Below are 55,389 nucleotides of genomic sequence, written 5' to 3' on the forward strand. Positions count from 1 at the left end.
CGACTGGGCCTTCGACGGGGCCCCGTACCGCACGGACCGGCGCAGGCCGGTGCGGGCGGGCGAACGGGTCCGGCTGGTCCTCACCAACGGCACCGCCATGTGGCACCCGCTCCACCTGCACGGCCACACGTTCGCGCTCGCGGGCACGACCGGCGGGGGACCCGGCCCCCGCAAGGACACGGCGGTGGTCCTCCCGGGCCGGACCCTGACCGCCGACTTCGACGCCGACAACCCCGGTCTGTGGATGCTGCACTGCCACAACGTCTACCACTCCGAGGCGGGGATGATGACGGTCCTCGGCTACCAGAAGTAGGGCGCCGGCCGCCCCCGGGGGCGGGTGGACCCTCGCGTTCCACCCGCACCCCGGGACATCGCGTCAGAAAGACGATAAACTGCGGTCGTGCCTCAACTACGCCTCGCGCTGAATCAGATCGACTCGCACGTCGGCGACATCGCCGCCAACGCCGACTCGATCGTCCACTGGACCCGGCACTCCGCCGAGCAGGGCGCCCACCTGGTGGCGTTCCCCGAGATGGTGCTGACCGGCTATCCCGTCGAGGACCTCGCCCTGCGCGAGTCCTTCGTCGACGCCTCCCGGACCGCGCTCGTCGGACTCGCCGGACGGCTGGCGGCGGAGGGGCTCGGCGAGCTGCCCGTCGTCGTCGGCTACCTCGACCGCTCCGAGAAGGCGGCCCGCTACGGCCAGCCCGCCGGCGCCCCGCTCAACGCCGCCGCCGTGCTGCACCGCGGCGGGGTGGTGCTGCGGTTCGCCAAGCACCACCTGCCCAACTACGGCGTGTTCGACGAGTTCCGGTACTTCGTGCCCGGCGACACGCTGCCCGTGGTCCGCGTGCACGGTGTGGACGTGGCCCTCGCCATCTGCGAGGACCTCTGGCAGGACGGCGGGCGGGTGCCGGCCACCCGGTCGGCCGGGGCCGGGCTGCTGGTCTCGATCAACGCCTCCCCGTACGAGCGCAACAAGGACGACGTCCGCCTCGAACTGGTCCGCAAGCGGGCCCAGGAGGCCGGCTGCACCCTCGCCTACCTCGCCATGACCGGCGGCCAGGACGAGCTGGTCTTCGACGGCGACTCGATCGTCGTCGACCGGGACGGCGAGGTCGTGGTCCGGGCCCCGCAGTTCACCGAGGGCTGCGTGCTGGTGGACCTCGACCTGCCCGCCGCGGCGGCGCGGCCCGTCGAGGGCGTGGTGGACGACGGCCTGCGCATCGACCGCGCCGTGCTCTCGGAGGAGCCGGTGCCCGCGTACGAGCCCGAGGTCACGGGCGGGTACGCGGACCGCCTGGACGACGACGAGGAGGTCTACACGGCGCTGGTCGTGGGCCTGCGCGCGTACGTCAGGAAGAACGGTTTCCGCTCGGTCCTCGTCGGCCTGTCCGGCGGCATCGACTCGGCGCTGGTCGCGGCGATCGCCTGCGACGCGGTGGGCGCCCGGAACGTGTACGGCATCTCCATGCCGTCGAAGTACTCGTCGGACCACTCCCGGGGCGACGCGGCCGAACTGGCCCGCCGCACCGGGCTCGACCTGCGCACCGTGCCGATCGTGCCGATGTTCGACGCGTACATGGGCTCGCTGGGCCTGACGGGGCTGGCGGAGGAGAACCTCCAGTCCCGGCTGCGCGGCACCATGCTGATGGCGGTGTCCAACCAGGAGGGCCACCTCGTCCTCGCGCCCGGCAACAAGTCCGAGCTGGCGGTGGGCTATTCGACGCTGTACGGCGACTCGGTCGGCGCGTACGGGCCCATCAAGGACGTCTACAAGTCGGACGTCTTCCGGCTCGCGAAGTGGCGCAACAAGGCCGCCGAGGAGCGCGGGCAGGTCCCGCCGATCCCCGAGAACTCCCTCTCGAAGCCGCCGAGCGCCGAACTGCGCCCGGGCCAGGTCGACACCGACTCGCTGCCGGACTACGACGTGCTCGACGCCGTGCTCGCGCGGTACGTCGACCGCGACCAGGGCCTGGAGCAGATCGTGGCGGCGGGCTTCGAGCGGGAGCTGGTGGCCCGCACCCTGCGGATGGTGGACACGGCGGAGTACAAGCGCCGCCAGTACCCGCCGGGCACCAAGATCTCCGCGAAGGGCTTCGGCAAGGACCGGCGCCTGCCGATCACGAACGGCTGGCGCGAGCGCGCGTAGCCCGCACCACCGGCAGGGGCGCGGCGGGACGACAGCCCGTACGCCCCGCGCCACCGGCACGGGTGGGGCGGGGCGGGGCGGCCCGTACGCGCGGCCCGAGGGGCCGCCGGGACGCGCATCCGTACGGGCGCCCCGCGCCCGCACCCGTACGGGCTACGCGTGCGGCACGGTCACCCGGGCCGCGACCGGCAGGTGGTCGCTGCCCGTGGCGGGCAGCGTCCAGGACGCCTCCGGCTTGACGCCGCGCACCATGATCTGGTCGATCCGGGCCAGGGGGAACCCGGCGGGCCAGCTGAAGCCGAAGCCGTCGCCCGCCGCGCCCTGCGTGGAGCGCATCTGGGAGGTCACGGGCGACAGGGCGCGGTCGTTCATCGTGCCGTTGAGGTCGCCGAGCAGGATGACCTTCTTGATGGGTTCGGCGGCCAGCGCGCGGCCGAGCGCGTCGGCGCTGTCGTCGCGCTGGTTGGCGGTGAAGCCGGCGTTCAGCTTGACCCGCACCGAGGGCAGGTGGGCGACGTACACGGCGACCGGGCCGTGGTCGGTGTCGACGGTGGCGCGCATGGCCCGGGTCCAGCCCAGCCTTATGTCGACCGGCGCCGGGTCGCTGAGCGGGTACTTGCTCCACACCCCGACCGTGCCCTCGACCTGGTGGTACTTGTACGTCTTCGCCAGCACGCCCTCGTAGACGGGCACCGCGCTGGCCTTGAGCTCGGTGAGGGCGAGGACGTCGGCGCCGGAGTCGGCGATCTTCTCGGCGGTGCCGTGCTGGTCGGGGTTGTCGGCGTCGACGTTGTGGGTGGCGACGGTGAGGTTGCCGCCGCCGCCGGACTTGTCGGTCACCAGGCCGCCGAAGAAGTTGAGCCAGACCGCCGCGGCCAGGGCCGTCGCCAGCAGCGCCGTGGCGGAGGTGCGCCAGACCGCGAGCGCCGCCAGTACGGGGACGAGCAGGCCGAGCCAGGGCAGGAACGTCTCGATCAGGCTGCCGGTGTTGCCGACGGAGTTGGGCAGCTCCGCGTGGAAGACCATGACCAGTGTGAGGAGCAGGGCGACGCCGGCGGTGACGAGGCCGCGGCGCCAGATGCCCGGGTCGCGGCGCAGTTCGTGGAGGCGGCGCCGGAGTCGGGATCCGGTGCCCTCGGGCTCCGAGCCGCCGCTTCCCCTGTACGCCTGTGCCATGCCACGTCCTCACTGCCTTGCTCGCGCACCGAACCGCCTCTTGACCCTAGGCGATGATCGGCTGCTTCCGTGCCGTCCGGGACGGCCGTACGGCCACAAGGACGGCCCGGAACGAGCAGAGCGTTCCGCTTGTAACGAAACGCGCATATTCCCGCCGCCCGTACGGGCGGCCGAACGCCGGCGTGACCCGGGCCGCGCTCGCGCCCACTTCCGGCTTCGGCCGCACGGATGCCACCATGGGGGGTGAGTCCGGGGACACCGTGAGGGTGCCTCGAGATGACACAAGGAGCAGTTGCAATGACGCACGCCGTTTCACCTGCCCGCGAGACCTCCCTGTACGGAGGCAAGGGCACCCGGCGCATCACCGTCCGCGACCTCACCGCCGCCAAGGACCGCGGCGAGAAGTGGCCCATGCTCACCGCCTACGACGCGATGACCGCCTCCGTCTTCGACGAGTCCGGCATCCCCGTCATCCTGGTCGGCGACTCCATGGGCAACTGTCACCTCGGCTACGACACGACCGTGCCGGTGACGATGGACGAGATGACCCTGCTGTCCGCGGCCGTCGTCCGGGGCACCAAGCGCGCCCTCGTCGTCGGCGACCTGCCGTTCGGTTCCTACCAGGAAGGCGCCGTGCAGGCGCTGCGCAGCGCGACCCGCCTCGTGAAGGAGGCCGGCGTGCACGCGGTGAAGCTGGAGGGCGGCGAGCGCTCCCTGCCCCAGACCGAGCTCATCGTGCAGTCCGGCATCCCGGTCATGTCCCACCTGGGCCTGACCCCGCAGTCCGTCAACGCCATGGGCTACCGGGTGCAGGGCCGCAGCGACGAGGCCGCGCACCAGCTGCTCCGGGACGCGAAGGCCGCCCAGGACGCGGGCGCCTTCGCGGTGGTGCTGGAACTGGTCCCGGCGGAGTTGGCGGCCGAGGTCACCCGCTCGCTGCACATCCCGACCGTGGGCATCGGCGCGGGCGGCGCCTGCGACGCGCAGGTGCTGGTCTGGACGGACATGATGGGGCTGACCGGCGGGAAGCTGCCGCGCTTCGTCAAGCAGTACGCGAACCTGCGCCAGACCATGGGCGACGCGGCGAAGGCCTTCGCCGAGGACGTGGTGGGCGGCGCGTTCCCGCAGGAGGAGCACGCCTTCCACTGATCCGCGACCGTCGACCGGCGGCCCGTCGACCCCGTGTCGGCGGGCCGCCGGCGTCTTGTCGGCGTCCTGTCGGCGGCCTGTCGGTGGCCCGCGGGGAGCCCGCCGAGCCCGTCGGACGGTGTCGGGAGGCTGTCGGAGCGCTGTCGGTGGCTGCTGGTCCCATAGGGGCATGACGCGAATCGACAAGAATCCCGGTAGCGGCGCCCACGCCGTGGAGGTGCGCGGGCTGGTCAAGCACTTCGGCGAGACCAAGGCCCTGGACGGGGTCGACCTGGACGTGCGCGAGGGCACCGTGCTCGGCGTGCTCGGCCCGAACGGCGCGGGCAAGACCACCCTGGTGCGCTGCCTGTCCACCCTGCTCGTCCCGGACGCCGGCACCGCCCGCGTGGCCGGCTACGACGTGGTCCGCCAGCCCCGGCAGCTGCGCCGCACGATCGGCCTGACCGGCCAGTACGCCTCGGTCGACGAGAAGCTCTCCGGCTGGGAGAACCTCTACATGATCGGCCGGCTGCTCGACCTCTCCCGCAAGGACGCCCGCACCCGGGCGGACGAGATGCTGGAGCGGTTCTCCCTCACCGACGCCGCCAAGCGGGTCGCCGGCACGTACTCCGGCGGCATGCGCCGCCGCCTCGACCTGGCCGCCTCCATGATCGGCCGCCCCTCGGTGCTCTACCTGGACGAGCCCACCACCGGCCTCGACCCGCGCACCCGCAACGAGGTGTGGGACGAGGTGCAGCGGATGGTCGCCGAGGGCGCCACCGTGCTGCTCACCACCCAGTACATGGAGGAGGCCGAGCAGCTCGCGAACGAGCTGACGGTCATCGACCGCGGCAAGGTCATCGCCAAGGGCGGTATCGACGAGCTGAAGGCCCGGGTCGGCGGCCGCACCCTGAAGATCCGCCCGGCCGACCCGGCGGACCTGCCGGCCATGGCCCGGGCGCTGTCCGAGACCGGCCTGGACGGCATCGCCGGCTCGCAGGCCGTGCCCGACGAGGGCGTCCTGCTGGTGCCGATCCTCAGCGACGAACAGCTGACCGCCGTGGTCGGGCTGCTGGCGGCCCGCGGGTACGCGATCGCGGACCTCGGCACGTACCTGCCGAGCCTGGACGAGGTGTTCCTCGCCATCACCGGCCACAAGTCCTCGGCCGCCGACCTGCCCCAGGACTCCGTACCCGCCACCGAGACGAACCAGGAGGTCGCGGCATGAGCACGACGACCACTGCGCACAGCGCGCCGGCCCGCGACGCGGCCCCCGGCTCCCCGGCCCCCAAGGCGCCGGTCCCCTCCGAGGGGCGCATCGGCCTGCGGGGCAACCTGCGCCACATCGGCGCCCTGGCCCGCCGCAACGCCCTGGCGATCAAGGCGGACCCGGAGTCGATGTTCGACGCCGTGCTGATGCCGATCATCTTCATCCTGCTGTTCGTGTACGTCTTCGGCGGCGCGATCGCGGGCAAGGGCAACAACGGCGACTACGTCCAGTACCTCGTGCCCGGCATGATGGCGATGATGGGCATGAACATCGCCATGGCGGTGGGTACGGGCGTCAACGACGACTTCAAGAAGGGCGTGATGGACCGCTTCCGGTCCATGCCGATCGCCCGCTCCTCGGTGCTCATCGCGAAGATCGTGGTCGAGGTCGGCCGCATGCTGGTGGCCACCGGCATCCTGCTCGGGATGGGCTTCCTGCTGGGCCTGACCATCAAGACCTCGGTGCTGCACCTGTTCGCCGCCATCGGCCTGTCGATGGTCTTCGGCGCCTCGCTCATGTGGATCTTCATCCTGCTGGGTCTGACCATGAAGACGGCGCAGGCCGTCCAGGGGGTCGCGATGCTCGTCCTGATGCCGCTCCAGTTCGGCAGCTCCATCTTCGCCCCGCCGACCACGATGCCGGGCTGGCTGCAGTCCTTCACGGACTACAACCCGCTGTCCAACCTGGCCGACGCGGCCCGGGTCCTCATCAACGGGCACGGCCCGCTGGCCCACTCGGTGTGGATGACGCTGGCCTGGTCCGTGGCCATCACAGCCGTCACGGCGCCGCTCGCGGTGGCGAAGTTCCGCAAGAAGACCTGATCCGGTGCCGGACCCCTGCCACGACGTGGCGGGGGGACGGACCGGCCCCGGCGGGGGAGGGCCTGGTCCGGCATCCGGATCGCGTCCCGAAGGCCGGATCAGAAGAGGGCGGTGGCCTCCTCCAGGGTGAGGCCGCCGCCTTCGTCGTACGCCGCCTCGTACGCGGCGTCGCCGAGCGCGGCCCGGGCGGCCGCCGTGGCCGCGTCCCGGCCCTCGCGCTCCAGCCCCGCCGCGAAGTGCCCGGGCGGCAGCAGCGCGGCGTAGGCGCCGAGCAGCCGGGCGGCCCGGCCCGCGTTCTCCTGGCCGCCCATGCGGGCGAGGGCGCCGGCGGCGGTCATCAGGTGCACGGCCGCCATCTGCGGTATCACCATCCGGGCCAGCGGGTCCGCGGACAGGACCAGGGCCCGGTGGGTCAGCTCCAGGCAGGAGTCGTAGCGGCCGTCGAGCGTGTCGAGCCAGCCCAGCAGACCCAGCACCATGCCCTCGAAGACGGCGTAGGCGCCGTAGGCGAACTCGTGGCGCAGCGCGTCGAGTTCCGCCCGCGCCTCGGCCCGGCGGCCGGTGCGGCCCAGTCGTATCGCGTAGTACATCCGGGCGGCCGGCATCGCCTCGTTGCCGGCGTGCTGGCCCTTGGCGACGATCTCGCGGAGGATCCCCTCGGCCTCCTCACCCTCGGGCCCGTCGGGGCTCTCGCACAGGACTCCGGCCAGCCGCACCCGCAGCAGGGTGACCTGCTCCTCGGCGCCGAGCCGGCGGGCGTGGTCGATCGCCGCCCGGAAGTCCCCGGCGGCCTCGGTGAACTCCCCGCACCGCTCGCGGGCCTCGCCCCGGGCGGACAGGGCCTCGGCCGCGCCCCAGTCGTCGCCGAGGCGGGTGTAGATCGCCAGGCTCTCGTCGGCGTCCCGGGTGGCGTTCCCGGCCCAGTCGGTGCGGTTGGCCAGCACGTTGGCGCGTAGCTGGAGGGCCGAGGCCAGCTCCCAGGGGAGGCCGAGGCGGCGGCAGGTGGCGACCGTCTCGTCGATCGCCTCGCGCAGCCGCACGGGGTCCCCGGAGAGCATCACCCCGTAGATCCACAGGGAGCCCGGGCCGCGGCAGGCCTGCGGCAGGCCCGCGTGGTAGGCGGTGACCACGGCCTCGACGAGGTCGCGGGCCGCCACGGTCTGCCAGTGCTCGTACGTCTGGTCGCGGGTCGCCATCTGGATCAGCCGGACCCCGCGCCGGGCCTCGGTGAGCAACTCGCCCGCCAGGGGCGGCTCGACGTCCGTGACCCGTTCGTGCACCGGGGGCGCCGGACGGACGGGGGCCGTGAACACGTCGGGGCCGAGGGCGATCGCGGCCTCGGCCCAGTGGCGGGCCTCGGTGCGCAGGTCGCGCATGTGCCAGTACCAGTGCAGGGCGTGGATGAGGACGAGCATCTCGTGCTCGTCCCGGGCGGCGGCCGCCCGGCGCAGGGCGGTGCGCAGGTTCTCGTACTCGGTGCCCAGCCGCTCCAGCGCGGCCCGCTGGCCGGCGCCGCGGAGCAGCGGGTCGGTGGCGCGGGCGAGTTCGCGGTAGTGGACGAGGTGGCGTCGCTCGGCGGCGGCGCGGTCCCCGGCGACCTCGCCGAGGCGCTCGGCGGCGTACTCGGCGACGGTCTCCAGCAGCCGGTAGCGCATCTCGCCGGGGCCCCCGACGGAGGCGACGACGAGGGACTTGTCGACGAGGGAACCCAGGACGTCGGGGACGTCGAGGGGGTCGACGGGGTCGACGGCGGTGGCCGACGGCGGCCCCGCGGCGGCCGGGGCGGCCGCCGCGTGGTCGGCGCAGACGGCCTCGGCCGCTGCGAGGTCGCATCCGCCCGCGAACACCGACAGCCGGCGCAGCACCGCGCGCTCGGGCCCGTCCAGCAGTTCCCAGGACCAGTCCACCACCGCGCGCAGCGTCTGCTGGCGGGGCAGCACGGTCCGGGCGCCACTGGTGAGCAGCCGGAACCGGTCGTCGAGCCGGTCCGCGATCTGGCGGGGGGTCAGCAGCCGCAGCCGGGCGGCAGCCAGCTCGATGGCGAGCGGCAGGCCGTCGAGCCGGCGGCAGATCTCGGCGGCCGCGTCGGGGTCCTCGGCCAGCGCGAATCCGGGACGCGCGGCGGCACCGCGGTCGGCGAACAGCCGCAGCGCCATGGGGTCGGGCAGCGGTTCGACGGGGCGCAGCAACTCGCCGGGGACGCCGAGGGGCTCGCGGCTGGTGGCGAGGATCTGCAGGCCGGGGCAGCGCGCGAGGAGTTCCTCGGCGAGCCGGGCGGCCGCGCCGATGACGTGCTCGCAGTTGTCGAGGAGGAGCAGCATCCGGCGGCGGCCGCAGTGCTCGACGAGGCGGAGGACGGGATCGTCGCCCGTCCGGTCCGTCATGGCGCGCAGTTCCTCGGCGGCGGCGCCGCGGAGCTTGGTCTCGCGGGCGCCGAGGGCGGAGACCACGGCCTCGGGGACGTCGTCGGGGTCGTCGACGGGGGCCAGTTCGGCGAGCCAGACCCCGTCGGGCCAGCGGTCGCCGATGCCGGAGGTCTCGGCGGCCTCCTGCGACAGCCGGGTCTTGCCGGCCCCGCCGGGACCGAGCAGGGTCACGAGCCGGGCCCCGGCGAGGTCCTCGCCGATGACCCGGATGTCGTCGCCGCGCCCCACGAACGTCGTCAGCCGGGCCCGCAGGTTCCCGACCACCCGGATCCGCCCCGGGCCGCCGTCGGCCCCGGGCCCGGCCGGGGCCCGGCCCCACGTCTCCGTACCGGCCCCCGCAGGCCCGTCGGCCGCGAACGCGTGGGTCCCGAAGCCACCGGGAGGCTGGACGTAGGCACCGGGGCCACCGTCGGTACGGGGACGCGCCGCGGACCCGGCGGATGCGGGGGCGGGAGGTACGGGGGCGGGTACGGGGGCGGGGGCGGCGGGTACGGGGGCGGGAGGTACGGGGGCGGCCGTGGGCGCGGGCCCGTCGGCGCCGCGGCCGGGCGGGCCGGCCGGACCGCCTCCGCCCGCCCACAGCGACGGACCGCCGGCGGCCCAGCCGATCCGGGAGGCGGCGGCCGGTCCGTCCTCGACGGGGGCGGAACCCGTGCGGTCGCGGTCGTTCCCGTCGTCCCGGCGGGTGTGGCCGGCCGGGGCCGTTCCGTCGTACCGGGGGGCGGCCGAGCCGGGGCGGGGAGCGGCGGCGGGCGGGGCAGGGTTCAGGAGCTCTGCGTGCAGGGCGCGCAGGGCGGGGCCCGGGTCGGCGCCGAGGCGGTCGGAGAGGTCGAGGCGTACGGACTCGTACGCGGCCAGCGCCTCGGCCTGCCGCCCCGCGTCCCGCAGCGCACGGATGCGCAGGGCCTGCAGGGGCTCGTCCAGCGGGTGGTCGGCGCACAGGGCGGCCAGGTCGGGGAGCGACTGCACGGCCCGGCCCAGCGCGAGGGCCGCCGCGAAGCCGCCGCGCCGGGCGTCGAGGCGCAGCGCCTCCCAGCGGGCCGCCTGCGCCGAGCGGTCGGGCAGGTCCGCCAGGGCCGGGCCGCGCCAGAGCGCGAGGGCCTCGTCGTACAGGTCGGCGGCGCGGGCCGGGGTGCCGGCCGTGGCGGCCTCCCCGACCAGGCGCTCGAAGCGGTAGAGGTCCACGTCCTCGCGGTCGGCCGCCAGCCGGTAGCCGCCGGCGGCGGACTCGACCGCTGCGTGGCCCAGGGCCCGGCGCAGCCGTCCGACCAGGGCCTGGAGGGCGCCGGGGGCGTCGGCGGGCGGGTCGCCGTCCCACACCTCGTCGATCAGCGTCGCCGCCGCGACCGGGCGGCCGGCGCGGAGCGCGAGGGCCGATAGGAGCGCGCGCAGGCGTGCGCCGCCCACGGCGACGGCCGTGCCGTCTTTGCGGAGTACCTGTGTGGTGCCGAGAATCCCGTAGCGCACCCGCCCATTCTCACTGTTCGCGCGCCCCGAGTCAGACGGATATCCACCCGGCCCCTCGCGGCCCCGGGCCGAGCCACCCCGTTCCCCGACGACCCGGCCCTCCGACGCGCGGGAGCCGCCGGCCCGTCGGTGCGTCAGCTGCCCTGCGGGGACGCTCCCCTACCCTCCCTTCCCCCTTCCCCCTTCCCCCTTCCCCGGGATCCCGCCCCGGATCCCGCGCCTCAAACACCGGCGGGGCCGGAGATGCGCCAGGTACGGTCGGGCTGGGGTGCCGACGGGGTGCCCGGACTCGACACGGGAGCAGCATGGCCACGCCGATCCGCCGCAGTGACCGGTCCGAGCGACGGGTCAGCCCCGTCTTCCTCGGGATCGTCGCCGTCATGGCCGTCACGGGGTGGGCGGTGTGGACGGAGTTCGCGGCCAGCACGGCCTTCGCCGTGTTCCTCTTCGTCACCTCCGCCTGGGTGGTGTCGCTGTGCCTCCACGAGTACGCGCACGCCCGCACCGCCCTGCACGGCGGCGACATCACCGTCGGCGCCAAGGGCTACCTCACGCTCAACCCGCTCAAGTACACGCACGCCCTGCTCAGCATCGTGCTGCCGGTCATCTTCGTGATCATGGGCGGCATCGGTCTGCCCGGCGGGGCGGTGTTCATCGAGCGGGGCCGGATCCACGGCCGCTGGAAGCACAGCCTGATCTCGGCGGCCGGCCCGCTGGCGAACGTCCTGTTCGCGGTCGCGTGCACGGCGCCGTTCTGGCTGGACGCCCTCGACGGGGTGCCGCGCGCCTTCCGGTACGCGCTCGGCTTCCTGGCGCTCCTCCAGGTCACCGCGGCGATCCTGAACTTCCTGCCGGTCCCGGGCCTGGACGGCTACGGGGTCGTCGAGCCCTGGCTGTCGTACGGGGTGCGGCGGCAGATCGAGCCGTTCGCGCCGTACGGGCTCTTCGCGGTGTTCGTGTTCCTGTGGATCCCCGAGGTGAACGGCGTCTTCTTCGACTTCGTCCACGAGATCCTGCGCACCCTCGGGGTGACCGACGTGGACTCGTACTGCGGCCGGGACCTCTACCGCTTCTGGCAGGAGCGGAACCTGTACTGCGAGCTCGGCCGGTAGTCCGACGGCCGACCCGCCGGCCGCGCCCGGCGGAGGCTCGGGCCCGCGGCGGCAGCTCGGGCGTTCGACGGCGGCTCGAGCGTTCGACGGCGGCTCAGCCGCGCGGCGCGCCCGCCGCCTTCGCCAGCTTGGCCTTGCGGATGTAGAACCAGGCGATGTTCGAGGACACGCCCACGAGCAGGACCCAGATGATCCCGAGGAAGCTCCCGTTCACGAAGGCGACGACGGCCGCGGCCACGGACAGGGCGCAGACGATCAGGGCGAACACGGCGAGGCGGGGCATGGGGGTGGCTCCTGGACTGCGACGGCGGATGTGCGCGGGTGGTGCTGGGCGTCCAGTGTCCCCCACGCCCCGCAGTGGTCGCGTAAAGACCGCCGCGGCGCGCTTCCGCGAGGACCGCCGCGGAGCCCGTACGGCGGTCGGCGGCGGTCGACGGCGGTCTCCGGACGGGCGGCGGCGGTCTCCGGACGGGCGGCGGCTCAGACGTCCGTGACCCGCAGGCCAGCGTGCGCCTTGTAGCGGCGGTTGACCGAGATCAGGTTGGCGACCAGCGACTCGACCTGGTGGGCGTTGCGCAGCCGGCCGGCGAAGACGCCGCGCATGCCGGGGATCCGGGCGGCCAGCGCCTGGACGAGGTCGGTGTCCGCGCGCGACTCGCCGAGCACCATCACGTCGGTGTCGATCTCCTCGATCGACTCGTCCTGGAGCAGGACGGCCGACAGGTGGTGGAACGCGGCCGTGACCCGCGAGTCCGGCAGCAGGGCGGCGGCCTGCTGGGCGGCGCTGCCCTCCTCGGGCTTGAGGGCGTACGCGCCCTGCTTGTCGAAGCCGAGCGGGTTCACGCAGTCGATCACGAGCTTGCCCGCGAGGTCCTCGCGGAGCGCCTCGAGGGTCTTGGCGTGCCCGTCCCAGGGCACGGCGATGATCACGACGTCGCTGCGCCGCGCGCACTCGGCGTTGTCCGCGCCCTCGACACCCAGGCCCAGGTCGGCCGCGGCGGCCTCGGCGCGCTCGGCGGCACGGGAGCCGATGATCACCTTCTGGCCGGCCCGCGCGAGCCGGTAGGCCAGGCCGCGCCCCTGGTCGCCGGTGCCGCCCAGGACGCCGACGACGAGACCCGACACGTCGGGGAGGTCCCAGGGGTCCTTGGCGGGGGCCTTCGCGGGCTTGGCGGACGGCTGCTCCGCGGGCTGAACGCTTTCGGTGGAAGTCATGGCCCCGACATTACCGATGCTGCCGAACGGGTGAGCGCGCGACAACCGCTCCCGTCCACCCGGCCGGTGCGGCAGGATGCCCGTCCATGGACGCCGTACGAGTCGCGCTGCTGCGCGATGTCCTCGCCGGAACCGAATGGCCGGGGGCCGCGCGCCGGTTCGCCGTGGCCCTTCGCACCGCGGTGGTGCCGGCCGGCGGCGGACTGCTGCTGGTGGGCACCGAGCAGTACGAGCCGTGGCACCTGGCCGCGCACCTGGTGGACGAGGCGGCCTGGTCGGGACTGCCGGAGCTGGCGCCGACCCTCGTGCGGCACCACGTGCTGCCGGACGAACCGCCGCACCTGTCGGTGGGCCTGGGCCGGCTGGCGGCGGCCGGGCGCGGTGAGACGCTGCTGGTGGTGGCGCCGGAGGAACCGGGGGCCGGGCTGCTGGAGCGGGTGCACGACGCGCGCCGGGCCGGGGCGACCGTACTGTCCCTGGACGGCGGTGACGCGGAGCTGGGTGCGCTCGCGCACGACGCGCTGTCCGTGCCGGAGCGGGCGGGACTCGACCTGGACACGGTGCAGCACCTGGTCAGCGCCGCGGCCGGGGAGAACAGCCTGCCGGTGCAGCGCACGCCCCGGCGGTTCCGGGACCGGCTGTCCCGGCTGGCCGACCAGCTGACCGCTCCGCCGCCCAGCCGCTGGTGACGCCGGGTCCGCCGCCGGCCCGCGGGCCTCAGGTGGCCGTGCCCGTCCCCTCGCCCTCCCCCTCGCCCGCCGCGTCCCCCGGGCGGTCGTTCCACTTCGGGTCGGTCTGCCACTCCAGGTTCCGCTCCTGGGCGGTCTCCATGGCACGGGCGGCCTCCTCGGGCGTGGTGTACGGCCCGAACCGGTCCTTCGCGGGGCAGTCCGGCCCCTCCTCGACCTTCTTGTGGACGAGGCAGTAGTACCACTCGCCCGGCTTGCCCACCTGGCGCTTCTTGAACAGGGCCATCCCCGGCTCCTCTCGCTGCACTGCGGGACCGCCCGCGTCGCGGCTGCCCCCGTCGGCCTCTCTGCCGCCATGCTGCCCGATCCCGGGTCGATACACTCGCTTGCATGTCTGGCCAGTCGCTGCTCGTCCCAGGGGAGATCTCCCCCATCCGTTCCGTTCCCGGCAAGATCAGGCGCCCGGAGTACGTCGGCAAGCCCGCGCCCACCCCGTACAAGGGCCCCGAGGTGCAGTCGGCCGAAACGATCGAGCTGATGCGCACCGCGGGCCGCATCGCCGCCCGGGCCATGGCCGAGGCCGCGAAGCTGATCAAGCCCGGCGTCACCACCGACGAGCTCGACGCGGTGGCGCACGAGTACATGTGCGACCACGGCGCCTACCCCTCCACCCTCGGCTACCGGGGCTTCCCCAAGTCCCTGTGCACCTCCGTCAACGAGGTCATCTGCCACGGCATCCCGGACACCACCGTGCTCCGGGACGGCGACATCGTGAACCTCGACGTGACGGCGTACATCGGCGGCGTGCACGGCGACAACAACGCCACCTACCTGTGCGGCGAGGTGGACGAGGAGTCGCGGCTGCTGGTCGAGCGCACGCAGGAATCGCTGAACCGGGCCATCAAGGCGGTCCGGCCGGGGCGCCAGATCAACATCATCGGCCGGGTCATCGAGTCCTACGCCAAGCGCTTCGGCTACGGCGTGGTCCGCGACTTCACGGGCCACGGGATCAACTCGTCGTTCCACTCGGGCCTGATCATCCCGCACTACGACAGCCCGCACGCGACCACCGTCATGGAGCCGGGCATGACCTTCACGATCGAGCCGATGCTGACGCTGGGCACCCACGAGTACGACATGTGGGAGGACGGCTGGACCGTGGTCACGAAGGACCGCAAGCGGACGGCCCAGTTCGAGCACACGCTGGTGGTCACCGCCACCGGTGCGGACATCCTCACCCTGCCGTAGCGTTTTTACCGACAGCATGTCGGGAAAGGTCCGGCTGGGGGCCGCCCGCCCCCGGCCGGCGCCCCGCCCGGCCGTCGCGCTCGGCATTCCCGGAGGTCCGCCATGGACGCCTTCTCCACCGTCATCCGCGTCGCCTCCCACCAGCAGCACACGGAGGCGGAGGGCTCGCCGTTCATGGCGCACCTGCTCGGCGGCCGGCTGGGGGTGGAGGCGTACGCGCGCTACACCGAGCAGCTCTGGTTCGTGTACCGGGCGCTGGAGGACGCGGCCGCGGGGCTGCGCGGCGACCCGGTGGCGGGCCCCTTCATACGCCCCGAGCTGATGCGGGTCGCGGAGCTGGAGCGGGATCTGGCCCACCTGCGCGGACCGGGGTGGCGGGAGAGGTTGGAGCCGCTGCCCGCGACCGCCGCGTACGCCGACCGGGTGGCCGAGTGCGGGCGGAGCTGGCCGGGCGGGTACGTCGCCCACCACTACGCCCGCTACCTGGGCGACCTCTCCGGCGGCCAGATCATCCGCGACAAGGCGGAGCGCACGTGGGGGTTCGCCCGGAAGGGCGACGGGGTGCGCTTCTACGTGTTCGAGGCGATAACCAACCCGGCGGAGTTCAAGCGGTCGTACCGCGGCCTGCTGGACTCGATCGCGGTGGACGACCTGGAGAAGCAGCGCATCGTCGACGAGTGCCGCCGGGCCTTCGACCACAACGGGGCGGTGTTCCGGGAGCTGGACGGCCAGTTCCCGCTCAGCGCGTAGCGCCGCCCCGCCCCTCCCCTCCCCCGTTCCTCTCCCTCTCCTCCCCTTTCCTCTGGTCGGCGTCGGGCGTCCAGCACGTCCAGCTAGTCGGCGTACGGGTCGCCGTACGGCCGCCACTGCGCGTCCCCGTACGAGCCCGCGGGCGCGAAGCGCACCCGTCCGCCGAGCTCCACGACGCCGCCCGGGCCGGGGGCGGTCAGGATCTGGGAGCCCGCACCCTGGGTGATGTTCAGCGCGCGGCCGAGCTCCGCGGTCAGGGCGACGGCGGCGGCGCCGGTGGCCTCGTCCTCGTCCAGGCCCGGGCGCCGCGGGAAGCCGCGGGCGCGCACGCGCCCGGCGGCCTCGTCCTCCCAGGCCCAGGCGTAGAGCCAGCCCTCGCCGGGCGGCGGGGCGGGCAGCTCGTCGACCTGGGCCGGGTCGGCGTACTGCACCAGGCGGCGGCCGCCGGCCCACTCGGCGCGGGCGGTGATCCAGCTGAATTCGCCGTCGTTGCGGGCCCAGACCTCACCGGCCGGGACCACCAGCTCCTCGACGTCGAGCAGCCAGGCGGTGCCGACCAGCGGGTGTCCGGCAAAGGCCATGCGCTGCCCGGGCGGCGTCCAGATGTCGACGACCCCGCGCTCGGGGTCGTCGACGAAGACCGTCTCGCTGAAGCCGAGGCGGGTCGCCAGCTCCGCGCGGGAGGCGTCATCGGGGCAGGTACGGCCGTTGCGCACCACACCGAGCGGGTTGCCGTGGCTGCCGTCGGCCGCGCAGAAGACCTTGAGCACGTCGAGATCGTTCACGCGCGCATTGAAGCACGCCCCCCTTGCCGCCGGATCGCTTGACCTCCCCTTGACCTTCCCATGGGGAGGTGCTGAAGATGCCGTGACGGCGCCGTGTCCGAGGCGCCCAGGTGTTAGCTGAATCACTGGACGAGTGGGTATCGGTCAGGTAAGCCTCGGTTAAGTTAGGTCCGCCTCACCGGCCGCCTCCCCCGAGGCGGTCCTGTATACGCCAGCCCTGGAGCTCGAATGCGATCCGTCCGCTTCTCCGTCGTCACCGCAGCCGCGGCCGCGGCCGCCCTGACCGCCGTCACCGGCTGCGCCGAGAAGAGCGACGCCAAGGGCGGGGACGCCGTCGCGATCAAGGCGACCGACAGCGCCTGCGAGGTCTCCGCGAAGGAGTTCCCGGCCGGCAAGGTCGTCTTCGACGTGGAGAACAAGGGCTCCAAGGTCACCGAGGTCTACGTCCTCTTCCCGGACGACCGCATCGTCACCGAGCGCGAGAACATCGGCCCCGGCACCAAGGCCACCATCACCGCCGAGATCAAGGCCGGCGACTACACGGTCGCCTGCAAGCCCGGCATGAAGGGCGACGGCATCCGCACCGCCGTCAAGGCCACCGGCAAGGGCGCCGCCTCCGCCAAGCGCAGCCCCGAGCTGGACGAGGCCGTGGCCCAGTACCGCAAGTGGGTGCAGGAGCAGGCCGACGAGACGCTGCCGAAGGCCAAGGCCTTCGCCGACGCCGTCAAGGCCGGCGACCTCGAGGGCGCCAAGAAGCTGTACGCCGAGTCCCGCATCGGCTGGGAGCGCACCGAGCCCGTGGCCGAGTCCTTCGGCGACATCGACCCGAAGGTCGACGTCCGCGAGGACGGCCTGGAGGACGGCCAGGACCCGGCCAAGGACTGGACCGGCTGGCACAAGCTGGAGAAGGCCCTGTGGGCCGACAAGAAGATCGGCGACAACGAGAAGAAGCTCGCCGACCAGCTGATGACCGACCTGACCGACTGGCAGAAGCGCGTCGGCAAGGCCGAGATCACCCCGACCTCGATGGCCAACGGCGCCAAGGAGCTCCTCGACGAGGTGGCCTCCGGCAAGGTCACCGGCGAGGAGGAGCGCTACAGCCACACCGACCTGGTCGACTTCAAGGCCAACGTCGAGGGTGCGCAGAAGGCGTACGAGCTGCTCAAGCCCGTCGCGGCGAAGAACGACCCGAAGCTGGCCGCCGAGCTCGACAAGCAGTTCGCCGCGATGGCCGCGCTGCTCGACAAGTACCGCGCCGACAAGACCACCTACGTCTTCGAGTCGTACGACAAGGTCGGCAAGGACCAGCGCAAGGAGCTCTCCGACGCGGTGAGCGCCCTCGGTGAGCCGCTGTCCCACCTCGCCGCCGCCGTCGCCAAGTAGTCGAGTCCGCCGCACCACCGCCCAGGGGGGGTGCCACCGATGTCCGGGAAGCCTGAGATGCCTGCTGAGAACGCCGCGGCCGACGCCGTCGAGCCCACCGAGTCCGCCGAAGGGACCGTCGCCGAGACCTCGGGCGGCAAGCCGTCCCGCCGGTCCGTCCTGGGCTGGGGCGGCGCGGGCCTCGCGCTCGGCGCCGCGGCCGCCGGCGGCACCGCGGCCGCCCTGAGCGGCTCCGGCGACCCGGTCCCGGCCGCGCTCACCGGCGCGGCGGTGCCGTTCCACGGCCCGCACCAGGCCGGCATCGCCTCGGCGGTGCAGGACCGGCTGCACTTCGCCGCGTTCGACGTGAAGACCACCGACCGCGCCGAGCTCGTCGAGATGCTCAAGGAGTGGACGCGGGCCGCGGAGCGCATGACCGCCGGCCTGCCGGTCGGCGAGGGCGCGGTCGGCGGCCTCCCGGAGGCCCCGCCGGACGACACCGGCGAGGCCCTGGGCCTCAAGCCCTCCCGCCTGACGGTGACCATCGGCTTCGGCGCCTCGCTGTTCGCCAAGGGCCGCTTCGGCCTGGAGGGCAAGCGCCCCGAGGCCCTCGTCGACCTGCCGCAGTTCCCCGGCGACAACCTCGACCCGGCCAAGTCCGGCGGCGACATCTGCATCCAGGCCTGCGCCGACGACCCGCAGGTCGCGGTGCACGCCATCCGCCAGTTCGCCCGCATCGGCTTCGGCAAGGTCGCGGTGCGCTGGTCGCAGCTGGGCTTCGGCAAGACCTCCTCGACCACCCCGGACGAGCAGACCCCGCGCAACATGATGGGCTTCAAGGACGGCACCCGGAACATCTCCGGCACCGACGCCGAGGCCCTCGACAAGCACGTGTGGGTCGGCGCCAAGGACGCGCAGGGCGCCTCGTCCTGGATGGCCGGCGGCTCGTACCTGGTGGCCCGCCGGATTCGGATGAACATCGAGATCTGGGACCGCACGGGCCTCCAGGAGCAGGAGGACATCTTCGGCCGGGACAAGGCCGAGGGCGCTCCCGTGGGCAAGTCCAAGGAGCGCGACGAGCCGTTCCTGAAGGCGATGAAGCCGGACTCCCACGTCCGCCTCGCCCACCCGGACAGCAACAACGGCGCGCGCATCCTGCGCCGCGGCTACTCGTTCACCGACGGCACCGACGGTCTGGGCCGCCTCGACGCGGGCCTGTTCTTCATCGCGTACCAGCGGGACGTCCGCAAGGGATTCATCCCGGTGCAGCGCAGCCTGGCGCGCCACGACGCCCTGAACGAGTACATCCAGCACGTGAGTTCGGCGCTCTTCGCCGTGCCCCCCGGCGTCCGCGACAAGGACGACTGGTGGGGCCGGGCACTGTTCGCCTGACGGGGAGGAAACCGGCGTGTTCAGCAACTACCTGATCGGCCTGCGTGAGGGGCTGGAGGCCAGCCTGGTCGTCTGCATCCTCATCGCGTACCTGGTCAAGACGGACAACAAGGCGAAGCTCCCGGCCATCTGGAGCGGCGTCGGCATCGCCGTGGCCATCAGCCTCGCGTTCGGCGCGGGCCTGGAGTTCGGCAGCTCCGAGCTCACCTTCAAGGCCCAGGAGGCCCTCGGCGGTTCGCTGTCGATCCTCTCCGTCGGCCTGGTGACGTGGATGGTCTTCTGGATGAAGCGCACCGCGCGGCACCTGAAGGCCGAGCTGCACGGCAAGCTCGACGCCGCGCTCGCCATGGGCACCGGCGCGCTGGTGGGCACCGCCCTGCTGGCCGTGGGCCGCGAGGGCCTGGAGACCTCCCTGTTCGTCTGGGGCTCGGTACGGGCCGCCGGCGACGGCGGGGGCCCGCTGGCGGGCGCCCTGCTGGGCATCGCCACGTCGGTCTTCCTGGGCTGGGCGTTCTACCGCGGCGCGCTGAAGATCAACCTGGCCCGGTTCTTCAAGTGGACCGGCGGCATGCTGGTCGTCGTGGCCGCGGGCGTGCTCGCGTACGGCGTCCACGACCTCCAGGAGGCCGACTTCCTGAGCGGTCTGGGCGACAAGGCCTTCGACATCAGCTCCGCGATCCCGCCGGACAGCTGGTACGGGACGCTGCTGAAGGGCACGTTCAACTTCCAGCCCGACCCGACGGTCCTGCAGGTCACGGTGTGGGCTCTGTATCTGATCCCCACGCTGGCGCTGTTCTTCGCCCCGGTAGGGTTCGGACGGTCGTCGGGGGCTAAGGAGCAGAAGGTTGGCGATGAGCGGGCTGAGCAGGCTGAGCGGGTTGGCCCGGCCGACCGTACTGACGGCCGTGCTGACCGCGACGGCGCTGGCGGCGACCGGGTGCGTGACGGTGCACGGGGAGTCGGCGGTCGTCCCGTCGGCGACCAGGGCTGAGGCCGCGCAGGCGCTCAAGGACTTCCTGGCGACCTACAACCGGGCCGAGAAGGCGTACGACGAGCAGGTGCTCGACGCGGTGGTGACGGGCCAGTACGGCGACGGCAAGAAGGCCTCGCTGCGCGCCAACCGGTCGATCAGGCCGGGCGGCAACACGAAGTTCAAGCCGCTGGAGCTCACCGACGCCACCTTCATGATCCCGAAGAGGGCGGGCTGGCCGCGGTTCTTCGTGGCAAACACGGACAGCAACCGCGACGCGGGCACCAGCCGCGCGGCCAACCGCGTCGTGCTGCTCTTCACGAAGTTCGGCGCCGCGCTGCCGTGGAAGGTGGCGCACGTGGCGGTGCTGACCCCCGACGAGGTGCCGGTCTTCAAGACGGACAAGGACGGCTGGGCCGAGGCGCTCGACCCGGCCGCCAAGGACCTCGCGATACCCCCGGCCGAGCTGAGCAAGCGGTACGCGGCCTACCTGACGAACGGACAGCCCAACGGCTTCGCCCCGGGCAGCCAGACCACCGGTCGGCGCGCCGTCCGGGCCCGCTACGCGGAGCGGCCGGGCAAGTCCACGCAGTGGATCGACCAGGCGCTCGACGCGGGCACGTACACCCCGATGGGGCTGCGCACCCAGAACGGCGGGGGCTTCGTGTTCTTCTCCTGCCGGCACTACGAGCAGGTCAAGATCGACAAGTCCGTCAAGGGCGCGAAGCTGCCGCTGAGCGCGTCCGTACGGGCCCTGATGACGGGCACCCCGAACGACACGCTGGTGCGGGAGTTCGAGTCCGCCCAGACCGTGACGGTGCCGCCCGCCGACGCGACCAACCCCCGGGCGCTGTTCCTGAGCCGGACGCAGGCGCTGGTCTCGGCCAAGGGGTCGTAGACCGCCTCACCACAGGCGGTCGACCGTCCCCGGATACAGCCCGATGCGCGCGTGCGCGAAGCCCGCCCGGGCGGCCCGGGCCCGCTCCGTGAAGAACCCGCCCATGGTGACCTTGTCGAAGCCCGGCCGGTCGCTGGGGAAGGGGGCCTCGGGCGTCCCGCCCACCAGCACGCTGCCGGGCAGCTCGGTCCAGCCGGCGCCCTCGTAGAAGCCGCGCAGCGGCCGGTCGCAGGTGAACAGCCCGACCTCCGTCTCCCCGTCCGCCGCCAGCGCCTCGCGCGCGGCGGCCACCAGCCGCCGGCCGTGCCCCCGCCCGCGGGCCGCGGTGCGGGTGACGACGGTGCTCAGCCCGGCGGCCCGCCAGTCCGCGCCCGCGTGCCGGAGCTCCTTGAACAGCAGGTCCAGCGCGGCCAGCACGGTTCCGTCGGCGTCCACCAGGACCATGGCCCGCGGCCGCAGCAGCGGGTCGTGACCGTACGTGCCCTCGCCCTCCGGGGGCCAGGCCTCGTCCTGGAGCCGGTGGACCTGCGTGCGCAGGTGCCCCGGCAGGCCGTCGCGGTACGTCTCGATGTGCATCGGCCCAGCCTGGCCCGGTACGCGCCGCCCGCCAAGCGGATTTCCCGGGCTACTCCGCGATGCGGGTGCCCGTACCGGAGACCCGGACCCTGGAGTCCCCCTCCCGGAAGGAGACCGTCAGCACCCCGGGCCGCCCCATGTCGTCGCCCTGGTGCAAGGTGAGCACGGCGTCCTGCGGGACCAGGCCGGCCTCGCGGGCGTACGCGCCGAAGGCGGCCGCCGCCGCCCCCGTCGCGGGGTCCTCGACCACGCCGCCGACCGGGAACGGGTCGCGGACGTGGAACACCGTCTCCGCCTCCCGGTGCACGAGCTGGACGGTGGTCAGGTCCAGCCGTCGCATCAGCGCCTCGAGGCGGTCGAAGTCGTACGCCAGGTCGGCGAGCCGCGCGCGGGTGGCCGCGCCGAGCACCAGGTGCCGCGCGCCGGCGTAGGCGATCCGGGGCCCGATCGCCGGGTCGAGGTCCTCCGCGGGCCAGTCCAGCGCGGCCAGCGCCTCGGCCAGGTCGGCCGGGTCCACGTCCTCGGTCTTCGGCTCGACGCTGGTGAGGGTGGCCGTCAGACCGTCCCCGTCGGCGGCGACGGTGACCGGCACGACCCCGGCACGCGTGTCGAAGAGCAGCTCACCGGGTCCGATCCGCTCGCCCAGCGCGATGGCGGCGGCCACGGTGGCGTGCCCGCAGAAGGGCACCTCGGCCTTGGGGCTGTAGTACCGGACCGTGAACCCGCGGCCGGGCCCGGCGCCCAGGCCCTCGGGCGGGGCGGTCAGGAAGGCGGTCTCGCTGTAGCCCAGGCCGGCGGCGATGCCGAGCATCGCCGCCCCGTCGAGTCCGGAGGCGTCCAGCACCACGCCGGCGGGGTTCCCCCCGGCCGGGTCGGCGGAGAAGGCGGTGTAGCGCAGCACGGCGGTCGCAGGCTCTTCATGGTCCATGCCGGTCCCAACTCCGCCCCGGGCGCGGTCATTCCCGCCGTGAAGGCCGGCGGTCAGCCCCGCCCGACGAACGGCATGGTGGTGGCCATGACCGTGGCGAACTGGACGTTCGCCTCCAGCGGCAGCTCCGCCATGTGCACCACCGTCCGGGCCACGTCGGCCGCGTCCATCACGGGCTCGACGGCCAGCTGCCCGTTCGCCTGCAGGATCCCGGTCTGCATCCGCGCGGTCATCTCGGTGGCCGCGTTGCCGATGTCGATCTGTCCGCAGGCGATCCGGTACGGCCGGCCGTCCAGCGACAGCGACTTCGTCAGACCCGTGACCGCGTGCTTGGTGGCGGTGTACGCGATCGAGTTCGGGCGGGGCACCTGGGCCGAGATGGAGCCGTTGTTGATGATCCGCCCGCCCTGCGGCTCCTGCCCCTTCATCTGCCGGAACGCCGCCTGCGCGCACAGGAACGCGCCCGTGAGGTTCACGTCCACGACCGAGCGCCAGGCCTCGTACGAGACGTCCTCCAGCGGGACGCCCGCGGGCCCGAACGTGCCGGCGTTGTTGAAGAGCAGGTCGAGCCGCCCGTACCGGTCCCGGACCGCGGCGAAGAGGGCCGCCACGTCACCGGGATCGGTCACGTCGGCCCGTACGCACAGCACGTCGGCCTCCGCCCCGGCCGCCCGCGCCGTCTCCTCCAGCGCCTCGGCCCGGCGCCCGGCCAGCGCCACCGACCAACCGGCCGCCGCGAGGGCGAGCGCCACGGACCGGCCGATGCCCGAACCGGCACCGGTGACGAGGGCGGTCTTCTTCTCAGGTGCGTCCATGACGCCGCAGGGTACGGGACCCCGCCCGGCCGCTCTTGGACGTTCCGCCAAGTGGACCGCCACCTCCGGACCAGCCTTCCTTGGCGGTGCCCGGTGGGTCACCCCCTCCCCCGGCGTAAAATCGCCCGGTGAACGCCACTGTCCCCACCGCCGACGCGCTGCGCGGCGCGCTCGCCGGTCTGCTCGACGGACTCCCGCCGAAGCAGGCCACCGCCGCCGTCGACCGGCTGATCGCCAACTACCGGGGACGCACCCCGACCGACGCTCCCGTGCTCCGGGACCGCTCCGACGTGGTCGCGTACGCCGCGTACCGGATGCCCGCGACGTTCGAGGCGGTGCGGGCGGCCCTCGACGCCCTCGCCGACGCGGCGCCGGACTTCACCCCGGCCTCGCACGTGGACGTCGGCGGCGGCACCGGTGCCGCGACCTGGGCGGTCGACGCCACCTGGGAGGGCCCGCGGGAGACCACCGTGCTCGACTGGGCGGACCCGGCCCTCGCACTGGGCCGGGAGCTGGCGCAGGCCTCGGGCTCACCGGTGCTGAAGGCAGCCGCGTGGCGCAAGGCCGTGATCGGCGGCGGGCTCGCACTCCCGACGGCCGACCTGGCCACCGTCTCGTACGTGCTGGGCGAGCTGACCGGTGAGGCCCGCCGGGCGGTCGTCGCCGAGGCGGCCCGTACCGCGCAGACCGTCGTGGTCGTCGAGCCCGGCACCCCCGAGGGTTACCTGCGCATCCGCGAGGCCCGCGACCAGCTGCTCGCGGCGGGCCTGCACGTGGCCGCGCCCTGCCCGCACGACGGCACCTGCCCGATCACGGTCGGCGAGGACTGGTGCCACTTCTCGGCCCGGGTCAGCCGGTCCTCGCTGCACCGCAAGGTCAAGGGCGGCTCGCTGGCGTACGAGGACGAGAAGTTCAGCTACGTGGCGGCCACCCGCTTCGCTCCCGAGCCGGCCGCGAACCGCGTCACCCGCAGGCCGCAGATCCGCAAGGGCCTGGTCCTGCTGGACCTGTGCACCCGCGACGAGGGCCTGCGCCGGGACACCGTCACCAAGCGCCACGGCCCCCTCTACAAGGCCGCCCGCGACGCCGACTGGGGCGACGCCTGGCCGCCGGCGGACGCCGGGTAGCGGCCCGCGCACAGAGGCGCCGGGCGGCCGAGTGGCGGCCCGCGCGAGGGGACCGCACCCGCCCACGGAGAGGGCCCGCGGCCGGAAGCGGGGAAGGGCACCCGGCCGCGGAGCCGTGGGACGGCCGGCCGGGGCACGGGCCCCCGGCCGACCGCCGGCCTGTCACGCGCGCTAGGGCCGCAACTCCTGCGTGCAGCACTTCACGCTGCCACCGCCCTTGAGGAGTTCGCCCAGGTCCATCCCGATCGGTTCGAAGCCGCGGTCGCGCAGCGGCTCGAACAGTCCGACGGCCTCCTGCGGCAGCAGGACGTGCAGGCCGTCCGACACCGCGTTCAGCCCGAGGGCGGCCGCGTCCGCCTCCGTGGCGACGAGCGCGTCAGGGAAGAGCCGGCGCAGTACCGCGCGGCTGCCCGGTGAGAAGGCCTCCGGGAAGTACATGACCTCGTCGCCGTCGAGCACGGACAGCGCCGTGTCGAGGTGGTAGTAGCGCGGGTCGACCAGGTCGAGGCCGATCACCGGGCGGCCGAAGAACTCCTGGGCCTCGTCGTGCGAGAGCGGCGAGGAGCGGAAGCCCCGACCGGCCAGGACGTACGTGGCGGTGACCGCGAAGTCGCCCTCGCCCTCGTTGATGTGCGAGGGCTCGTGGATCTCCGTGTAGCCGTGCGCGCGGAACCAGTCCAGGTGCTCCTGCGCCTCGGCCGACCGCTCCGGGTAGGCGAAGCGGGCACCGAGCACGCGACCGTCGATCACGGTGGCGCCGTTGGCGGCGAAGACCATGTCGGGCAGCTCCGGGCGCGGTTCCAGGAGCTCGACGGTGTGGCCGAGGGCCCGGTAGCGGTCGCGCAGGTCCTCCCACTGGGCCAGGCAGAGGGGCAGGTCCACCGGCTTGCCGGGGTCCATCCAGGGGTTGATGGAGTAGGTGACCTTGAAGTGCACGGGTGGGCACATCAGGTACCGGCGGGGTGTGGCGTCTCGGCGCAAAGAGGGCTCCTCACGGGACACGACGTCCGGGCGGTGTCCGCGCCGTGGGTGGGCGCGGGAAGAGAATCGTCTCTCCTCCGTGGACACCGCGCATTGAACTGATCGGGTGGTTTGGGTGGGACACGCGGTGAATTCCCCGTCGTTCGATATCCGATGCCATCTGTTCGACCGCGCTCGAGAGCGTGGCGAAAGTCACCGGAGTCGCCACTCGGGTGGGTATGGCCCCTTTTGGCCATGGCTGGGACCCGTCGTACGCCCGTGCGGACCGCCCCCCGGTGGGGAAGAGCGGTCACCGGGGGCGCAGGATGGTGGGAGCATGGAATGGTCTGCCGGGGCAACGACGAGGTGAGGGGATACATGGGGCCCGAGTCCGGCCGCGTCAAACGCGGTGTGCAGCACAGGATTTCCCAGTGGCTGGGCCGACTGCGCACGACCGAAACCCCGGAGGACCCCGGCCGCGCCCGCGAGACCGTGCTGCTGGCCACCGCCGCGGCGGGCCTGCCCCTGTCGCCCGCGGCCCATCCCGCCGGCTACCGGTGTTCGTGCGAGCGCATCGGCTGTCCCACTCCGGCCCGGCACCCGCTGTCCTTCGCGTGGCAGACCCAGGCGACCACCGACCGCGCCCAGGTCGAGCGCTGGGCCCGCAACCAGCCGCAGGCCAACTTCATCACCGCGACCGGCATGGTCCACGACGTCCTGGACGTACCGCTGGCGGCCGGCCGCGAGGCGCTGCGCCGGCTGCAGGCCGCCGGGGTCGCCCTGGGCCCGATCGCCGTGAGCGAGGAGGGCACTGCGGAGGAGCCCAACCCGCACGGCCGCATGCTGTTCTTCACCGCCACCCGCGGCACCCCCGAGGACGAGGACGAGTGGTGGCCCTGCGAGCTGGACTGCCACCCCGAGACCATGGACGAGCACCCCGGCCTGCGTTGGCACTGCCGCGGCAGTTACGTGCTCGTACCGCCCGCCCGACTGCCCGGTGACCAGGCCGTCGCGTGGCTGCGCGGACCGGAGCACCCGCTGCCGGACCCGCTGAGCCTCCTGGAGACCCTGACCGACGCCTGCGCGCAGCACGCGGCCGAGGCCGACCACGACCCGCACGCGGCGGTGGCGTGGCCGCTGAGCCGCTGAGCATGGCCCGGCCGATCACACCCAGCCCCGCCCCGCCCCGTTCCGTTGGCACGACGCCGAGGGGGCTCCGACCCGCGCGACGCGAACGCCGCCGCGGTCGGAGCCCCCTCGGCGTACCGCGGTCCGACGACCCGTCACGCGCCACCCCACCCCCGGCACCGGGCACCGGGCACCCCTGACGGCAGGTACCTCACGGCAGGCACCTGACGGCAGGCACCCGACGCCCGGCACCCGTCAGTGGATCTCGGTCACCACCACGTCCAGCGCCCACGCCTTGCCGGCCTTCGCCGGCTCCGCCGCCTCGACCGCGTACCCCAGGTCCCGCAGGACGCCGACCAGTTCGGCCGGGGTCGCCGGCTCGGCGCCGGCCCGCAGCAGGTCGCGCACCAGGCGCCCCTTGGTGGCCTTGTTGAAGTGGCTCACCACGGACCGCTTCTCGACCCCGTCCACCACCTGCGCGTGCAGCACCCGCACGGTCGCGGTGCGCCCGGCGACCTCGCCCTTCGGCTTCCAGGCGGACGCGTACGCCGACGAGCGCAGGTCCAGGACCAGCCCCTCCCCGGCGGCGGCGGGCATCACCTCGGCCATGGGCCCGCGCCAGTAGGCGCCCAGGGCGCCCAGGCCCGGCAGCTTCACGCCCATCGAGCAGCGGTACGAGGGGATCGCGTCGTCCACGCCGACCGCGCCCCACAGGCCGGAGAACACCAGGAGCGACCGCGAGGTCAGCGCCCGGGCCGCCGGCTCCAGCTCGGCCAGCGCCAGGGCGTCGTACAGCACACCGGTGTAGATCTCCCCGGCGGGCCGCGCGGGGGCGGACCGCAGCTGCGCGTTCTTGCCCACCTCGCCGCGCAGGCCCTCGCTCAGGCCGAGCACCTCGCGGGCCTTCTCCTCGTCGGCGGCGCACAGCTCGACCAGCTCGTCGAGGACCGCGGCGCGCGCCCCGGCCAGCCCCGGCAGGGACAGCCCCTCGGCGTCGAGGGGTGCGCCGGAGCCGCCGGCGGCCTTTCCTTCGGACGGCGGCAGCAGCACGAGCACGTCGGTTTCTCCTTCATCACGTACGGGGAGGGGTGCGGCCCCGGCATGCCAGCCTAGGGCCTCCCCGCGAGGCCCCCTTCCCCGCGCCGCCGTCGCCCCCGCTCGGCCGCGCTCGCCGTGCCGGTCCGCACCCGCGTGCCTACGCTCGGGGCATGCCCCGTCGCCCGATCCACCTCTCCGACGCGGCCGAGACCGCGCTGCGTCCCGCACTCGACACGCTCCGCAGGGAGCTGCCGGCCCCAGGGGACTTCCCCCCAACCGTGCTCGAGGCGGCCGCGGAGGCCGCCCGGGCACCCGAGCTGTCCCACAAGGACGTCACCGAGCTGCCCTTCTTCACGATCGACCCGCCGGACTCGCAGGACCTCGACCAGGCCATGTACCTGGAGCGGCGGGCGGGCGGCGGGTACCGCGTCCACTACGCCATCGCCGACATGGCCGCCTTCGTCAAACCCGGCGGAGTGATCGACACCGAGGCCCACCAGCGCGTCGAGACGCTGTACTTCCCCGACCTCAAGGTGCCCCTGCACCCGCCCGTCCTGTCCGAGGGGGCGGCCAGCCTGCTCCCGACGAACGAGAAGGTCCCGGCCCTGCTGTGGCAGCACGACCTCGACGCCCACGGCGTGGTGACCGCCAGCACCGTGTACCGCGCGCTGGTCCGCAGCCGGGCCAAGCTCAACTACGCGGGCGTCCAGCAGGACATCGACGCGGGGACGGCCGAGCCGGCCGTCGCGCTGCTGCGCGAGATCGGCATGCTGCGCGAGGCCGTCGAGGACGAGCGGAAGGCCGTCTCGCTCATGCTGCCGGACCAGGAGATCACCCTCAAGGACGGGGAGTTCCGGCTGTCCTACCGGACACCGCTGGCGGTGGAGGGCTGGAACGAGCAGATCTCCCTCATGACCGGCATGGAAGCGGCCAAGATCATGCTGAAGAGCGGTACGGGCATCCTGCGGACCCAGGAGCTGAGGGTCCCCGACCCGGTCCCGGGGCTGCGCGAGATCGCCAAGCAGCTCGGCATCGACTGGAAGCACCACATGTCGTACGCCGACCTGATCCGCTCCCTCGATCCGAGCAAGCAGAACCACGCCGCCTTCCTCCACGAGGCCACCCGCCTGTTCAGGAAGGCGGACTACACGGCCTTCCGCGACGGCGCCCTCCCCCCGAACCAGAAGCACGCGTCCATCGCGGCCCCTTACGCGCACTGCACGGCACCGATGCGGCGCCTGGTCGACCGGTACACCGGCGAGCTGTGCGTGGCCGCCTGCGCGCTCCAGGCCCCGCCGGCCTGGGTGCTCGACGCCCTGCAGGACCTGCCGGCCACGATGAGGAACGGCAAGGCGGGTCTGGCGGACGGGGAGTGCGTGGACATCGTGGAGGCGGCACTGCTCCAGCACCGGGAGGGCGAGACGTTCGACGCCGCCGTGATCGACACCGACGCGGAATGGGTCCCTCCCAACCCCAGGACGGGTCTGGCCTATCTGGCGGATCCCCCCGTGATGGGCAAGATCAAGAAGGCGAGCGGATCCCTCGTGCTCGGTTCGAGCGTCCGGGCCAAGCTCGAGAAGGCCGACCCGAAGGCGGGTCTCAAGAAGGACAAGATCCTCTTCAGCCTGCCGTAGGCCGCCGCACCGCCGCCACGAGCGCCGCCGGCATCCGCATGCCCCCGTTCCACACCCCGCCGCTGCGGCAAGGTCAAGCGACGGCCGTCGCGCGGGTAGCATGGTCACCACGGCAGACGAGCCGGCCGGACGGCCGCGTCGGGGTCCTCGGACCCCGCCGAGGAACGTCCGGGCTCCACAGGGCAGGGTGGTGGGTAACGCCCACCCGGGGTGACCCGCGGGACAGTGCCACAGAAAGCAGACCGCCGGGGGCCTCGGCCCTCGGTAAGGGTGAAACGGTGGTGTAAGAGACCACCAGCGCCTGGGGTGACCCAGGCGGCTAGGTAAACCCCACTCGGAGCAAGGTCAAGAGGGGTCGGAGCGATCCGGCCCTGCGCGGACGATCGAGGGCTGCCCGCCCGAGTTCGCGGGTAGACCGCACGAGACCGGCGGCAACGCCGGTCCTAGATGGATGGCCGTCTCCCCGGCGACCGCGAGGTCTCCGGGTGACAGAACCCGGCGTACAGGCCGACTCGTCTGCCGCCTGTATCCCCGACCTGGGGCGATGGTCCGGCCCCAGGGGTCCCATGCCTGCCGGGGGCGATCCGGGGGCAGCGTTTCAGACGACGATCACCTTGATGTCCGGCGCCGCGGGAAGCGTCTCCGCGGCCGCACAGAGCTTCGGAACCTGGGCCGAGTCGGACGTGACGATCCGCACCGGCGGCGTGCAGAGCGCGGCCGTGGCGACGATCAGGGCGTCCACCAGGCACTCGTGTCCGTCCAGCCCCGTCACGTCGAGGAGCTTCGCCGCGTTCTCCGTGACGCCGTCCGTGACCGGCTTGACGTCGAAGCGGGAGAGGAGGAACGCCAGGCGCTTGGCGGCGTTGCCGGTGCGGCGCACTTCCAGGCGCTACGCGTCGGCCGGCTCACCACTCTTCTTCCGCCTGCCTCCGCGGGGGGGGGCGTCACGTGGAGGCTACTCATGCCCAAAAACGTAGCACCACCGGTAGGAAAGTCGCCACGGGAGCGCGCGAAGGGCGAAGGCGCCGCTGGGGGACGGGGCCTTCGCCCGCAGGGCTTCAGGAACCACGCACTACGGGTCCGGCGGGAACCGCGGGAACTAGCGCAGGCCGACCTGGGAGCGGATGCTCATCTTGCCGTTCTCGAAGAGGAACGTGGCGACGCCGAAGGTGCTCGACTGGTCGCAGTTGTACGTCGAGGAGCGCATGCCGCGGGTCTCGGTCTGGGCCACGCGGACGCAGGTGCCGACGCCGGTGATCTCCTTCATCTGCGCGATGGTCTTGCCGCGCGTGACCTTGAGGTACTTGGCCTTGGTCATGCGGCCGTTGGACTTGCCGCCGTCCAGGAAGACCTGGGTGCGGACCTCCAGCTTGTTGTTGGAGAAGGTGAAGTCCGCGACGCTGAAGGGCTTGTCGCCCTTGCACTCGTACTGCTTGATCCGCACACCGCCGGCGGAGGAGTCGGACTGCAGCCTGCACGCGCCGCGGCCGGCGGTGGCGTGCATCGTCGCGATCGACGAGCCGAGCTTGATCTTGTCGTACTCGGCCTTGGTGATCCGGGCGGTGGCGGCGGAGGCCGTCGTCGCGGAGGCCAGGCCCAGGGCTGCGGCGAGGACGGGTACGGCGATCAGGCGCATGCGGGACATGCTGCCCCTTTCTGTGTCGACGACAAGGAGATCGTGAAGATCCCCGGCATCCTGCACAGATTTTCGACTCGACGGTAAGGTCGATTGTCAGCCAGCCATACGCGAAGACCGGCCACGGACCGCTCGTGCGGTCCGTGGCCGGTCCCCGTTCACGACGCGTCGGCCTCGCGTCAACGCAGATGTGAGGTGTCGTTCAGCAGGCGCAGCGACGCGTTGCCGTCCGCGTAGTACGCCACCGCCGACAGCGACGCGGCGGCCAACTCCATGCGGAACAGGGCCTCGGGTGGCGCGCCCAGGGCCAGCCGGACCAGCGTCTTGACCGGGGTCACGTGCGTGACCAGCAGGACCGTGCGGCCCTGGTGCCGGGCCAGCAGCCGGTCGCGCGTGGCCGACACCCGGCGGGCGACCGCGGCGAAGCTCTCGCCGCCGCCCGTGGGCTCCGCCTTCGGCGAGGCCAGCCAGGCGTCGAGGTCGGCGGGGTAGCGCTCGCGCACCTCGGCGAAGGTCAGGCCCTCCCAGACGCCGAAGTCCGTCTCGCGCAGCCCCTCCTCGACGGTGACGTCCAGGCCGAGGCGCTCGGCGACGGCCTGGGCGGTCTGGCGGCAGCGCGTCAACGGCGAGCTGACGATCGTCTGGATCGTGCCGCGGGCCGCCAGGGCGGCGGCCACGGCCTCGGCCTGGCGCCGGCCCGCCGCGGAGAGCTCCGGGTCGGTGCCGCCGCTGCCGGAGAACCGCTTCTGCGGGGTGAGCGCGGTCTCGCCGTGGCGGAGGAGGACGAAGGTGGCGGGAGTGCCCAGGTCCGGCGCACCCCAGCCGGCGGAGGGGGCCGCAGCGGTCTCCACCGGAGCAGCCGCCGCCGGGACCGCGACAGCCGCGGCCGCGACAGGGGCCGCGGCGGACGTTCGCGCCGCCACCGCGGAGGAGGCCGACCGTTCCGCCGGGGCCGACCGGTCCGCCAGCGCCGCCCGCACCGCCGCCGCGCCCGCGGCGGCGTCCCCGGGCGGACCCGCGGGCGGCGGGACGGCCAGCGCGCGGGCCGCGCCCGCGTCGAGGGCCGCCGAGGAGGCGGACGGCGACCACTGCTCGCCGCGCCGGCCCGCGTCCATGGCCTCGTTGGCCAGCCGGTCCGCGTGCTTGTTCCGCTCGCGCGGGATCCACTCGTACGCGACCTGCGCGCCCGGCAGGATGCGGGCGGCCTCGGCCGCCAGCGGCTTCATGTCCGGGTGCTTGATCTTCCAGCGGCCCGACATCTGCTCGACGACGAGCTTGGAGTCCATCCGGACCGTGATCCGGGCCTCCGGGTCGAGCTCGCGCGCCGCGGTCAGACCGGCGATCAGGCCCTTGTACTCGGCCACGTTGTTCGTCGCGACACCGATGTACTCCGCCCGCTCCGCGAGCGTCTCACCGCTCGCCGGGTCGAGCACGACGGCGCCGTAGCCGGCCGGCCCCGGGTTGCCCCGGGACCCGCCGTCGGCCTCCACGACGAAACGGCGCATCAGATGCCCGAGTCGGCCGTACGGACCAGGATCCGGCCACAGTTCTCGTGCCGCACGACCTTGTCGCGCGCGGCCGCCTTGATCTCGTTCACCTCGGCGAGGTCCAGCTCGATCTGGCAGCCCATGCAGCGGCGCTGGTACAGCTTGGCGGCGCCCACGTCACCGGTCTTGGCGCGGATCTTCTCGTACAGGGCGACCAGGTCGGCCGGCATGGCGCCGACGACGACCGCGCGGTCCTTCTCCAGGCCGGCGACCTCGGCGTCGATCTCGCCCGTGGCGGCGTTCCGGCGGGCGGCGGCGTCGTCGGTCTTGGCCTGCACGGAGGAGACGCGCTCGGTCAGCTCGGCCACGCGCTCGGCGGCGGACTCGCGACGCTCCATGACCTCCAGGACCACGTCCTCCAGGTCGCCCTGGCGCTTGGCCAGCGAGGTGAGCTCGCGCTGCAGGTTCTCCAGGTCCTTGGGGGAGGAGACCGCACCCGAGTCGAGGCGCTGCTGGTCGCGGACGGCGCGCTGGCGCACCTGGTCCACGTCCTGCTCCGCCTTGGTCTGCTCGCGGGCGGTGTCGCTCTCCTCGGTCTGCGCGGCGATCAGCAGGTCGCGCAGCTGCGTCAGGTCCTTGGAGAGGGAGTCGAGCTCGGCGTGCTCGGGCAGCGACTTGCGCTTGTGCGCGAGCTGCGACAGCCGTACGTCCAGGGCCTGGACGTCGAGGAGTCGGATCTGGTCGGCGGGCTCGGCGTTCAGTTGGGGGCTCCAGTGGTTGAGATGGCGGACGACGCCGCGTGGGCGGTCCAGGGGTCGGTGACCGTGTGCGAGACGTGGGTGCGCAGGCCCCAGCCGTGCCGGTCGGAAATCGCGTCGAGCTGGGCCGCGGCCTGCTCGCACCAGGGCCACTCCGTGGCCCAGTGGGCGGCGTCGACGAGGGCCAGCGGGCTGGTCTCGCGGGCCTCGGACACCGGGTGGTGGCGCAGGTCGGCGGTGACGAAGGCGTCCACGCCGGCCGCGCGCACCTGGGCGAAGAGGCTGTCGCCCGAGCCGCCGCTGACCGCGACGGTCCGGATGACCTGCTCGGGGTCGCCCGCGACGCGGATGCCGGTCGCGGTGGCGGGCAGCCGCTTCGCGACGCGCTCGGCGAACGCGGCGAGCGTCTCGGGGTGGTCGAGGGCGCAGATCCGCCCCAGGCCCCGGCGGCCGGCGGGGTCGGTCGGGTCGGGCACGAGGGGCCCGGTCACGCGCAGGTCGAGGGCGCCGGCCAGGGCGTCGGAGACGCCGGGGTCGGCGGTGTCGGCGTTGGTGTGCGCCACGTGCAGGGCGATGTCGTGCTTGATGAGCGTGTGCACGACCTTGCCCTTGAAGGTGCCGGCCGAGACGGTCGTGGTCCCGCGCAGGTAGAGCGGGTGGTGGGTGACGACCAGGTCGGCGCCCAGCTCCAGGGCCTCGTCGGCGACCTCCTGGAGGGGGTCCACGGCGAACAGCACGCGGGTGACCTCGGCGTCGGGGTCGCCGCAGACGGTTCCGACCGCGTCCCACTGCTCGGCCCGCTCGGGGGGCCAGAGAGCGTCGAGCGCGGCGATGACTTCAGACAGACGGGGCACGGGAGCAAGGCTACCGTCCGTACGGGCTCGGCCCTGTCCTCGGTCCGGGCCGGGCCGCCGGCCCGGGGGCCGGGGCCTCACGCACCGTCCCCGCCCCCGTACGGACCGGTTTACGGGAGCGGTGGCGGGCGCTGGACCCCGCCGCCCTCGGCGCCGCGGCGGTCCGCCCCGCCCCGCCCCGCCCCGGCCGCCGGTGCCAGGGCCTCGGCCGAAGGCGGGCCGCGGGGCGGGCCGTCCGCGGACCCGCGCAGCACACCGTCCGCGGACCCGCGCAGCACACCCTCCTCCCCACTCACCGGCGAACCGCCCGTCGGCCACCCTTATGTGTGAAGCGCGGGTGCTCGTGTTGTTCGGCTGGAAGTGCGAAAACTAGCTTCCTCGCTGGAGGTGACGTACCGATGACAGCCAGTGCCATCGATTCCGCCGCGACCGCCTTCGTGATCGCCGCGGACGGCTCGTACGCCGCGCGGCTGGCGGGCGACGGAGAGGCCCGGTTCCCCGAGCGCTGGACGCTCTGCGGACCGGAGCCGTACGCGGTGCCGCTCCCCTTGGAGCAGCCCGAGGAGGCGGACAGCGAGGTGCTGCCGCTCACCGACGGGCGGGTGCTGATCCACCGGCGGGTGGCGGACCGGCACGCGTTCGCCCTGCTCTACCCGACGGGCCATGAGACCGGTCCCCGCACCGGCGAGCTCCCGCTGGGCGGCATCGAGGCGAAGGAAGGGCGCCGGGTGCGGCTGCTGCCGCCGGCGCCGGACGGCACGAGCGCGTACGCCCTCGTCGTCGACGGGGCGGAGAGCGCGGTGTGGCGGGTCGCCGGGAGCGGGTCGGAGCGGTCCGGCGCCGGTACCGACGGCCCCGAGCGGGTCGCCGAGGTGCGCGGGCGCTGCTCGGGGGGCGTCTGGCTGGACCGTACGGGACGCATGCTCGCCCTGGACCGCGAGCTGGCCGGCGTCGGGGTCAAGGCGGTGGCCGTGGACCTCACCCGGGGCGGGGACGTGACGCCGCTCCTCCAGATCGCCGAGGGCAGCAACGACCGGCTGCTGCTCGCCGAGCCGGACAGCGGGCTCCTGATCATCCGGTCCGACGCGCCGGGCGAGCCGCGGCTGGGCTGGGGCGTGCTGGGCAGCGCCCGGCCGGTCCGGTTCCCGGAGTGCCTGCGGACGGAGGCGGACGGGGCGGAGCCGTTCGCGGTGCAGCCGGGGCAGGCGCTGATGCCGGAGAGCAGCGCGGTGGCGTTGCGGCTGGCGGACGGCGGGCTGGGCCTGTGGCGTCCGGCGGACCGGCGGATGTTCTCCCTGCGCGGGCCGGTGGGGTGGCTGGGCGGGGCGGGCCTGTGGACGCCGGAGGGTGCGCTGCGGCTGCCGTACGCCACGCCGGAGGTGCCGTGCGGTGTGTTGACGGTGACGGTCCCCCATCCGGTGCCGGCGATAAGGCTGCTGCCGGTGTCCGTCCCGGCCCAGCCGGACGCGTCCGCCCCGGGCGGGCCCGCCGGGCTGGGCGCGGGACCGGGCCCGGACGCCGGGCCGGGACCGGCCACCGGTCTGGGGCCGGCCACCGGTCTGGGGCCGGCCACGGGCCAGGGTCCCGGCGAGGCCGCCGCCGGGACCGCCGGGACCGCCGGGACGGGCCTCGCCTCCGCGGCCGGCCGGGTCCCGATCCGGCCGGTCCCGCTCCAGCAGGCCCCCTTCCCGAAGGGTCCGCAGGGCGTGTTCTACAAGGTCTTCGGGTAGCAACGGCCTTGACCGCGCCTCGCGTTGCGCTTGCGGTGCCCTCGGACAGCGTGGCGCCCCCTCTTCCTGTCAGTCCGGTCTGATTAGATGCGGACTGTGAAACTGGGGGGCGACCGTGTCCGGGGGGACGCGGCCGCAGAGTGAGAAAGCGATTCGCATGTCTGACGTCATCACCGACACCATCGAGGGACGACCGGCGGGGGCCGAGGGTCGTGGACGCCACCGCGGCGCCGCGTCCCCCGAGGACTCGGCGGTTCAGGCGCTCGGCCGCCACCGCAGGCCCTCCGCCACCGCGGAGGAGCAGGCGGCCTGAGGCGGCCGACGCAGCCGGAGCACGTGGAAGGCCCCGGGGGACACGATCCCCCGGGGCCTTCCGGCAGCCGGACGGGCCAGCCGGACCGCTGCCCGGCCCCGTCCGGCCGGATCCGACCGGCCGACACCGACCGCTCGACCTGCCCGCTCCGGACGGACGGCGCTAGCCCCGCTTCAGACCCAGCACCTCCGCCGCCGCGAACGTCTCGTTCGCGGGGCGGGCGGCGTAGTGCGGGGTGAGGAGCTCGTCCAGCTCCTCGTACGAGAAGGCCTCCTTGGCGGTGTCGAACTTGGCCGCCACCCGGGGCCGCTCCATCACCGCCACCATCCCGCCGTGCACCACGAACAGCTGGCCGTTGGCCCGCCCGGCCGCCGGCGAGGCGAGGTAGCCGACCAGCGGGGAGACGTGCTCGGGCGCCAGCGGGTCGAGCTTGCCCTCCTCCGGGACCTGGAAGCCCGCGAAGACGTCCTCGGTCATCCGGGTGCGGGCGCGCGGGCAGATGGCGTTCGCCGTGACGCCGTACTTCGCGAGGGCCAGCGCGGTCGACGTCGTCAGCCCGACGATGCCGCCCTTGGCCGCGGCGTAGTTGGGCTGCCCGGCGGAGCCGGCGAGGTAGGCCTCGGACGAGGTGTTGACGATCCTCCCGTAGACCGGCCCGCCGGCCGCCTTGGACCGCTCGCGCCAGTGCACGGCCGCGAAGTGGGTGGTGTTGAAGTGGCCCTTGAGGTGGACGTGGATGACCGAGTCCCACTCCTCCTCCGACATCGAGAAGACCATCCGGTCCCGCAGGATGCCGGCGTTGTTGACCAGGACGTCGAGCTTGCCGAAGCTGCTCACCGCCAGCTCCACCAGCTCGCGCGCCTGGCCGAAGTCGGCCACGTCGCCGAGGTGGGCGACGGCCTGCCCGCCCGCCGCGCGGATCTCCTCGGCCACCTCCTCGGCCGGCGTCGCCGAGGCCGCCCCGGTGCCGTCCCGGCCCGGCTGCCCGAAGTCGTTGACGACGACGCTCGCGCCGAGCCGGGCGAGCTCGATCGCCTCGGCCCGGCCGAGGCCCCGGCCCGCGCCGGTGACGATCGCGCACAGGCCCTCAAGTGGCAGTGACATCAGGCACGTTCCCCTCTCGGATCACGGAAGGTGTCGCTGGGTGCGGCACGGTGCCGCCAGGCGCGGCACTGTGTCGCCGGGTGTCGCCCGGAGCCGTCGGCCCTCAGAGCTCTATGCAGGTGCGCAGGGCCACGCCGGTGCGCATCTGGTCGATCGCGTCGTTGATCTCGGCGAGCTGCACGCGGTGGGTGATCAGGCCGGCCAGGTCGATCCGGCCGGCCCGCCACAGGGCGATGGTGCGCTCGTAGGAGCGGAGCACGTCCCCGCCGCCGTACATCGACGGCAGGATCTTCTTCTCGTCGAAGAACAGCGAGAACATGTTGACCTGGAAGTTGTCGTCGAGGGCGCCGGCGCCGACCACGACCACCGAGCCGCCGCGCCGGGTCATCTCGTACGCCTTGTGCGCGGTGGCGGACTTGCCGACCACCTCGAAGACGTAGTCGAAGCCCTCGCCCGCCGTGATCCGGTTCTTGGCGTCGCCGAACTCCTCCGGCGGGACCGCCTCGGTGGCGCCGAACCGCAGCGCCGCCTCCCGCCGCGAGGCCACCGGGTCGACGGCGACGATCTGGGCGGCGCCCTGCACCTTGGCGCCCTGGATGACGGAGATGCCCACGCCGCCGCAGCCGATGACCGCCACCGAGGAGCCGGCGGCCACCTTCGCGGTGTTGAGGGCCGCGCCCAGCCCGGTGGTGACGCCGCAGCCGATCAGCGCGGCGATGTCGTACGGCAGGTCGTCCGGGATCGGGACCGCGCAGCCGGCCGGCACCACGACCTCCTCGGCGAACGTGCCGGTGCCGGCGAAGCCGAAGACGTCGCCGTCCGCGCGGCGGAAGTTCGGGGTGGCGACGTTCGCGAAGGACTCCAGGCACAGGTGGCCCTCGCCGCGCTTGCAGGCGGGGCAGTGCCCGCAGGGCGGCAGCCAGCAGACCAGGACCCGGTCGCCGATCCGGTGGCCGGTGACGCCGTCGCCGACGTCCACGATCTCGCCGGCGCCCTCGTGACCGGGCACGAAGGGGGCGGGCTGCGGCAGTACGCCGTTCATCGCGGACAGGTCGGAGTGGCAGAGGCCGGTGGCCTTGATGCGGATCCTCACCTTGCCGGGGCCGAAGCCCACGGCGGCCATGTCGTCGACGACCTCGAGCTTGTCCTGGCCGATCTCGCTCTGCAGTGCTGCGCGCACGGTGCGGCTCCTTTGGCTGGGTTACGCGTGTTCGACGAGGGTGTCGGCGAGGACCGGGGCGTCGTCCCGGTCGGCGGCGGTCACGGTCACCTGGATGCGGCCGGGCTCCTGCCACATGCGCATCCGCAGCGTCTCGCCCGGGAAGACGATGCCGGCGAAGCGGGTGCTGTACGCCCGTACGCGCGAGACGTCGCCGTCGAGGAGGGTGTCCACCACGGCCTTGAGCGTCATGCCGTACGAGCACAGGCCGTGCAGGATCGGCCGGTCGAAGCCCGCCGTCTTGGCGAAGTCGGGGTCGGCGTGCAGCGGGTTCCAGTCCCCGGAGAGCCGGTAGAGCAGGGCCTGCTCCTCGCGGATGGTGCGCTCCACCGTCCGGTCCGGCTCGCGCGCGGGCTCCTCCAGGCGCGCGGACGGGCCCCGGTCGCCGCCGAACCCGCCCTCCCCCCGTACGAAGATCTGCGCGTCGGAGGTCCACAGCGGGCCCTCCGCGTCGGCGACCTCGGAGCGCAGCACGATGACGGCGGCCTTGCCCTTGTCGTAGACCGCCGCGACCTTCGAGCTAGAAGTGGCCCGCCCCTTGACGGGGATGGGGCGGTGCAGCCGGATGGCGTGGCCGCCGTGCAGGACGGCGGCGAGGTTCACCTGGATGCCGGGGGCGCCGAGGCCGCCGAGCATGGCCATGCCCGCGCCCGCGACGGTGGCGAAGCTGGGCAGGACGTGGAGTTTCGACTCGAGGGTGTAGCGCAGCTCGTCGGGGTCCGTGGCCGGGATGCCCGCGCCGAGTCCGAGGTGGTACAGCTGGACGTCCTTGTGGTCCCAGCTGATGTCACTCGTGCGGGGTTCGGCGGCGAGGGCCCGTGCGGCATCGATCGGCATGCGGCTGCTGCTCCTTCATTGCCCGGTGGTGCGCAGGGGTGCGGAGGCGGACGGAACGTGGAAGACCTCGGTGCGGCCGTCCGCACCGTCGGCCGCACCGAGGTCGTCTGCGGGCCGGCCCGCCCGCGTGGCCCGCGCCCCGCGCGCCCGGCGGCGCTCCGGGGGGCAGTTCTAGAACGCGTTCTAGGCCGGTGGCCCCTATGTATAACGCACCACCCAGCACTTGTGAAGACTGCTGACGTGACGTCAGAAGCCGCGCCGGACCCGCCCGGCGAGCCGCCCGGCGGGCGCACGGGCGGCCCGCCCCCTACCCTGGTCGGGTGGACGAAATGCCCCGGAATTTCCGGACGGCGAGGTCGTTGCGGGTCCTGCTGGCGGAGGGTCCGGGCACCCCGGCCGGCGCACTGGCGGTCCTGCTCGGGCTGGAGCCGGACCTCGACGTGGTCGCCCTGGTCGCGCCGGGCGCGGACGCGGGCGCGGCGGCCCTGACGGCCCGTCCGGCGGTGGCCCTGGTGGACGCGGACCGGCCCGACGCGCTCGCGGAGGTGGCGGCGGTGTGCGGCGAGGCTCCGGAGTGCCGGGTGCTGCTGCTGGCCGGGTCGGCCCGGCCCGGCCTGGTGGAGGGAGCGCTCGCCGCGGGGGCGGCGGGGGTGGTGCTGCGGGACGACCCTCCCGCGGCGCTGGCCCGGGCGGTCCGCCGCGCCGTGACCGGCGAGCCGGTCACGGACCCGGTGCTCGAGGCGTAGTCGTACCGGACCCGGCCAGCACGGTGCCCGTACCGGGAAAGACAAGCCGTAGCAGCAGTTGGGGCTTCAATAACACGGACGCCGTGCACGAAGTCGCTCAGATGCGCATGCGGCAGGCGTACCGGATACTGATTGAGGCGCAGCGCTGCTCGGCACACCCCGCTGGCCGGGTTCCCCGCCTTCCGGACCGGTCTCCGCGCATGCGATTTTCGGCGCCCCCTTCCCACGGATCCCGCATCGGCAGGCCATGCCGCCGATCGGGTCATCAGCGATCGCGACGCCGATCGAGATGGGGCGAGTGACCATGATCTACGACCTGCTCGCTGGCAGCTGGACCTACCGCAGCTTCGTCAACCAAGCCGCCGTCCTGCCCGAGCTCGACCCCGAGCACATCGTGACGGACGACGTCAAGAAGTGGTCCGGCTACCTCTTCGGTCAAGGAGTGATGACCTTCCACCCCACGGTCACCGGCGGGCTCACCGGGGTCTTCGAGATGGGCACCGACGACAGTCCGCTCGACATGCACCTGAACGGAAAGATCGAGGACCGCGACGGAACCACCTGGATCAAGTGGAACGCCCACGGCCTGCCGGGAACGCCGAGCGACGGCTGGCTGTACGAGTACGACGCGTTCTACACCCCCACCTGGCCGGACGGCTCCAACCAGATCGACGCGATCGTCGGCTCGGTCGTGCGCAGCCAGACGCACGGCGACCTCGCCCCGAACCAGACGGTGGACCGTGCTGCCCTGCGGGGCAGCACCGCCTCGTTCATCATGGTGCGGCCCGCGTTCGTCCAGGCGCGGGACGTGATCGGGCTCCCTCCCGAGCTGCTCGAAATGATGGGCTCACGGCACCATCGCCTGCACCACGCGATCTGGCACGGGCTGCGGGACAACTGGGTCACACCGGGCGACGGTGACATCTCGGAGAACGACAAGGCCGAGATCAGGAAACTCGGTTGGGAACCGCCGCATCCGAATCAACGCCCCACGCGCGGAACCGTCGAGCAGCGCGATCCGGACAACGGCGCCGGTGAGGACTTCCTCTACATGCACCGCCAGATGATCCAGGACGTCCGCGAGCTGCTGGGCGCACACGGTCTGCCCATGATCGAGTCGTGGAAGTCCATACCCACCCCGAACCGGCGGTCACGGAATCGCGATGGATTCTCCGTGCCCCAGACATGGGACCAGGGGAAGGGTGAAGGCTCCAACAAGGGGCTGGCAATGGTCAAGAGCGACGAGTACTGGCACTCGCGGATGACCTTCCTCGAGCGGAAGTTCAAGGATCCGAAGTACCTTTCGACGCTCACCCTCGACCAGCTCGGCGCGAAGATCGAATGGCTGATCCACAACCTGATGCACATCCGGTGGTGCTCGATTCCGAGGGATCCCAAGACGCTCGCGCCGGTGCCGGGCGGTCGGCCTCCCGAAGACACGTCCGGAAAGTGGATCAAGGTCGAAAGCGAGAACAAGCCGCCGGTCTACTACGACGACCTCAACGACACGTTCTCTTCACACGTACACCCCGTCTTCTGGCGCCTGCACGGCTGGGTCGACGACCGCATCGAGGACTGGTTCGCAGCGCACGCCGCCGCGCATCCTGGGCAGGTGACCCGCAAGACCGTGGGAGGCGTTCCGTGGTTCGCCAAGGGGGCGTGGGTCAGCGTCGAGGCGCCGTGGGTGGGTCCGACGTGCGCCGGGCACGGAGCCGGCGGTCACGCCGGCGGTCACGGGGACCACGAGCACGACGGCCAAGAGCACGACGGTCTCGAGCACGCAGCCCCTCTGCACGCGGGTCACGAGCACGGCGGCGACGGGCACGGCGGGGAGGGCCACGGCGGTCACGGCGGCGACGGGCACGGCAAGTACGACATCGACGCCATGCAGCGGGTCTACGACCTGATCTTCAACCCCAAGGCGGTGGCGGCGGTCGCGGACGCGAGCGCGCCGGCCGCGCGCACCGTCCAGTTCACGGGCAAGATCTTCAGAGCGGAGCCTCAGGCTCCGGTCGCGGGCGTCACGCCCTGACAGTGACCGTCACCGGCCTGCGCGTGGGCGAGGGCGGCCAGTCGGTCGCTCTCGCCCGGCGCGGTGAACAGCCGCTTCGGCAGGACCACCAGGCAGGCCCTGCGGCCCGCGCGGCCCACGAACACGTGCAGCCGCGGGGTCTCGTGGTACCAGCGCATGTCGTCCCACCCGATCCGCTGCGCCTCCCCGCCGCGGAGCACCTCGATGCCCGTACCGTCCACCACGGCCCGCTTCTCCTCGGCGGCCCGGCCGGTGCGGAAGCCCCGGGCGACCGCCCACCGCGGCAGGACCAGCAGCGTCACGAGGGCGTAAGCCACCGCGAGGCCGAGCGGGAGCGGGTGGACGGTGAAACCGTCCGGAGACGGCGACACGCTCGCCGCGGCGAGGAAGACGGTGCCCAGCGCGGCCACCGCCCGCCCCCGCCGGAACAGCCCGGCGGCCTTCGCCGCCTCGACGTACTCGTCCCGGGTCACGTTGCCGGTGGTGACGTCGAAGGATGTCCCGCGTATGTCGTCGCCCACGGGGGCGGAGCCTATCCCCCCGCCCCCGGAGCCGCGGGCAGGGGTCAGTCGCGCCGCAGCAGGGTGACGACGGCCGCGCCGCCGAGGCCGATGTTGTGGGCGAGGCCGACGCGGGCGCCCGGGACCTGGCGGCGGCCGGCTTCGCCGCGCAGCTGCCAGACGAGTTCGGCGGCCTGGGCGAGGCCGGTCGCGCCCAGCGGGTGGCCCTTGGAGATCAGGCCCCCGGAGGGGTTCACGACCCACCGCCCCCCGTACGTCGTCGCCCCCGACTCGACGAGCTTGCCGGACGCCCCCTCCGCGCACATGCCCAGCGCCTCGTACGTCAGCAGCTCGTTGACCGAGAAGCAGTCGTGCAGTTCGACGACGTCCACGTCCTCGATCCCGAGGCCCGACCGCTCGTACACCTGCCCGGCCGCGGCCGCCGTCATCGGCCTGCCGACCACGTCGATGCACGAGCCGGAGGAGAAGGACTCGGGCGTGTCGGTGGTCATCGCCTGGGCGGCGATCTCCACCGCCTTCCCGTGCAGCCCGTGTTCGACCATGAACCGCTCCGAGACCACCACCGCCGCGGCAGCCCCGTCCGAGGTCGGCGAGCACTGGAGCTTGGTCAGCGGCCGGTGGATCTCCTTGGCCGTGAGGACCTCCTCGACCGTGTAGACGTCCTGGAACTGCGCGTTCGGGTTGTCGGCGCTGTGCCGGTGGTTCTTCTCCCCCACCGCCGCCAACTGCGCGGCCGTGGTCCCGTACCGCTCCATGTGCTCGCGCGCCGCGTTGCCGAAGATCTGCGCGGTGGGCGGGGTCGTCTCGAACCCGTGCCGGGCGGCCATCACCCCGTAGTGCCGGGCCACGGGCGAGGTCGTGAAGTCGCCGCCGTCGGCCCCGCCGCCCAGCGCACCCTTCTTCATCTTCTCGAAGCCCAGCGCGAGCACGCAGTCGCTGATCCCGCCCTCGACGAACTGCCGGGCCATCATCAGGGCCGTCGAGCCGGTGGCGCAGTTGTTGTTGACGTTGTAGACCGGTACGCCGCTCAGGCCCAGTTCGTACGCGGCCCGCTGGCCCGCCGTCGAGGCCTGGAAGCAGTACCCGACCGGCACCTGCTGCACGTGCCCGTAGTCGAGGCCCGCGTCCGCGAGGGCCGCCGTGCCGGCCTCCTTCGCCATGTCCCAGTACTGCCAGTCCCGCGACTCCGGCTTCTCGAACTTCGTCATGCCGACGCCGACGATGTAGGCCTTCATCTGTCGTGCACCCCTCTTCAGTCCCGTGTCTTCAGTCCCGTGGCAGGCCGAGGATCCGCTCGGCGACGACGTTGAGCTGGACCTGGGTGGTGCCCCCGGCGATGGTCAGGCAGCGCGACATGAGCATCCCGTGCACCGCCCGCTCCCCCGCCCCCTCCCGCACCGCGCCCGCCGGGCCCAGCAGTTCGAGCGCGAGCTCGGCGGTCCGCTGCTGGTGGGGGGTCTGGACGAGCTTGCGCACGGACGCCCCGGCGCCGGGTTCGAGGCCGGACACCTGCTGCAGGGTGGTGCGCAGCCCGATGCAGGCCAGGGCGTGCGCCTCGGCGGCCAGCGCCCCGATGCGCAGCCGGTAGGTGTCGTCGAGGGCGGCCGACCGGGAGATCAGCGCCTCCAGCCCGGTGTCGAAGGCCATCTGGTCGGCCATGTGGACGCGCTCGTTGCCGAGGGTGTTGCGGGCCACCCGCCAGCCACCGTCCACCTCGCCCACGACGGCGTCGGCGGGCAGCAGCAGGTCGTCGAAGTAGACCTCGTTGAAGAGGGCCTCGCCGGTGATCTCCCTCAGCGGCCGGACGTCGATGCCCGCGCCGGCGCCGGCCCGCATGTCCACGATGAAGTAGGTGAGCCCCTTGTGCTTGGGCGCCTGCGGGTCCGTCCGGGCGAGCAGGATGCCGAAGTCGGCGCTCTGCGCCGCACTCGTCCACACCTTCTGCCCGTTGATCCGCCAGCCGTTCGCGGTGCGCTCGGCCCGGGTGCGCAGGGAGGCGAGGTCGGAGCCGGCGCCCGGCTCCGAGAACAGCTGGCACCAGGACAGGTCGCCGCGCAGGGTGGGCAGCAGGAAGCGGTCCAGCTGCGCCTCGGTCCCGTAGGCGAGCAGCGAGGGGACCACCCAGGTGGCGATGCCGAGGTCGCTGATGCGGACCCCGGAGGCGGCCATCTCCTGCTGTACGGCGAGTTGCTCGACGGGGCCGGCGCCCAGCCCGTACGGGGGCGGCAGGTGCGGGGCCGCGTAGCCGGTGGGCGCCAGGGCGCGGCGTGCCTCGGCTGGCCCGAGGCCGCGTACGTCGGCCAGCGCGACCCGGGCGCGGGCACGGTACTCCGCGGCCTCCGCCGGCAGCTCCAGCCGCAGCTCGCGCCGGGCGCCGGCGGCGGCGAGCCGTACCGCACGCAGCCGGTGGCCGTCGCCGGCCCCCAGCAGCTGCCGGGCGACGAGCGCGCGGCGCAGGTTCACGTGGGCGTCGTGCTCCCAGGTGAAGCCGATGCCGCCCAGGATCTGGATGCAGTCCTTGGCGCAGGAGTACGCGGCGTCGAGCGCGGTGGCCGCGGCGAGCGCGGCGACCAGCCCCCGGGGGCCGGCGGCCGCGCCCTGCTCCGCGGCCGTCTCCGCCCCGGCACCGGCCCCGGCGGCGTCCCCGGCGGCGTCCTCGTCCGCCGCCCGTGCCGCGTCCCACGCCAGCGCCCGGGCCTGCTCGACCCGGACGAGCATGTCGGCGCACAGGTGCTTGATGCCCTGGAAGCGCCCGATGGGCTGCCCGAACTGCTCGCGCACCTTGGCGTACTCGGCGGCGGTGTGCAGCGCCCGGGCCGCGGTCCCGCACGCGTCGGCCGCGAACAGCGTGCAGGCGAGGTCCCGCACCAGCGCGGCGTCGACCGCGAGCCGCCGCCCGGCCGGTACGACGACCCCCTCGGCCCGCACCTCCGCGGTCGGCCGGGTCGGGTCCGCGCTCTCGTGCGTCCGTACCCGCAGCACGTCGGCGTCGACGGCGAACCAGAGCGGCCCGTGCGCGCCCGACTCCGCCGCCAGCAGGACGAGGTCCGCCTCACCCGCCCCCAGCACCGGCGGGGCCGCGCCGTCCAGCACGTACGACGCGCCGTCCGCGGCCGGCACGGCCGTCAGCGTGCCGGGCCCCAGCGCCACGGCGCCGATCCGGCCGCCGTCCGCCAGCGCGCCCGCGAGGTCGTCGGCCCCCGCACGGGCCAGCAGCGCGGAGGCGAGCGCGTTCGCCAGGTAGGGACCGGGCAGCGTGCCCCGCGCGGCCTCCTCCACCACGACGGCGAGGTCGAGCAGGGTGCCGCCCTCCAGGTGGGGGGCGAGCAGGCCCTGACCGGCCATGGCGTCCCAGTAGACCGGTCGCGTCCCGGCGGCCGGCGGCGGGGCGTCCAGCAGTTTGCGCACGTCCTCGGGGGGCACGGCCCGCGCCACCCACCCGCGGACCGCCTCGGCCAACTCCCGTTGCTCGTGCGTGATCCCGATGCCTCCGATGCTGCCCATGCGCGGCAGAGTAGAACACGTTCCAATCTGACGGAAGGTCAGACGGAGGTGTTCTTGTCACGCACCGCGGGCGGCCCGGCCGAGCGGCCCGGCGGCCCCGCTCAGTAGGGCACCCCGCCGATCGCGCCGCGTATGATCCGCTCGGCCTCCGCCCTGCACGTCTCGGACGGGTGCTGCCGTCCGGTGAGCATCACCCACACCTCCAGGTTCGAGTCCCGCCCGCCCAGACGGCAGCCCACCCCGGAGTCCCAGCCCCCCAGGTACGCCTCGTCCGTCCCGGACACCGGGACGCGCTCGGACTCCGTCTTCGTCGCGGTCCCGACGAGACTCGCGTGCGCCGCCTGCGCTCCTGCTGCCAGGCCGCTCACCACTGGCGCGGGGACCGCCGACGCTCCGCCGCCCGTGTCCGCGCCCGTGCTCGTGCCCGTGCCCGTGCCCGTGTGGACCGTCCAGCTCACGGTCGCGTGCGAGGTCGCCTCGCCGTCCTCGGTCCAGGAGCAGAGCTCAGAGGTACTCCGCGGGCGCCAGGCGGCGCCGTCCCGCGGGAGGTGCCCCGAGATCGGGAGGCCGCCGCCCAGCTCCTCGCAGGCGGGCAGCGCGGAGTACACGTCCCCCTCCGGCTTCTCGTCCGCCCCCTCGAACCAGATGGCGTACACCACCCCGAAGACCAGGCCCGCGATGGCCAGGGCGGCCCCCGCCCAGGTCAAGCGCAGGATGCGCCGCCGGACGGGGTCGTCCGCAGCGGCACTGGCGGGGTCGACGGCGGTGGCCACCGCGGTCGACCCGGCCCGCTCGCCGCCCGCGTGCCCGACCGGGGCGAACGGAGCACCTGCGGACACGTCGACCACCGTCCGCTCGGGCGCCCCCAGCAGCAGGTCGACGTCCGCCTGCTGCGCCGCGACCAGTTCCTGCACCGAAGCCGGCCAGCGTCCGGCGCCGCCGCCCCCGCCTTCACCGACACCCGCCGGAGCCACCGGCCCCAGCAGCTCCAGCAGCCGCTCCGGGGCGGGCCGCCCGGCCGGGTCCTTGGCCAGGCACGCGGCGACCGCCGCCCGCAGCCCCTCCGGTACGCCCGACAGGTCCGGCTCCTTGTGCACCACGTCGAACAGCGTCTGGAACGTCGACTCCGCCGCGAAGGGGCTGCGCCCGGTGGCCGCGAGCACCAGCACCGACCCGAGCGAGAACACGTCGCTCGCCGGGGTCAGTTCCCTGCCTTCCGCCTGCTCGGGCGACATGTACGCGGGCGAGCCGACGACCACCCCGCTGCGCGTCAGCTCCGTCACCGGAGCCCCGTCGCCCGCCTCGGCCGCCCGCGCGATGCCGAAGTCGATGACCCGTACGCCGTCCTCGGCGAGCAGCACGTTGTCCGGCTTGAGGTCGCGGTGCACCAGCCCGGCCCGGTGGATCTCCACCAGCGCCGCGGCGAGGCCCGCGGCGAGCCGCCGCACGGTCTCCCCGGGCAGCGCGCCGACCCGGTCGACCACCGTCCCCAGCGAGGGCCCGGTCACGAAGACGGACGCCAGCCAGGGCGTCTCCGCCTCCGGATCGGCGTCCATGACGGCGGCCGTGAACGCCCCGGACACCTTCCGGGAGGCCGCGACCTCCCGCCGGAACCGGGCCCGGAAGTCGTCGTCCGCGGCGTACCGCGCGTGCACCTGCTTCACCGCCGCCAGCCGCCCGTCCGGCCCGGCGCCGAGCAGCACCCGCCCCATGCCGCCCCGCCCCAGCTCGGCGAGCAGCCGGTACGGCCCGACCTCGACCGGGTCCGTCAGCCTGAGCTTCCTCACCGCTCCCCCTCTCGCTCCCCCACCCGCGGAACCGGACGGAGCCCTCACGGCCCGGTCACGGCTGCCTCACGCCTCGGGAAGCACCCGCAGCGCGGACCGCGCGAACTCCTTCGCCGCGGACTCGCACGCGGCGCCCGCGGGATAGCCGTCCCCCCTCACCTCCACGAGCACCCTCAGGTTCCCCTCCCGCACTGACAACACGCAGGTGGCCCCGGAAGCGTTCCCCTCGGTGAGCCATTTCCCGTCCCCGTCGAAGCCGAGGTCCGGCTCGTCGAGGCCGTGGGGCTGCACCTGCGCCAGCTCGGCCTGCTCGGCCCCCGTACCCTTGCGCGGCCCGGTGAGGTACAGCTCCCACTCCACGGCCGCCTCGCCGCCGCGCGCCGTCCACACGCACCGGTTCCCCGACGTCCACCCGATGTCGCCCCGGCGGATGCCGTCCCCGGACGGCGCCCCGAAGCCGGCCGGCGCGCGGAAGCCGCCGCCGATCTCCTGGCAGGTCATCGCCTTGCCCGCGAACGTGTCGTCCTGTTCCGACAGCGGCACGTCGCCCGTCAGCCGGTCGTACGCCTTCCCGACGTACGTCAGCCCGAGGTTGACGTACGGGAACCCGACCAGGGCGAGCACCGCCCCGACGGCCAGCACCCGCACCTTCATCGGGAAGCGGGGCCGCCGCCCGACCCCGACACCGGTGGCCGCGCCGGCGCTCCCGCCGCCCGCAGTCACCCCGCCGGTCGGCCGGAGGGTGGCGGCCAGGGCGTCGACCTCGGCCTGCTGGGCGGCCGTCAGCCCGGCCACCACGCCCGGCCACGCCCGCGCGGCCGGCGCGAGCGTGCCCACCATGGCCAGCACCTCGTCGGGCGTCGGCCGCCGCTCCGGGTCCTTGGCGAGGCAGGCCCCTACGAGCCCCCGCAGCCCCTCGGGTACGCCCGACAGGTCCGGCTCGGCGTGCAGGATCTCGTACAGCAGCCGGGGCACGGACTCCGCGGCGAACGGCGGGTGCCCCGTCGCGGCCGCCACCAGCGTCGACCCGAGCGCGAACACGTCGGTCGCCGCCGTGACCGCGCCCCCGCTCGCCTGCTCGGGCGCCATGTACGCGGGCGAGCCGATCAGCGAGCCGGTGTGCGTGATCCGGGTGCCGCCCTCCACCGCCCGCGCGATACCGAAGTCGATGACGCGGACGCCGTCCTCGGCGAGCAGCACGTTCGAGGGCTTGAGGTCCCGGTGGACCAGGCCCGCCCGGTGGATGTCCGCGAGCGCGGTCGCGAGCCCCGCGGCGAGGCGCCGCAGGGCCTCCTCGGACAGCGGGCCGCCCGCCTCCAGGGCCTGGTCGAGCGCGGGTCCGGGCACGAACACGGACGCCAGCCAGGGCGTCTCCGCCTCCGGATCGGCGTCCAGCACGGCCGCCGTACAGGCCCCCGACACCTTCCGCGAGGCCGCGACCTCCCGCCGGAACCGGGCCCGGAACCCGTCCTCGTCGGCGTACTCGGCGTGGATCTGCTTGACGGCCACGAGCCGTCCGTCGGGCCCGGCGCCGAGCAGCACCCGGCCCATCCCGCCCGCGCCCAGCTCGGCGAACAGCCGGTACGGACCCGCCGTCGCGGGGCCGGGCCCTGCTATCTGCTTCATCCCCCGTGGTCCGTCCGCCCGTCCGCCGTCAGAGCCCGCGGACGAACGCGGCGAACGCCGCTGGGCTCACGGTGAAGGTGGGGCCGGTGGGGTTCTTGGAGTCCCGGACGGCGACGAGGGAGGGGTGGCGGGCGACCTCGACGCACTCTCCGCCGGTGTCGCCGCTGTAGCTGGACTTACGCCAATTCGCGCCCGTTAGACCCTGGTTGGTGCCCATAACGCTCCTCCATTACGCGGGCGATCAGCGCCGCCGAGTCCTCAACGGAGAGCGCGGCGGCTCGCAAATGATCGTATCGGAGATGCCCTTCCCTGAGAGCCTGCAGATCCGCCGTCATGTGGCCCTGCACAAAGTCCTCGGTATAGACGAGGTCCGGGTCATCTTCGAAGCGCAGGACGGTGAACGAGCCCATCTGCCCCGCGTGCTCGCCCACGCTGAAGGGAAGGATCTGCACCTTCACCCAGTCCCGCCTCTGCAACTCCAACACATGGGCGAGTTGGGTTCGCATGACCTCGTGGTCACCAACAGCCTGGTACAACACGGCCTCGCTGAGCACCACCCAGACCAGCGGCGGGTTCACGCGCTCCAGTATGCGCTGGCGCTCCAGTCGCGCGGCCACGTTCGCATCCACGCGCTCATCACCCCGCACACTGAGCACAGCCCGCGCATATCCCTCCGTCTGCAGGAGCCCGTACACCAACTGAGCCTGGTAAGTGGAGATGTACGCAGCCTTCGCCTCCATCGCGGCGAAGGGCTGGAACCAAGTGGGCAACTGGCTGCGCAGCACCAGCGCCACCAACCGCGAGAAGAAGCCCCCCGTCCCCAGCGCCGCGTCCACCCGTTCCGAGAAGTCCCGCGTCGGGACCTTCTTCGCGGTCTCGATCTGGCCGATCAGGGAGGCCGTGCAGAAGACGATGCCGCCCAACTGCCCCTGCTTGAGGTTCGCCTCCTCTCTCAGCCGCCTCAGCTCGGAGCCGTAGTAGTCCAGCGGGGAGGCACTCGGGTCGAGATCGCGGATGTTGACCATCGTGAAGCGGTCACCCCCAGCTCCAACGCCGTGCGGCGTTCGTTTCGGTCCGTAGCCGAGCGTAACCACCCGGCCGCAGTCTGGTGGGGTGAATCACGCAACTGAGCTGCCACCAGCGGGGCTTGGCGGGACGTACCGGATGGACTTCACCGTCAGTGAGCACTCCGCGCGGCACATGCGCCGCATCCTGCGCCTCTTCCTCACCCGCTGGGGGCTGCGGGAGCTGGCGGAGGACGCGGAGCTGGCCCTGACCGAGCTGGTCGCGAACGTCGTGCGGCACGTGCCGGACCGGCGGTGCGCCGTACTGATCCTGAGGCGGCCCGAAGGGCTACGGGTGGAGGTCACCGACGGCCACGCGGGCCCCGTCCTCCTCACCCGCGCCGCCGACCCGGCGGCCGAGGGCGGCCGGGGACTCCTCCTCGTCAGGCCGTCACCGACCGGTGGGGTACGGAGCCCCGTACGGTCGGCAAGACGGTGTGGTTCGAGTGCGACGGAACGGCCGGTCTGCGCCTCAGGTGACCGCCCGGACGGACCCGTCCCCGCGCCGCCGGGCGGTCCGGACGGCACGTGCCGAGCCCGCTCGGGCGTCCCAAAGCGCAGGTCAGAGGCTTGGGATCTTCTGGGACGTCCCACGGGCGCGCCGGGGGACGAACGCTCCCGACCCTCCTGTACGTTCGATCCCGGCTCGCCGGCGGACCAGCGCCGCGGGCCGGACGACCGTCTACGGGGGGCCTGGACGGGGGGGCGTGAGCCTGCCCGTGCACCCCTCGGCACCACCCATGGGGGGACCCTTCATGCGCAAGCGCTTCGCAGCACTCGTCACCGCGGCCGCGGCCGTCGCCGGCCTGGCCGTCACCGCCGGGCCCGCCCAGGCGGCCAACCGGTACGGCATCGAGATCGACAACCCCGACGGCAAGTGCCTCGACATCCCGGGCAGCAACTTCAGCGCCGGGGTCGGCCTCCAGGCCTACAGCTGCAACCACACCAACGCCCAGAAGTGGAACCTCGTCCACGCGGGCAGCCGCTACTTCAAGCTGCAGTCCGTGGGGAACCCGGCGCTGTGCGCGTACAACCAGTACAACCGCGACCAGCAGGGCGACCGGATCGTCCTCGGCTCCTGCGAGAGCAACAACGCGCTCTTCAACGAGATCAGCCCCGACTGGAACGACTACTGGCAGTTCCAGCCGAAGGCCGCCTTCAAGAACTGCGTGAACTACGCCGGCGGCTCGAACCAGGGCGCCTGGGCCATCCTCTACCCGTGCTCGGACCGCGCCGGCAATTCGCTGTTCGACCTGTGGAACTCGGTCTTCTCCGAGAACTGACCGCACCCCGCCCAGCGCGCTCCCGCGGCCCCGCCGGCCCTCCCGCCGGCGGGGCCGCGCCCGTGCCGGCGGTGCGGCGGACCCCGCCCTGTCCCCCTACCCACCGGTAGGGCAGCATGGTCCGCCACGGACCACCCCGGGCCGGCCCCGGGACGGGCCGCGACCCGGATCCACACCCGCCAGGAGGCACCCATGGCCGCCCCCAAGCCGCAGACCCTCGCCGCCTTCGAGGCGGCCAAGGGCTTCATGCCCGTCCGGGAGGGCCTGGCCCTGTACGGGGCGGCCGCCGACGCCGCCCGGCTCGGCCTGCCGCTCCTGGAGGTGGGCACGTACTGCGGCCGCTCGACGATCCTGCTCGCGGACGCCGCGCGCGAGGCCGGCCTGATGGCCGTCACCGTCGACCACCACCGCGGCAGCGAGGAGCAGCAGCCGGGCTGGGAGTACCACGACCCGACCGTGGTCGACCCCGAGCTGGGCGTCATGGACACCCTCCCCACCTTCCGCCGCACCCTGCACAGGGCCGGCCTGGAGGACCACGTCATCGCGGTCGTCGGCCGCTCCCCGCAGGTGGCCGCCACCTGGGCGGCCCCGCTGGGCTTCGTCTTCATCGACGGCGGCCACACCGACGAGCACGCCACCGCCGACTACGAGGGGTGGGCCCCGCACGTCGCCGAGGGCGGCACGCTCGTGATCCACGACGTGTTCCCGGACCCGGCGGACGGCGGCCAGGCCCCGTACCGGATCTACTGCCGGGCACTGGAGTCCGGGGCCTTCACGGAGGTCTCCGTCACCGACTCGCTGCGCGTCCTGCGGCGCACCGGCCCCGGCATCTGAGGGGCGGGCCGCCGGGGGCTTCGGGGGCACCCCCCGCCTCGCGTCGGTCGCAAGGTTTCCCTGACCCGCTCCCGCCCGCCCATCGGCGTACGGAAGGTCCCACCATCCGACGAACCCGCGGCGTGGCAGGGCCCACACCCCGGAGCCGGTCCGCCCCACCCGCACTAGCATCGCCACCGTGCCGTACGACGACAGCCCCCCGCCCCCGGAGTCCGCCCACGCGATCAGCCCGGACCGCCCGCGCCTGCGACGGTCCACCCTCGTGGTGGCGCTCGCAGCCCTGGCGCCCACCGCGCTGGCGGGGTGGCTGCTCGTGAGCGTGCTCACCGGGGGCTCCGACCAGCAGCCGCCCCAGGTGCTCCCGCTGCCCTCCGCCGCGGCGGGGGACGCCAAGCCCAGCACCCGGGCCGGCGCCACCGGCAGCCCCGCCGTGACCCCGGGCGCCGGCACCGGGAAGGCCACCGTTCCCGCAGGCATCCCCACGGCCCCGCCCGACCCCCGCCCGCGCGGCCCGCTGGCGGGCCGTACCGTCGTCGTCGACCCCGGCCACAACCCGCACAACTTCGACCACGCCGCCGAGATCAACCGCAAGGTCGACATCGGCACCACGCGCAAGGAGTGCGACACCACCGGCACCACCACCAACGCCGGTTACACGGAAGCCGCGTTCACCCTCGACGTGGCACGCCGGCTGCGCTCCGCACTCGAAGCCCAGGGCGCGAAGGTCGTGTTCACGCACACCGGCGAGCGCGCCTTCGGACCCTGCATCGACGAACGGGCCCGGATCGGGAACGCGGCCGCCGCCGACGCCGTGGTCTCCCTCCACGCGGACGGCTCCTCGGCGGGCAACCGCGGCTTCCACGTGATCCTGCCCGCCCGGGTCAAGGGCGGGGCCGCGGACACCGCGCCCATCGTCGGGCCCTCGCGCCGGCTCGGCGAACGCATCGCGGGCAACTTCGCGCGCAGCACCGGGCTCGGCCCGTCCAACTACGTCGGCGGCGGCACCGGACTCGTCGTCCGCGACGACCTCGGCGGGCTCAACCTCTCCACCCGCCCCAAGGTGTTCATCGAGTGCGGCAACATGCGCGACCCGAAGGACGCGGCCCTGCTCACGAGTCCGGAGTGGCGCCAGAAGGCGGCGCAGGGCATCGCGAACGGCATCGTCGGCTTCCTCGGCGGATAGAGGGGCCTCCCCGGCGGGTAGACAAGAACCCCGGACCACCAGCCCCGCGCCCGAACTCCGGGACGCGGGGCACCCGCGCGCGTTCGGATCCGTACGATGGTCCCCGCCCACCCCCTGCCGACGAGACCGAGAAGGACACCATCCAAGTGAACATCCGCTCCCTGACACGAGCCGACGGCGTGGTGATCGGAGCAGCGGCGCTGCTGTTCATCGCCTCGTTCCTCGACTTCTACTCCGTCGCGTGCGGAGCGGTCACCAACCGCTTCTGCGACCTGCCGAGCGCGTGGGACACCGACTACTACGGCATCGTGCTGCCGGCGATCTTCCTCACCGGCTTCGCCGCCGCCGCGCTGATCATCGTCGGGCGCGCGCTGCCGAACCCGCCGAAGTTCGCGAACCTGACCCTGGAGAACTGGGGCACCGTCCTCTCCGTGGCCGCCCTGTGGTCGGCGCTGTGGGCGCTGATGGTGGGCAACTCCAACCTGGGCCCGGGTGCGATCATCGCCTTCCTCGCCGTCCTGGCGCTGGCCGGCGTCGCGGTCTTCGGCGGCCAGGTCCCGGCCCTGAAGGGCCCGCTCCTGCCGGCCCCCGGCCCGCAGCAGGCCGCGCCGTTCGGCGGCCAGCCCGGCCAGCCGGGCCAGCCCGACGGCTACGGCTACCCCGGCCAGGCGTACGGCGCCCAGGGCGCGGGCCCGTTCGGCGGCCCCGACCAGGCGGGTGCCCAGCCGCACGCCCCCCAGCACCACCAGAACCCGCAGGACCACGGCGCGCAGCACCAGCAGCCGAACCCGCAGGTCCAGGAGCCGGCCCAGCCCCAGCAGGCGGCCCCGGCCGGCGACTTCGCCCCCTTCTGGTTCGCGGTGCCGGTCGTCCGGCCGCTGCTCTCCGAGGACGGCTCGCCCGCCCCGGTCGCCGAACTCGCGCCCGGCACCTGGTACCTGGCGGTCGAGCAGCGCGGTGGCGCCCTGGTCGCCCAGACCCAGGACGGCCGCCGCGGCGTCCTCCAGGACACCTCGGGCATCCAGCGCGGCTGACCCGACGCGCACCCTCACCGACGCCGGCTACCGGGACCTCGGATCCCGGGGCCGGCGTCGTGCGTCCGGCCCCCGTCCGGGCCGGGCCCGGCCACCGGAAGTTCATGGGGGTGCTCGTCGAGAAGGTCCGCCGGGAGCCGTCGGCGTGGTCCCCCGACGTGTTCGGCCCCTGGCAGCAGCAGCCGTGACGCGGCGGGCCCGTCGGGCGCCCCGTCCACGCCGGGGGCCGCCGTCCGGGCGGCCGCTCGCGCGCCCCTTCCGACGGGCGACCGCCTCCCCTAAAGTCGCCTGATGGACCGTCAGATGACGTCCCACGGCCCGCCCTCGGAGGGGACCCGCCACCATGCGCCTAGGACTCGCACTCGGCTACTGGGGCCGCGGTCCCACCCCCGGCCACCTCGACCTCGCCGTCGAGGCCGAACGGCTCGGCTACGACTCGGTGTGGACCGCCGAGGCCTGGGGGTCGGACGCGTTCACCCCCCTCACCTGGATCGCCGCCCGCACCTCGCGGATCCGGCTGGGCACCGCGATCGCGCAGATGGCCGCCCGCACCCCCACCGCCACCGCGATGCACGCCCTCACCCTGGACCACCTCTCCGGCGGCCGCATGATGCTCGGCCTCGGCCTGTCGGGACCGCAGGTCGTCGAGGGCTGGTACGGCCGGCCGTTCCCCGCGAGCCCGCTGACCGCCACCCGCGAGTACGTCGACGTGATCCGCCAGGTGCTGCGCCGCGAAGCCCCGGTCACGCTCGACGGCCGCTTCCACACGC

General features: G+C 73.8%; 52 protein-coding genes, 1 other RNA gene and 1 pseudogene (2 of these 54 running past the window's edge). 28 read left to right on the plus strand and 26 right to left on the minus strand.

The window, feature by feature from the left end; translation table 11 throughout:
- A protein-coding gene (locus IF43_RS0109445; RefSeq protein WP_078910024.1) for a multicopper oxidase family protein crosses the window boundary here: on the plus strand, positions 1-313 show its 3' portion. 1,565 nt of this gene lie to the left of the window's left edge; 313 of the gene's 1,878 nt are visible here — the last part of the coding sequence; the start codon falls outside the window, past its left edge; the stop codon is at positions 311-313.
- A gap of 87 nt (positions 314-400) precedes the next feature.
- Positions 401-2,152 (plus strand): NAD+ synthase, encoded by a 1,752-nt coding sequence (locus IF43_RS0109450; protein ID WP_030196716.1) that lies wholly within the window; start codon positions 401-403, stop codon positions 2,150-2,152.
- 153 nt (positions 2,153-2,305) lie between these two features.
- On the opposite strand, the gene IF43_RS0109455 is transcribed toward IF43_RS0109450, so the two are convergent.
- The gene (locus tag IF43_RS0109455) at positions 2,306-3,328 is read right to left on the minus strand and encodes an endonuclease/exonuclease/phosphatase family protein (protein WP_030196719.1); all 1,023 of its coding nucleotides are present in this window, start codon (positions 3,326-3,328) and stop codon (positions 2,306-2,308) included.
- Positions 3,329-3,625: 297 nt separating this feature from the next.
- Here IF43_RS0109455 and panB point away from each other — a divergent pair, with 297 nt between their 5' ends.
- From panB to IF43_RS0109470, 3 genes are all read left to right on the plus strand, one after another.
- Positions 3,626-4,477 carry a 3-methyl-2-oxobutanoate hydroxymethyltransferase gene (panB, locus tag IF43_RS0109460; RefSeq protein ID WP_030196722.1) on the plus strand — a complete coding sequence of 284 codons (852 nt, stop codon included), beginning with the start codon at positions 3,626-3,628 and terminating at the stop codon, positions 4,475-4,477.
- A 169-nt stretch (positions 4,478-4,646) separates the two neighbouring features.
- Complete coding sequence (locus IF43_RS0109465; RefSeq protein WP_030196724.1) at positions 4,647-5,684, plus strand: ATP-binding cassette domain-containing protein; 1,038 nt, start codon at positions 4,647-4,649, stop codon at positions 5,682-5,684.
- Positions 5,681-6,547 carry an ABC transporter permease gene (locus tag IF43_RS0109470; RefSeq protein WP_030196727.1) on the plus strand — a complete coding sequence of 289 codons (867 nt, stop codon included), beginning with the start codon at positions 5,681-5,683 and terminating at the stop codon, positions 6,545-6,547. The genes IF43_RS0109465 and IF43_RS0109470 overlap by 4 nt, the downstream gene beginning before the upstream one ends.
- A 98-nt stretch (positions 6,548-6,645) precedes the next feature.
- Here IF43_RS0109470 and IF43_RS0109475 read toward each other — a convergent pair whose 3' ends face one another.
- Complete coding sequence (locus IF43_RS0109475; protein ID WP_030196729.1) at positions 6,646-10,440, minus strand: BTAD domain-containing putative transcriptional regulator; 3,795 nt, start codon at positions 10,438-10,440, stop codon at positions 6,646-6,648.
- 305 nt (positions 10,441-10,745) lie between these two features.
- On the opposite strand from IF43_RS0109475, the gene IF43_RS0109480 reads away from it, so the two are divergent.
- Positions 10,746-11,552, plus strand: a complete 807-nt coding sequence (locus IF43_RS0109480) for a site-2 protease family protein (protein ID WP_030196732.1) — start codon at positions 10,746-10,748, stop codon at positions 11,550-11,552.
- Positions 11,553-11,646: 94 nt separating this feature from the next.
- On the opposite strand, the gene IF43_RS0109485 is transcribed toward IF43_RS0109480, so the two are convergent.
- Both IF43_RS0109485 and npdG read right to left on the minus strand, forming a co-directional pair.
- Positions 11,647-11,835, minus strand: a complete 189-nt coding sequence (locus IF43_RS0109485; RefSeq protein ID WP_030196735.1) for a hypothetical protein — start codon at positions 11,833-11,835, stop codon at positions 11,647-11,649.
- A gap of 197 nt (positions 11,836-12,032) precedes the next feature.
- Positions 12,033-12,767, minus strand: a complete 735-nt coding sequence (npdG, locus tag IF43_RS0109490; protein ID WP_030196736.1) for an NADPH-dependent F420 reductase — start codon at positions 12,765-12,767, stop codon at positions 12,033-12,035.
- Positions 12,768-12,853: 86 nt separating this feature from the next.
- Here npdG and IF43_RS0109495 point away from each other — a divergent pair, with 86 nt between their 5' ends.
- Positions 12,854-13,456 carry a hypothetical protein gene (locus IF43_RS0109495; RefSeq protein ID WP_030196737.1) on the plus strand — a complete coding sequence of 201 codons (603 nt, stop codon included), beginning with the start codon at positions 12,854-12,856 and terminating at the stop codon, positions 13,454-13,456.
- Positions 13,457-13,484: 28 nt separating this feature from the next.
- Here IF43_RS0109495 and IF43_RS0109500 read toward each other — a convergent pair whose 3' ends face one another.
- A complete protein-coding gene (locus IF43_RS0109500; RefSeq protein ID WP_030196738.1) occupies positions 13,485-13,742 on the minus strand; it encodes a hypothetical protein in 258 nt (85 codons plus the stop codon).
- A 104-nt stretch (positions 13,743-13,846) separates the two neighbouring features.
- Between IF43_RS0109500 and map the strand changes: the two genes are divergently transcribed.
- Together map and IF43_RS0109510 are read left to right on the plus strand one after the other, a co-directional pair.
- Entirely contained in the window at positions 13,847-14,704 is an 858-nt protein-coding gene (map, locus tag IF43_RS0109505) for a type I methionyl aminopeptidase (protein WP_030196739.1), read from the plus strand.
- 102 nt (positions 14,705-14,806) lie between these two features.
- On the plus strand, positions 14,807-15,454 hold the full coding sequence (locus IF43_RS0109510) for a heme oxygenase (biliverdin-producing) (RefSeq protein ID WP_030196740.1): 648 nt from the start codon (positions 14,807-14,809) through the stop codon (positions 15,452-15,454).
- A gap of 83 nt (positions 15,455-15,537) precedes the next feature.
- Here the strand turns inward: IF43_RS0109510 and IF43_RS0109515 are convergent, their stop codons facing one another.
- Entirely contained in the window at positions 15,538-16,239 is a 702-nt protein-coding gene (locus IF43_RS0109515) for a PhzF family phenazine biosynthesis protein (protein WP_051795003.1), read from the minus strand.
- A 228-nt stretch (positions 16,240-16,467) separates the two neighbouring features.
- Here IF43_RS0109515 and efeO point away from each other — a divergent pair, with 228 nt between their 5' ends.
- The 4 genes from efeO to IF43_RS0109535 are packed head-to-tail and all read left to right on the plus strand — an operon-like array spanning position 16,468 to position 20,861.
- Positions 16,468-17,622 carry an iron uptake system protein EfeO gene (efeO, locus tag IF43_RS0109520; protein WP_030196748.1) on the plus strand — a complete coding sequence of 385 codons (1,155 nt, stop codon included), beginning with the start codon at positions 16,468-16,470 and terminating at the stop codon, positions 17,620-17,622.
- Between the two features lie 57 nt (positions 17,623-17,679).
- Complete coding sequence (gene efeB / locus IF43_RS0109525; RefSeq protein ID WP_030196751.1) at positions 17,680-18,993, plus strand: iron uptake transporter deferrochelatase/peroxidase subunit; 1,314 nt, start codon at positions 17,680-17,682, stop codon at positions 18,991-18,993.
- 16 nt (positions 18,994-19,009) lie between these two features.
- Entirely contained in the window at positions 19,010-19,984 is a 975-nt protein-coding gene (gene efeU / locus IF43_RS39220; protein ID WP_030196754.1) for an iron uptake transporter permease EfeU, read from the plus strand.
- On the plus strand, positions 19,941-20,861 hold the full coding sequence (locus IF43_RS0109535) for a hypothetical protein (protein ID WP_234332050.1): 921 nt from the start codon (positions 19,941-19,943) through the stop codon (positions 20,859-20,861). Before efeU ends, IF43_RS0109535 begins: the two co-directional genes overlap by 44 nt.
- Before the next feature lie 6 nt (positions 20,862-20,867).
- Here IF43_RS0109535 and IF43_RS0109540 read toward each other — a convergent pair whose 3' ends face one another.
- Genes IF43_RS0109540 through IF43_RS0109550 form a run of 3 tightly spaced genes read right to left on the minus strand, consistent with a single transcriptional unit; the run spans position 20,868 to position 23,180 of the window.
- Complete coding sequence (locus tag IF43_RS0109540) at positions 20,868-21,437, minus strand: GNAT family N-acetyltransferase (RefSeq protein WP_030196761.1); 570 nt, start codon at positions 21,435-21,437, stop codon at positions 20,868-20,870.
- 49 nt (positions 21,438-21,486) lie between these two features.
- Positions 21,487-22,365: a PhzF family phenazine biosynthesis protein gene (locus tag IF43_RS0109545; RefSeq protein ID WP_030196763.1), complete on the minus strand. Its 879-nt coding sequence runs from the start codon at positions 22,363-22,365 to the stop codon at positions 21,487-21,489.
- A gap of 53 nt (positions 22,366-22,418) precedes the next feature.
- Positions 22,419-23,180 (minus strand): SDR family oxidoreductase, encoded by a 762-nt coding sequence (locus IF43_RS0109550; RefSeq protein WP_030196764.1) that lies wholly within the window; start codon positions 23,178-23,180, stop codon positions 22,419-22,421.
- 128 nt (positions 23,181-23,308) lie between these two features.
- Between IF43_RS0109550 and IF43_RS0109555 the strand changes: the two genes are divergently transcribed.
- Positions 23,309-24,307: a small ribosomal subunit Rsm22 family protein gene (locus IF43_RS0109555; RefSeq protein ID WP_030196766.1), complete on the plus strand. Its 999-nt coding sequence runs from the start codon at positions 23,309-23,311 to the stop codon at positions 24,305-24,307.
- A 171-nt stretch (positions 24,308-24,478) separates the two neighbouring features.
- On the opposite strand, the gene ddaH is transcribed toward IF43_RS0109555, so the two are convergent.
- The gene (gene ddaH, locus IF43_RS0109560) at positions 24,479-25,288 is read right to left on the minus strand and encodes a dimethylargininase (RefSeq protein WP_199922700.1); all 810 of its coding nucleotides are present in this window, start codon (positions 25,286-25,288) and stop codon (positions 24,479-24,481) included.
- 357 nt (positions 25,289-25,645) lie between these two features.
- Between ddaH and IF43_RS0109565 the strand changes: the two genes are divergently transcribed.
- Positions 25,646-26,416, plus strand: a complete 771-nt coding sequence (locus tag IF43_RS0109565) for a bifunctional DNA primase/polymerase (protein ID WP_030196770.1) — start codon at positions 25,646-25,648, stop codon at positions 26,414-26,416.
- 234 nt (positions 26,417-26,650) lie between these two features.
- Here the strand turns inward: IF43_RS0109565 and yaaA are convergent, their stop codons facing one another.
- On the minus strand, positions 26,651-27,451 hold the full coding sequence (gene yaaA / locus IF43_RS0109570; protein ID WP_030196772.1) for a peroxide stress protein YaaA: 801 nt from the start codon (positions 27,449-27,451) through the stop codon (positions 26,651-26,653).
- A 152-nt stretch (positions 27,452-27,603) separates the two neighbouring features.
- Here yaaA and IF43_RS0109575 point away from each other — a divergent pair, with 152 nt between their 5' ends.
- Both IF43_RS0109575 and rnpB read left to right on the plus strand, forming a co-directional pair.
- Positions 27,604-29,067, plus strand: a complete 1,464-nt coding sequence (locus tag IF43_RS0109575) for a ribonuclease catalytic domain-containing protein (RefSeq protein WP_030196775.1) — start codon at positions 27,604-27,606, stop codon at positions 29,065-29,067.
- Between the two features lie 117 nt (positions 29,068-29,184).
- Positions 29,185-29,586: RNase P RNA component class A (gene rnpB, locus IF43_RS37915), an RNA gene on the plus strand.
- 79 nt (positions 29,587-29,665) lie between these two features.
- On the opposite strand, the gene IF43_RS0109580 is transcribed toward rnpB, so the two are convergent.
- The 5 genes from IF43_RS0109580 to IF43_RS39225 form a co-directional block, all read right to left on the minus strand.
- A complete protein-coding gene (locus IF43_RS0109580) occupies positions 29,666-29,947 on the minus strand; it encodes a hypothetical protein (protein ID WP_051795007.1) in 282 nt (93 codons plus the stop codon).
- A gap of 219 nt (positions 29,948-30,166) precedes the next feature.
- Positions 30,167-30,712 (minus strand): hypothetical protein, encoded by a 546-nt coding sequence (locus IF43_RS0109585; RefSeq protein WP_030196781.1) that lies wholly within the window; start codon positions 30,710-30,712, stop codon positions 30,167-30,169.
- 170 nt (positions 30,713-30,882) lie between these two features.
- Positions 30,883-32,208: a bifunctional RNase H/acid phosphatase gene (locus IF43_RS0109590; protein ID WP_030196784.1), complete on the minus strand. Its 1,326-nt coding sequence runs from the start codon at positions 32,206-32,208 to the stop codon at positions 30,883-30,885.
- The gene (locus tag IF43_RS0109595) at positions 32,208-32,951 is read right to left on the minus strand and encodes a zinc ribbon domain-containing protein (protein WP_199922704.1); all 744 of its coding nucleotides are present in this window, start codon (positions 32,949-32,951) and stop codon (positions 32,208-32,210) included. Before IF43_RS0109595 ends, IF43_RS0109590 begins: the two co-directional genes overlap by 1 nt.
- On the minus strand, positions 32,948-33,802 hold the full coding sequence (locus IF43_RS39225; protein ID WP_030196790.1) for a Nif3-like dinuclear metal center hexameric protein: 855 nt from the start codon (positions 33,800-33,802) through the stop codon (positions 32,948-32,950). Before IF43_RS39225 ends, IF43_RS0109595 begins: the two co-directional genes overlap by 4 nt.
- 398 nt (positions 33,803-34,200) lie before the next feature.
- Between IF43_RS39225 and IF43_RS0109610 the strand changes: the two genes are divergently transcribed.
- The gene (locus IF43_RS0109610) at positions 34,201-35,532 is read left to right on the plus strand and encodes a hypothetical protein (RefSeq protein WP_051795008.1); all 1,332 of its coding nucleotides are present in this window, start codon (positions 34,201-34,203) and stop codon (positions 35,530-35,532) included.
- Positions 35,533-35,689: 157 nt separating this feature from the next.
- A complete protein-coding gene (locus IF43_RS42065) occupies positions 35,690-35,845 on the plus strand; it encodes a hypothetical protein (protein ID WP_199922701.1) in 156 nt (51 codons plus the stop codon).
- Between the two features lie 162 nt (positions 35,846-36,007).
- On the opposite strand, the gene IF43_RS0109620 is transcribed toward IF43_RS42065, so the two are convergent.
- From IF43_RS0109620 to IF43_RS0109630, 3 genes are all read right to left on the minus strand, one after another.
- Positions 36,008-36,949: a 3-oxoacyl-ACP reductase gene (locus IF43_RS0109620; RefSeq protein ID WP_030196797.1), complete on the minus strand. Its 942-nt coding sequence runs from the start codon at positions 36,947-36,949 to the stop codon at positions 36,008-36,010.
- A 103-nt stretch (positions 36,950-37,052) separates the two neighbouring features.
- Positions 37,053-38,129, minus strand: coding sequence for a Zn-dependent alcohol dehydrogenase (locus tag IF43_RS0109625; RefSeq protein WP_030196800.1), 1,077 nt, complete (start codon positions 38,127-38,129; stop codon positions 37,053-37,055).
- 21 nt (positions 38,130-38,150) lie between these two features.
- Positions 38,151-39,005 carry a MaoC/PaaZ C-terminal domain-containing protein gene (locus tag IF43_RS0109630; protein WP_030196803.1) on the minus strand — a complete coding sequence of 285 codons (855 nt, stop codon included), beginning with the start codon at positions 39,003-39,005 and terminating at the stop codon, positions 38,151-38,153.
- A gap of 329 nt (positions 39,006-39,334) precedes the next feature.
- On the opposite strand from IF43_RS0109630, the gene IF43_RS41555 reads away from it, so the two are divergent.
- Together IF43_RS41555 and IF43_RS37910 are read left to right on the plus strand one after the other, a co-directional pair.
- Complete coding sequence (locus IF43_RS41555; RefSeq protein ID WP_234332052.1) at positions 39,335-39,751, plus strand: DNA-binding response regulator; 417 nt, start codon at positions 39,335-39,337, stop codon at positions 39,749-39,751.
- A gap of 298 nt (positions 39,752-40,049) precedes the next feature.
- Positions 40,050-41,783 carry a hypothetical protein gene (locus tag IF43_RS37910; protein WP_051795009.1) on the plus strand — a complete coding sequence of 578 codons (1,734 nt, stop codon included), beginning with the start codon at positions 40,050-40,052 and terminating at the stop codon, positions 41,781-41,783.
- On the opposite strand, the gene IF43_RS0109645 is transcribed toward IF43_RS37910, so the two are convergent.
- The 7 genes from IF43_RS0109645 to IF43_RS0109670 form a co-directional block, all read right to left on the minus strand.
- Positions 41,753-42,304, minus strand: coding sequence for a YcxB family protein (locus IF43_RS0109645; RefSeq protein ID WP_030196810.1), 552 nt, complete (start codon positions 42,302-42,304; stop codon positions 41,753-41,755). The two genes, IF43_RS37910 and IF43_RS0109645, sit on opposite strands and share 31 nt — an antisense overlap.
- 44 nt (positions 42,305-42,348) lie before the next feature.
- Positions 42,349-43,539, minus strand: coding sequence for a lipid-transfer protein (locus IF43_RS0109650; RefSeq protein ID WP_030196814.1), 1,191 nt, complete (start codon positions 43,537-43,539; stop codon positions 42,349-42,351).
- Between the two features lie 31 nt (positions 43,540-43,570).
- Positions 43,571-45,808: an acyl-CoA dehydrogenase family protein gene (locus IF43_RS0109655; protein WP_030196817.1), complete on the minus strand. Its 2,238-nt coding sequence runs from the start codon at positions 45,806-45,808 to the stop codon at positions 43,571-43,573.
- 101 nt (positions 45,809-45,909) lie between these two features.
- Entirely contained in the window at positions 45,910-47,595 is a 1,686-nt protein-coding gene (locus IF43_RS0109660) for a serine/threonine-protein kinase (protein ID WP_030196820.1), read from the minus strand.
- Between the two features lie 66 nt (positions 47,596-47,661).
- The gene (locus IF43_RS0109665) at positions 47,662-49,221 is read right to left on the minus strand and encodes a serine/threonine-protein kinase (protein WP_030196823.1); all 1,560 of its coding nucleotides are present in this window, start codon (positions 49,219-49,221) and stop codon (positions 47,662-47,664) included.
- Positions 49,222-49,249: 28 nt separating this feature from the next.
- Positions 49,250-49,438, minus strand: coding sequence for a DUF397 domain-containing protein (locus tag IF43_RS39230; RefSeq protein WP_078910025.1), 189 nt, complete (start codon positions 49,436-49,438; stop codon positions 49,250-49,252).
- Positions 49,398-50,246 (minus strand): helix-turn-helix transcriptional regulator, encoded by an 849-nt coding sequence (locus tag IF43_RS0109670; protein ID WP_030196826.1) that lies wholly within the window; start codon positions 50,244-50,246, stop codon positions 49,398-49,400. The genes IF43_RS39230 and IF43_RS0109670 overlap by 41 nt, the downstream gene beginning before the upstream one ends.
- A 175-nt stretch (positions 50,247-50,421) precedes the next feature.
- On the opposite strand from IF43_RS0109670, the pseudogene IF43_RS43680 reads away from it, so the two are divergent.
- The 7 genes and pseudogenes from IF43_RS43680 to IF43_RS0109700 form a co-directional block, all read left to right on the plus strand.
- Positions 50,422-50,613 (plus strand): annotated as a pseudogene (locus IF43_RS43680) (ATP-binding protein); the annotation flags it as partial.
- A 427-nt stretch (positions 50,614-51,040) separates the two neighbouring features.
- Entirely contained in the window at positions 51,041-51,568 is a 528-nt protein-coding gene (locus IF43_RS0109675; protein WP_158939257.1) for an RICIN domain-containing protein, read from the plus strand.
- 192 nt (positions 51,569-51,760) lie between these two features.
- Positions 51,761-52,402 carry a class I SAM-dependent methyltransferase gene (locus IF43_RS0109680; RefSeq protein WP_030196832.1) on the plus strand — a complete coding sequence of 214 codons (642 nt, stop codon included), beginning with the start codon at positions 51,761-51,763 and terminating at the stop codon, positions 52,400-52,402.
- A gap of 223 nt (positions 52,403-52,625) precedes the next feature.
- Positions 52,626-53,585 carry an N-acetylmuramoyl-L-alanine amidase gene (locus tag IF43_RS0109685; RefSeq protein WP_030196833.1) on the plus strand — a complete coding sequence of 320 codons (960 nt, stop codon included), beginning with the start codon at positions 52,626-52,628 and terminating at the stop codon, positions 53,583-53,585.
- A 146-nt stretch (positions 53,586-53,731) separates the two neighbouring features.
- The gene (locus IF43_RS0109690) at positions 53,732-54,619 is read left to right on the plus strand and encodes a hypothetical protein (protein ID WP_030196835.1); all 888 of its coding nucleotides are present in this window, start codon (positions 53,732-53,734) and stop codon (positions 54,617-54,619) included.
- Between the two features lie 59 nt (positions 54,620-54,678).
- Entirely contained in the window at positions 54,679-54,807 is a 129-nt protein-coding gene (locus IF43_RS43425; protein WP_267884745.1) for a hypothetical protein, read from the plus strand.
- Positions 54,808-54,962: 155 nt separating this feature from the next.
- On the plus strand, positions 54,963-55,389 hold the start of the coding sequence (locus IF43_RS0109700; RefSeq protein ID WP_030196836.1) for an LLM class F420-dependent oxidoreductase. The gene runs 584 nt beyond the window's last position; the window shows 427 of its 1,011 coding nt (coding positions 1-427); its start codon is at positions 54,963-54,965; its stop codon lies beyond the right edge, outside the window.

This window comes from Streptomyces sp. NRRL S-87 (assembly GCF_000719335.1).
In the GTDB taxonomy this organism is placed as follows: Bacteria; Actinomycetota; Actinomycetes; order Streptomycetales; family Streptomycetaceae; genus Streptomyces.

What these genes read in the sequence shown, in the direction of transcription:
- IF43_RS0109455 (WP_030196719.1), bottom strand. Translation starts at nt 3,328, where the DNA reads ATGGCACAGGCGTACAGGGGAAGCGGCGGCTCGGAGCCCGAGGGCACC.
- panB (WP_030196722.1), top strand. Translation starts at nt 3,626, where the DNA reads ATGACGCACGCCGTTTCACCTGCCCGCGAGACCTCCCTGTACGGAGGC.
- IF43_RS0109465 (WP_030196724.1), top strand. Translation starts at nt 4,647, where the DNA reads ATGACGCGAATCGACAAGAATCCCGGTAGCGGCGCCCACGCCGTGGAG.
- IF43_RS0109470 (WP_030196727.1), top strand. Translation starts at nt 5,681, where the DNA reads ATGAGCACGACGACCACTGCGCACAGCGCGCCGGCCCGCGACGCGGCC.
- IF43_RS0109480 (WP_030196732.1), top strand. Translation starts at nt 10,746, where the DNA reads ATGGCCACGCCGATCCGCCGCAGTGACCGGTCCGAGCGACGGGTCAGC.
- IF43_RS0109485 (WP_030196735.1), bottom strand. Translation starts at nt 11,835, where the DNA reads ATGCCCCGCCTCGCCGTGTTCGCCCTGATCGTCTGCGCCCTGTCCGTG.
- npdG (WP_030196736.1), bottom strand. Translation starts at nt 12,767, where the DNA reads ATGACTTCCACCGAAAGCGTTCAGCCCGCGGAGCAGCCGTCCGCCAAG.
- IF43_RS0109495 (WP_030196737.1), top strand. Translation starts at nt 12,854, where the DNA reads ATGGACGCCGTACGAGTCGCGCTGCTGCGCGATGTCCTCGCCGGAACC.
- IF43_RS0109500 (WP_030196738.1), bottom strand. Translation starts at nt 13,742, where the DNA reads ATGGCCCTGTTCAAGAAGCGCCAGGTGGGCAAGCCGGGCGAGTGGTAC.
- map (WP_030196739.1), top strand. Translation starts at nt 13,847, where the DNA reads ATGTCTGGCCAGTCGCTGCTCGTCCCAGGGGAGATCTCCCCCATCCGT.
- IF43_RS0109510 (WP_030196740.1), top strand. Translation starts at nt 14,807, where the DNA reads ATGGACGCCTTCTCCACCGTCATCCGCGTCGCCTCCCACCAGCAGCAC.
- efeO (WP_030196748.1), top strand. Translation starts at nt 16,468, where the DNA reads ATGCGATCCGTCCGCTTCTCCGTCGTCACCGCAGCCGCGGCCGCGGCC.
- efeB (WP_030196751.1), top strand. Translation starts at nt 17,680, where the DNA reads ATGCCTGCTGAGAACGCCGCGGCCGACGCCGTCGAGCCCACCGAGTCC.
- IF43_RS0109540 (WP_030196761.1), bottom strand. Translation starts at nt 21,437, where the DNA reads ATGCACATCGAGACGTACCGCGACGGCCTGCCGGGGCACCTGCGCACG.
- IF43_RS0109545 (WP_030196763.1), bottom strand. Translation starts at nt 22,365, where the DNA reads ATGGACCATGAAGAGCCTGCGACCGCCGTGCTGCGCTACACCGCCTTC.
- IF43_RS0109550 (WP_030196764.1), bottom strand. Translation starts at nt 23,180, where the DNA reads ATGGACGCACCTGAGAAGAAGACCGCCCTCGTCACCGGTGCCGGTTCG.
- IF43_RS0109565 (WP_030196770.1), top strand. Translation starts at nt 25,646, where the DNA reads ATGGGGCCCGAGTCCGGCCGCGTCAAACGCGGTGTGCAGCACAGGATT.
- IF43_RS0109575 (WP_030196775.1), top strand. Translation starts at nt 27,604, where the DNA reads ATGCCCCGTCGCCCGATCCACCTCTCCGACGCGGCCGAGACCGCGCTG.
- IF43_RS0109585 (WP_030196781.1), bottom strand. Translation starts at nt 30,712, where the DNA reads ATGTCCCGCATGCGCCTGATCGCCGTACCCGTCCTCGCCGCAGCCCTG.
- IF43_RS0109590 (WP_030196784.1), bottom strand. Translation starts at nt 32,208, where the DNA reads ATGCGCCGTTTCGTCGTGGAGGCCGACGGCGGGTCCCGGGGCAACCCG.
- IF43_RS0109610 (WP_051795008.1), top strand. Translation starts at nt 34,201, where the DNA reads ATGACAGCCAGTGCCATCGATTCCGCCGCGACCGCCTTCGTGATCGCC.
- IF43_RS42065 (WP_199922701.1), top strand. Translation starts at nt 35,690, where the DNA reads ATGTCTGACGTCATCACCGACACCATCGAGGGACGACCGGCGGGGGCC.
- IF43_RS0109620 (WP_030196797.1), bottom strand. Translation starts at nt 36,949, where the DNA reads ATGTCACTGCCACTTGAGGGCCTGTGCGCGATCGTCACCGGCGCGGGC.
- IF43_RS0109630 (WP_030196803.1), bottom strand. Translation starts at nt 39,005, where the DNA reads ATGCCGATCGATGCCGCACGGGCCCTCGCCGCCGAACCCCGCACGAGT.
- IF43_RS41555 (WP_234332052.1), top strand. Translation starts at nt 39,335, where the DNA reads ATGCCCCGGAATTTCCGGACGGCGAGGTCGTTGCGGGTCCTGCTGGCG.
- IF43_RS0109650 (WP_030196814.1), bottom strand. Translation starts at nt 43,539, where the DNA reads ATGAAGGCCTACATCGTCGGCGTCGGCATGACGAAGTTCGAGAAGCCG.
- IF43_RS0109655 (WP_030196817.1), bottom strand. Translation starts at nt 45,808, where the DNA reads ATGGGCAGCATCGGAGGCATCGGGATCACGCACGAGCAACGGGAGTTG.
- IF43_RS0109665 (WP_030196823.1), bottom strand. Translation starts at nt 49,221, where the DNA reads ATGAAGCAGATAGCAGGGCCCGGCCCCGCGACGGCGGGTCCGTACCGG.
- IF43_RS39230 (WP_078910025.1), bottom strand. Translation starts at nt 49,438, where the DNA reads ATGGGCACCAACCAGGGTCTAACGGGCGCGAATTGGCGTAAGTCCAGC.
- IF43_RS0109670 (WP_030196826.1), bottom strand. Translation starts at nt 50,246, where the DNA reads ATGGTCAACATCCGCGATCTCGACCCGAGTGCCTCCCCGCTGGACTAC.
- IF43_RS0109675 (WP_158939257.1), top strand. Translation starts at nt 51,041, where the DNA reads ATGCGCAAGCGCTTCGCAGCACTCGTCACCGCGGCCGCGGCCGTCGCC.
- IF43_RS0109680 (WP_030196832.1), top strand. Translation starts at nt 51,761, where the DNA reads ATGGCCGCCCCCAAGCCGCAGACCCTCGCCGCCTTCGAGGCGGCCAAG.